Genomic DNA, 57671 nt, shown 5'->3' with positions numbered 1-57671 from the left:
GACCTGCCGCGCCCGGTGCGCGCCCAGCTCGATCCGTTCGGCAACATCCTGCACGTGCTGACCATGGACGAGCCCCACGAAGCGATCATCATCGGCGCCCGGGGGCAGGTTGATATCGACGAATTGCGCGAGGCGGAGCACGAGAGTCAGTCGGCGCTGCCGTTCCTGCGGTTCACCCGGCTGACCGAGGCTGACGAGGCATTGCGCGCGTTTGCCGAGAATTCATGCAAACAACGCCGCGACCGCAACGCATTGATCGATCTGATGCACGGTTTGAACCAGCACATGACTTACAAGCCGGGTTCCACCGAAGTCGACACCAGCGCCGCCGAAGCGTTTGCCGGGCGGGCGGGTGTTTGCCAGGACCACGCCCACGCTTTCCTGGCCTGCGCACGCAGCCTCGGGGTGCCATCACGTTATGTGTCGGGTTATCTGTACAGCGAGGATTGCGAGCATCTGGCCAGTCACGCCTGGGCCGAAGCCTGGATCGATGACGCCTGGTACAGCTTTGACGTGACCAATGAGCTGGCGCGGCCGGAGCGGCACCTGAAACTGGCAGTGGGTCTGGATTATCTGGATGCCTGTCCGGTGCGCGGCATGCGTCGGGGCGGCGGGTCAGAGCAGATGCACGCGAAAGTGCTGGTGTCGCCGACACCAGCGCCAATCATCTCGGTGCAGCAGCAGTAAACGATGTGGTCGGTTTACTTGGCGGGCGCAACCTTGCGCCCGGCCATGTGCTGCAAATACCCGATCAGTTTCTGCAGATCCGCATCCGGCAACACCTCGGCGGTAAACCCCGGCATCTTCGCCTGCGGCCACTGACGCAGACTCTGCGGATCGCGGATGTAGCGCTTGAGGAAATCCGCGCCGAAGTACTCCGTCGGGTTGTACGGGATATTCAGATCCGGCCCAAACTGCGCATCGCCCGCGCCATTCAGGCGATGGCAGGCCAGGCAGTTCTTCTGGAACAGTGCAAACCCCTGATTCACCGGGTCATCGGCCTTCAGCGCAGGGGCCGGCAACAGGGCAGGGAAGCGTTCGGCCACCGGTGCCATGCGCTTGATGCTCGCCACTTCGAATGGCCATTGTTCCGGGCTGATATTGCCGGCCTGCGGATCGGTCCACACCAGATAAAACGGCCCGGCGCTGTGCTTGCCTTCCGACAGCGGCGGCCAGGGCTGCGCCGGATCCTCGATGGCCAGCCAGGCGCGTGAGCCTTGGGTTTTTAGCAATGGAGCCGCAGACAGCTCAGCGGCAAAACCGTCCAGCGCTACGGCTTGCAGGTGATCGTCCGGTTTGATGCCGGTCAGCAGCGCGGCAATCGGCACGGCCCGATAAGTCATGTCCTTCTTGTAGGACACATCATTCTTGACCGTGAGGGTTTGTACCTGAGGATGCTTGAGCAACTCCTCGGTCTGCCAGGTGCGGCTGTTCGCGCCCAGCTCCAGGTTCAGCTGCGCGGCAGTCAGGGGCATGCTCAGCAGCATGGCCCCGAACAGAATGAGCGTTTTCAAATGATCGCCGTCCGTGTCGTGGAAGTGCGCAAAGGTTGGCACAGCCACGCTGGCCCGGATAGCGGGCCAGTCACATTTTCAGTGGCGATAAACAATACCTGCCGCTTGAGTCAGCCGAGGACCTTGGTCAGGTTCGGCAGAATCAACAACAGCGTCGTGGCGAAAAGAATGAGTCCTGCTTGCCGTACTTTCGGTTGTTTGAACATGGCTTGACCGCCTTTTTTGTTATTTCCTGATGCCTGCCTGCATATCCATGATGGCAAGCGCTGCACTTCCTGTTGAAGAACGTCTGCCTCGGCAAAACCCGACGACAACAACGTACATCTTCACCTTAGGGCCCGCGTCACGCTTCGCTTAGATCCATTTCGTATGTACTTGCTACCGGTTGCGATTAAAAAGGCATGAGGCCCATTGCCAGCTTCTTTGCCGCCCGTTTGCTAGACAGCTCGCACACCTGAACCGGTTAACCAAGCCATGGATGACCGTCCGTCTGAGCGTGCGCGTCAACGTCATTGAGCGCTGTGGTCATTGAATCCGTCGCCTGCGAAGACAACAGTGACAGCACGAATTTCACTCACCGCACAGGTTCGAGGACGTCATGACCCAAGCTTTGATTTTCGACGCGTTACGCACGCCCCGTGGCAAGGGCAAGGCCGATGGTTCGCTGCACAGCGTCAAACCGGTGAACCTGGTGGCCGGGCTGCTGACCGCTTTGCAGGCGCGCACCGCGCTGGACACCAGCCAGGTCGATGACGTGGTGCTCGGTTGCGTCACGCCGATTGGCGATCAGGGCTCCGACATCGCCAAGACCGCCGTGCAGGTGGCCGATTGGGACGTCAGCGTCGCGGGTGTGCAGATCAACCGCTTCTGCGCCTCGGGGCTGGAAGCGGTGAACCTGGGGGCGATGAAAGTGCGCTCCGGGTTCGAGGATCTGGTAGTGGTCGGTGGTGTGGAGTCCATGTCCCGCGTGCCGATGGGCAGCGACGGTGGCGCCTGGGCGCTGGACCCGCAGACCAACCTGCACAGCCACTTCACGCCACAAGGCGTTGGCGCCGACCTGATCGCCACCCTTGAAGGCTTCAGCCGCCAGGACGTCGATGCCTACGCGCTGCATTCGCAACAGAAAGCCGCCCGTGCCCGGGCCGACGGTTCGTTCAACAAGTCGTTGGTGCCGGTGCAGGACCAGAACGGCATCATCCTGCTCGATCACGATGAGTTCATTCGCGCCGAGTCGACTCTTGAAGGTCTGGGCAAGCTCAAGCCGAGTTTCGAAATGATTGGCCAGATGGGCTTCGACGCCACGGCGTTGCGGGTCTACAGCCATGTCGAGCGGATTAACCATGTGCACACGCCGGGCAACAGCTCGGGGATCGTCGACGGCGCGGCGCTGATGTTGATCGGCTCCGAGGCCAAGGGCCGCGCGTTGGGCCTGCAACCCCGGGCGCGGATCGTCGCCACGGCGGTCACCAGCACCGATCCGACCATCATGCTCACCGGCCCGGCGCCGGCCACTCGCAAGGCGTTGGCCAAGGCCGGGCTGCGGGTGGAAGACATCGACTTGTTTGAAGTCAACGAGGCGTTCGCCTCGGTGGTGCTGAAGTTCATCAAGGACATGGCTGTCGACCCGGACAAGGTCAACGTCAATGGCGGCTCGATCGCCATGGGCCACCCGCTGGGCGCCACCGGTTGCGCGATCCTCGGCACCTTGCTCGATGAACTGGAAGCCCGGCGCCTGCGCTACGGCCTCGCGACACTGTGCGTCGGCGGCGGCATGGGCATCGCGACCATCATCGAACGCCTCTGACCCCAAGGAATCCTGTCATGACCCAAGCCATTCGTTACGAAAAAGGCCAGGACGGCATCGTCCTCCTGACCATCGACATGCCGGGCCAGAGCGCCAACACCATGAACTCGGTGTACCGCGAGGCCATGGCCGAAAGCGTCGCCCGTTTGCAGGCGGAAAAAGAGGACGTCGCCGGGGTGATCATCACCTCGGCCAAGAAAACCTTCTTCGCCGGTGGCGACCTGAATGAACTGATCAAGGTCGGCAAGCCCGAAGCCAAGGCCTTCTATGACATGGTGCTGACCCTCAAGGGCCAGTTGCGCACCCTGGAAACCCTCGGCAAACCGGTGGTCGCGGCGATCAACGGCGCGGCGCTCGGCGGCGGCTGGGAAATCTGCCTGGCCTGCCACCACCGCGTGGCACTGGACGATGCGTCGGTGCAGCTCGGTTTGCCGGAAGTGACCCTCGGCCTGTTGCCGGGCGGCGGTGGCGTGGTGCGGATGGTGCGCATGCTGGGCATCGAAAAGGCTTTGCCGTATCTGCTTGAAGGCAAGAAAGTCCGTCCGCAGCAGGCGTTGCAGGCGGGGCTGATTGATGAACTGGCAGCGGATCGCGATGAGCTGCTGGCCAAGGCCCGGGCCTGGATTCTGGCCAATCCCGCGGCCGTGCAGCGTTGGGATGTGAAGGGCTATCAGATTCCCGGCGGCACGCCATCCAATCCGAAAGTCGCGCAGATGCTGGCGATTGCGCCGTCGATCCTGCGCACCAAAACCCAGGGCACGTTGCCGGCGCCGGAGAAGATTCTGTGTGCGGCGGTGGAAGGCGCGCAGGTGGATTTCGACACCGCGCACCTGATCGAAACCCGTTATTTCACCGAACTGACCACCGGCCAGATCTCGAAAAACCTGATTGGCACCTTCTGGTTCCAGCTCAATGAAATCAACGCCGGCGGATCGCGGCCGCAGGGTTTTGCGCCTTATGTGACGAAGCGCGTGGGCGTGCTCGGCGCGGGCATGATGGGCGCCGGGATCGCCTATGTCAGCGCATCGGCCGGGATCGACGTGGTGCTCAAAGACATCAACCTCGCGGCTGCGGAAAAGGGCAAAGCCCATTCGGCGGCATTGCTGGACAAGAAAGTCGCTCGCGGGCAGATGACTGCGCAGCAGCGTGAAGCGGTGCTGGCGCGCATCCATCCGACCGAAAGCGACGCCGATCTGGCAGGTTGCGATCTGATCATTGAGGCGGTATTCGAGGATCGTGATCTCAAGGCCAAGGTCTCGGCAGCAGCACAGCAGGTGGTCGGCGCCGACGCGGTGATTGCTTCCAACACGTCGACCTTGCCCATCACGGGGTTGGCGACCGCAGTGCCGGATCAAAGCAAGTTCATCGGCCTGCACTTCTTCAGCCCGGTGGAAAAGATGCCGCTGGTGGAAATCATCAAAGGCGCGCAAACCAGCGACGAAACCCTCGCACGCGGGTTCGATTTCGTACTGCAAATCAAGAAAACCCCGATTGTGGTCAACGACAGTCGTGGTTTCTTCACTTCGCGGGTATTCGGCACTTTCACCAATGAAGGCATTGCCATGCTGGGTGAGGGCGTCAGTGCGCCGATGATCGAGACCGAAGCGCGCAAGGCCGGCATGCCTGTCGGGCCGCTGGCGATCTCCGACGAAGTTTCCCTCAGCCTGATGAGCCATATCCGTCAGCAAACGGCCAAAGACCTGCAGGCAGAAGGGAAACCGCTGATTGAGCACCCGGCGTTCGCCGTGATTGACTTGCTGCTCAACGAATACAAGCGGCCGGGCAAGGCAGCGGGAGGCGGTTTTTATGAGTACCCCGCGGGTGGGCAGAAACATTTGTGGCCCGAGCTGAAAACCCGTTTCGAGAAAGCCGACGGGCAGATTTCGCCCAAGGATGTGCGTGATCGACTGCTGTTCGTGCAGGCCATCGAGACCGTGCGCTGTGTGGAGGAGGGCGTGCTGACGTCGACGGCGGACGCCAATGTCGGCTCGATCTTCGGCATCGGTTTTGCGGCATGGACGGGCGGCGCGTTGCAGTTCATCAATCAATATGGCGTGAAGGACTTCGTCGCGCGGGCGCAGTACCTGGCGGAACAGTACGGCGAGCGTTTCGCACCGCCTGCGTTGCTGCTGGAAAAAGCCGCGAAAGGCGAGTTGTTCTAACGGGGAGGGGAGGCATTTCGGGGCTTGCCTTGCCGGGTGGTTTCAAGGCAGGCTCTGGGGTGTGCATTATTCCCATCACGTGTCAGGTATTTTTTATGTCGCTACGCATCTGCATTCTGGAAACCGACATCCTGCGTCCGGAACTGGTCGATGAATATCAGGGTTACGGGCAGATGTTCCAGCGCCTGTTCTCGCAACAGCCGATCGCCGCCGAGTTCACGGTGTACAACGTGATGCAGGGCGACTATCCGAGTGATGACCTGACTTTCGATGCGTATCTGGTCACCGGCAGCAAGGCCGATTCGTTCGGCACCGACCCGTGGATCCAGACCCTCAAGCAATACCTGCTGACTCGCTACGAGCGGGGCGACAAACTGCTCGGCGTGTGCTTCGGCCATCAACTGCTGGCGCTGCTGCTGGGCGGCAAAAGCGAGCGCGCTACGCAGGGTTGGGGAGTTGGCATTCACAACTACAAACTGGCGGCCAAGGCGCCGTGGATGAGCCCGGTGCGCGAAGAGCTGACGCTGTTGATCAGCCACCAGGATCAGGTCACGGCGTTGCCGGAGAACGCGACGGTGATTGCTTCCAGCGATTTCTGCCCGTTCGCCGCGTACCACATCAACGATCAGGTGCTGTGCTTCCAGGGGCATCCGGAGTTCATTCACGACTACTCGCGGGCGTTGCTGGATCTGCGTCAGGAAGCGCTGGGCGAGCAGGTGTACAGCAAGGGTGTGGCCAGCCTGGAACATCAGCACCACGGCACCACGGTGGCGGAGTGGATGATGCGCTTCGTGGCGCACAAGCCGACCGCCGCTTGAATTCGAACGCCCTCGTGCCTTGCACGGGGGCGTTTTTTCTTATAGCCAACCGGATTTCTTGAAGCTCGCCCACAGGCTCACGCAGCCGACCGTGATAAAGCCCAGTACGCCGAAATAGCCGTAGTGCCAGCTCAGCTCCGGCATGTTCTGGAAATTCATCCCGTAGATCCCCGCCACCGCCGTGGGGAATGCCAGAATCGCCGCCCACGCGGCGAATTTGCGCTGCACCACGCTCTGGCGTGACGCCTCCAGCAGCACGCCGATTTCGATGGTCTGGCTGGCAATGTCGGCCAGGGTGGTCAGGTCTTCCATCTGCCGCGTCACATGGATCTGCACATCACGGAAGTACGGGCGCATGTTCTTGTCGATGAAGGGGAAGCTCAGCTTCTGCAGCTCCTCGCCGATTTCCACCATCGGCGCCGCGTAACGGCGCAAACGCAAGACGTCTCGGCGCAGGCCATGGAGTTTCTGGATGTCGTGTTCATTGAGCGCACTGCACAGCACGTTGCGTTCCAGCTCATCGATCTCGGCGTGGATCGCTTCGCCCACCGGCTGATAGTTCTCGATCACGAAATCCAGCAGCGCATACAGTACGAAATCTTCCCCGTGTTCCAGCAGCAGCGGCCGTGCCTCACAGCGCTGGCGGACGTGGGCGTAGGACGCCGAATGACCGTTACGCGCGGTGATGATGTAGCCGTTACCAGCGAAGATATGGGTTTCGATGAACTGCAGAATCCCGTGTTCGCGCACCGGCGAGTAGGTGACGATGAACAGCGCGTCGCCAAAGGTTTCCAGCTTTGGCCGGCTGTGTTTTTCCAGAGCGTCTTCGATAGCCAGTTCGTGCAGGTTGAACTGGCGTTGCAGGTTGGACAGTTCCTGGGCGCTCGGCTCTTCGAGGCCGATCCAGACAAAGTGGCCGGTCTTGGCGGCCCAGGCCGCGCCTTCGTCGAGGGAAATATTGGTGACTTTCTTACCAGCGCTGTAAACCGCAGCAGCAACAACTCGACCCATGGTGTTGATTCACTTCTTCTTGGCAGATGGCAGGGGAGGCATGGCTTCAGCTTAGCCGTGTCGCTGCTTGAGAGTCAGTGAAATCTGCACAGTTCACCGGGCAAAAGAAAACCCGCACTGGGCGGGCTTCTTTATTCACGCGGCTTGCAGCTGCCGATCCATCGCATCGATACATTCGCGCATCTGCTCGCGGCATTGGTTGATGAGCATGGGCATGTCATCCATGGTCAGGCCAGCGGTAGGAATTGCCGGCAGCGAGCGTATGAGAACTTTCCCGCTGTGCCAGCGGTTCAGACGCATGTGCTTGATGTAGCTGCTGACACACACCGGAACGATCGGCACCCCGGCGGCGATGGCCATCTGGAACGCGCCTTTTTTGAATGGCAGCAGTTCTTCACCCAGGTTGCGGGTGCCTTCCGGGAAGACCCAGATCGAGGTGTCTTTGTGCTGCAAAGTGTCGGTGGTGGTCAGCATCGACTGGCGCGCCTTGTGCGCGTTCCCGCGATCGATCAACACATTGCCCGCCAGCCAGAACAGCTGCCCGAACAGTGGCACCCACTTCAGGCTCTTTTTGCCGATGCACACGGTACGGCGCGGCACCACGTTGCCGAACACGAACAGGTCATAGTTGGACTGATGGTTGGCGATGATCACGCAGCTGTCGGGCTTGTTCATCAACGGCCCGACATCGGCTTTCACTCGCAAACGCAAAATGCACATGGCCGGCAGTGCATAGAGACGGGCACACAGACGACTGTTGTCCGGATTGAATGGGCGGCACAGCCCGAGGATCACACCGAGGATTCCCGCCAGAATAAAGTGCAGGCCCATCAACAACATACGAAACACGAACAGCATTTTAAGGCCCATCGGGACAAAAGGTGGCGCAGTGTACGGATGTGCACTGTTTTCGGCAATTGCCGCTATAGAGTCCGGAGATGGGCGATGTTTAAGCGCATGTTTCCGACTTGTTGGTCAGAGGCGTCCTAGAGCTGCTGCAGAGTTTTTAACTGGTCGTGTAAGAAAAAGCCCGACACGACGGTCGGGCTTTTCAGAATCGGAATGAGCCGGGTATCAGCCCAGATGCTCTTGATCCTGGATGATCGCGTTGTCCAGGGCTTCCAGTAGCGCCTTGCGTACTTTCAGCTTGGTGTTCTTGTGTGCGGTCATGTTGATCTTCTTCAACTGACGCGCGGCGGCGAGGGCGGCACCTTGCAACTCTTCGGCCGCGACAACCTTGTCGAGGAAACCGGCATCCACTGCGCTTTGCGGATCAAACATCTCGCCATTGATCACCGAGCGATGGAAGGCCGAGCGACGCAGACGATCACGGGCCAGCTCGATACCGGCATGGTGCATGGTCATGCCGATCTGCACTTCATTCAGACCGATGCTGAACGGGCCGTCGACACCTATGCGGTAGTCGGCGGACAACAGAATGAATGCACCTTTGGCCACGGCGTGACCCGGGCAAGCGACGATCACCGGGAACGGATGCGACAGCAGACGACGGGCCAGAGTCGAACCGGCAGTCACCAGCGACACCGCCTCTTTAGGGCCGGCGGTCATTACTTTCAGGTCGTAGCCGCCAGAGAGAATGCCCGGCTGGCCGGTGATGATCACAACGGCACGATCCGCCACCGCCTGATCCAGCGCCGCGTTGAAGGCCGCGATCACGTCCGGGGAAATGGCGTTGACCTTGCCGTTGCTCAGGGTCAGGGTCGCGATACCGTCTTCGAGGTGGTAGGCAATCAGGTCGCTCATGGCGCAATTCCTTATAAGAAAGATGGGCAGACGTTACCCACCGTCGTCGGTCAGGTAAAGCACTGTGACTGACCCGCCAGTCACTGTTTACTGGCCGATGCGCTGCAACGCGCCCGGTGCCTGACGCCTGCGCGCCTATCTAGAAGGGCCGCGTTTGCCCGAGATTGGCCGGATCGCCATGGACTCTCGATGGCGGTCGCGGCTTTTTCGCTTAACCGCATGAAAATTCTGAAAAAAAGTTTGCCATCAGAAAAGCTTTCGACTACATTAGCGCGCCTCGACAGACAGAACATGTTTGAAGAGATACGGTGAAGTGTCCGAGTGGCTTAAGGAGCACGCCTGGAAAGTGTGTATACAGGAAACTGTATCGAGAGTTCGAATCTCTCCTTCACCGCCAAATTCGATGTAAACAAAACCCCTGGTTTCGAAAGAAACCAGGGGTTTTGTGCATTCTGGCGTCCGGATTTTTTTGGTCACAGAGATCGGTTCGGCATCCCTTTGCCAGGGCATTACAATCGCGGTTTTATCCGGCATGTAAAAGGACGACCTCCATGATCATTTCCACCACCCACTCCATCGAAGGCCGGCAGATTACGGCGTATCTGGACATCGTCAGTGCCGAGTCGGTGCAGGGCGTGAATGTGATTCGCGATATGTTCGCGGGCATGCGGGACTTTTTTGGCGGGCGTTCGCAGACGCTGGAGCGGGCATTGAAGGAGGCACGTATCCAGGCGACTGACGAGATCAAGGAACGTGCGCGGGCTTTGCAGGCGGATGCGGTGGTCGGGGTGGATTTCGAGATCAGCATGCCCGCAGGGAAGGGTGGCATGGTGGTGGTGTTTGCGACCGGTACGGCGGTCAAGTTGCGCTGAGGCTAGTGAGCCCATTCAACGGAATGGGCTCTGTGCTGATAATCAGCCCTGCGGTTTGAGCAGGATGGTGCCTTTCGAATTGTAGGTCAGCGGCGTGTCGATCGCGACGAGAGGCGGCGTATCGCCGGGTTGAACTGGCTGAACCGGGTCCGGGTGGTAGATCACGCCAGGCTGCAACGGACTCGGTCCGGTCGGCTGCTTGATGACGATTTCACCCGAAGCGATCTTTTCCTTGAGTTTCTCCGCCCCGGCCTTGCCGGCGGCGATCTGTTCATCCGTGAGCTTTACAACAGGCAGTGTCGGTAATCCTTTGATTTCCATGTTCTCTCCTTGAGATTTATTGCGTAGGAAAAAGGGCAGCGGCCGGTCGCCGGGAATCTTTAGCCGCGTGAGACCAACGGTTCGTCATTGTGTTTAATTTCCGTGGGCCATTCGTCGGGCTCCGGGTGATCTGAACCACAAGTCCAGGAATGACCGGCTAGTCTCAAAAGCCTTGGAGGTCGATATTTTTTCAGGCGAAAGGGTTTGCCGGTGTCGGCCCGCATTTGAGAAGGGGAGCAAAGATGACTGATCCGTACATCGAAGACGACGGGGCTGAATTTTCATTCAATAATTGCGTGCGCTGCGGCCAGACGGAGTATCAGGCCGGATTTGGCGAGGATCCGGTGCAGACCGGCAAGATCAAGTCCACGGCACCCAAGGGCCCGAAGGCGAAGTTTCTGCCCAAGGTCACCACCCGCTCCAGAAAGTGAGTCCTGTCCCGCAGAGCCCCGTCATTGAACGGGGTTTTTTATGCCTGCCTGGTAGAGAAGCGTCCTACATTGATTGAAGCTTTTGTCCGGTTTTTTCACAAACTTTTCACACCCGCCTGAGTAGGGTGAAGCCATCCGTTAGAAAGCAAGTCTCCAGCCCGTCTCCCCAGCGGGCTTTTTTTTGTCCGTCATAAAACCTTTTCCATATCCGCTGTCCAATCGGCGCCAAGTGCGCTGCAACGCTGGACATTGCCGCGACAACAGCATTCAATCTGCGCCCTTTTTTCTTCCTTCTGTTGAGGTTTTCGTCATGCGTTTAACTCTGCCTGCTCTGGTTCTGGGGCTTCTGGTTGCTCAAGGTGCAATGGCTGGTGACGGTACCGCCGCACTGGGTGGCGGTCTCGGCGGCGCGCTGGGTAACGTGGTTGGCCAGAAAATGGGCGGCAGCACCGGTGCAGCGATTGGTGCTGGTGTAGCCGGTGCTGCCGGCAGCGCATTGGCTGCCAAGAAAGGTGCCCGTACCAAAGCAGCCATCGGTGGCGGTGTCGGTGCGGCGGGCGGTTCGGTGATCGGTAACAGCCTGGGCGGCAAGACTGGCGCCACCATCGGTGCAGGCCTGGGCGGCGCAGCCGGTGGCGCGGTGGGCAGCAATCTGTCCAAGGGTCACAAGCGTCACTGATTGCCAACGCATGTCTGAAAAGGCCCGGTTTGATGCCGGGCCTTTTCGTTGCTGAACGTTTTTCCCGAATTCGCCTCCAATGCTACGTAGCCCCCTCCGCGGGCGAACCGTCCCGACTCGGGACCTGTGAGGTCTGTATGCGCTTGACATTATCCGCATTGGTTTTGGGATTACTGGTAGCTCAAGGCGCCATGGCCGCTGGTGATGGCACAGCCGCCGTGGGTGGCGGATTGGGTGGCGCGCTGGGCAACGTGGTCGGCGGCCAGCTCGGCGGCAGCACCGGTGCTGCGGTGGGCGCTGGTGTTGGTGGTGCAGCCGGCAGTGCTGTCGGCGCGAACAAACGCAATCGCACGGAAGCCGCCATTGGCGGTGGCCTCGGCGCCGCAGGCGGTTCAGTGATCGGCAACAGCCTCGGCGGCTCCACCGGTTCGACCATCGGCGCAGGGTTGGGCGGCGCAGCGGGTGGTGCGGTCGGCAACAACCTGGGTGACGATGGCGGCAAGTCGCACTCCGGCGGTGGTCATAAGCACAAGTACAAACACAAGAATCGTCATCGTTGAGTGATCGGTTCTACGAAAACCCGGCTTTATGCCGGGTTTTTTGCGCCTGCGCGTCATGCGCAGGAACGAATAGCGACCATACTTTTCGAACGTTTACACATTTGAGATTAATGAGGTGCGCCATGACTCCCGAAACCGAAGGCAAGGAAGTAAAAGGCCCGAGCGGATTGCCGTTTATCAATGATCCGGGGAATGAAGATCCGGGGTCGTTGATGGATGATGCGACGGTTCCGCTTATGGAGGGTGAGGAGGAGCTTGAGTATGAGGATTTTGATGATGATGAGTGATTGGGCACTCGCCTCGTTGAACTTGGCGTGCGCCTACTAGACAGCGATATCCTCCCGGACCTCAATGCGCCGCGGCCAATTGGTCAACGCTGACTTCCCTGTCCGCACTAATGTCCGTGGAGCAGCGGTCTAACCCCTGCTATTCGCTATTGAACAAACGAAACATCAATCCTGTCCGCGTTGATTTTGACAAATTGCCCATTCAGACGTGGGAATTCGTAGTGGATATCCTGATCAGTAAAATCGACAAACGACCGGAAAACTTCGCCATCCAGGTAGCCATAAATCTCACAGGGGAATCCGCTACCGAGCATCTTGATCTGCGTTTTTTCGAATTGTGCAGGTGATACACATTCTTCATCGGATAACACCATTTCGAACTCAACGTTGTAAGTTTTTCCCACCTCAATTTTTGAAGGGCTGTAGCTTACGAAGCACCTGACCGCTACGCCCTCTACAACCAGCAAAATAGCTTCTTCTACATACGGGTCTATTTCGACAACCAATGCTTTGTACGTCTTAGTCATGAGCAGGCCTCACTGTTTTATCTTGTGCATTACCATTGATTGTCCGCCAAAACTCTTTTCCACTTTTGGTGTGTAGAGTCGTAATTTCATTATTGGTGTTGGTGCCAACGAAAGCGAATTTCGCTTCACCTTTTCGGTTAGTCCCCATCAACTGGATATACCCTGCTCGCACCTCTCCCTTGTATAAGTACTCCACACGCGTGCCTTGATTCACAACGCCTCGCGCGGTGAGTAAGTACTCTTCATTGCTCATCGCTTTAAATTCGGCGCCATGCTTTTCAAAATGCCCGGCAAGCTTTTCATCACTCCCAAAATTTTCGGGTCGAGATTTTGGCTTCGGAATCAGCGGTTCACCTTCGTCAACAACCGAATCACCCACCCCATCCGGCACCGGACACCCCGGCTTGTTCGGCGGCGGACAATTGGACGTCAACCCCAACGGATCCACCCACCCCGTCGGATTCGGCACGTACCGGTACTGATTCAGCCCACCCGCCAGCTTCACCGGATCCGGCGTCAGGTACCGGCCCACGTCCGGGTCGTAATACCGATGCCGGTTGTAATGCAGCCCGCTTTCTTCATCGAAATACTGCCCCTGAAACCGTAGTGGCTGGGTCAGGTAGTCCTCGGTCGCGAGCTCCAGCGAGGTGACCTTGCCGTAGGCGCTGTATTTGGCTGACCAGACGATCTCGCCGCTGTAGTCGGTCAGTTCCTGCGGGGTGCCGAGGTGGTCGAGTTGGTAGTAGAACGGGCAGGCGCGTTTCGGGCCTTTGCCGTCGAGCATCGCCAGCGGGCGGAAGGTGCCGGGTTCGTAGATGAAGCTGCGGTGCTGGGTCGGGCTGCTTTCGGCGATCAGATGGTCGCCTTGCCAGAAGAATTCGGTGCTCTGGCCGTCGACGGTCTTGCGGATGCGCCGGCCGAAGGCGTCGTATTGGTAGGTCGCGGTTTTGCCATCCGGGCGGGTCAGGCCGATCAGGCGGTGTTGGCTGTCGTAGCGGTATTCGGTGACGAGGGTTTGCGCGCGGCCGCGGCGTTCGCGGATCAGGTTGCCGAAGGCGTCGTAGTCGTAGTGGCGGTCGCCCTGCATCAACAGGCGGTTGCCTTTGATCTGCGTCGGGCCGGGGCGATCCTGCATCAGCAGGTTGCCGGCCGGGTCGTGGGCGAAGTTTTCCGGCACATCGTCGCGGGTGTGGCGTACGCGGATCAGCCGGTCTAGGGCGTCGTAGGTGTAGCTGCGCTGGCCGTGGCGGGTGTCGGCGATGTGTTCGAGGTTGCCGTTGGCGCTGTAGGCAAAGTCGCGGCGGTACAGCGCACTGCGTTGATGGCCTACGGCGTGGGCGCGTAAGCGGCCCTGTTCGTCGTAGGTGTATTCGCTGAGCAGCAGGCCCTGCTGGCGCTGCTGTTCGCGGCCGTTCTGGTAGACGTGGCGGGTCAGCAAGGCACCGTTGAGGTCGATCGCGGTCAGCGCCCCGCCCTTGGCGTAGTGGTAATCGAGTTTGCTGTTGTCCGGCAGACGCAGGCGGGTGAGCTGGCCGCAGGCGTCGTAGGCGTAACGCAGGGTGCCCCAGCCCTGATGCTCGCGCACCAGCCGGTCCTGCAGGTCGTATTCGAAGGCCAGCGGGTGATCCTGGCCGTCATCCACGCCGACCAGTCGACCGAGGCGGTCATACCGGTAGCTGACCTCGACCCCGTCCGGCAGGGTCTTGAGCAGCAATCGTCCGGCGCTGTCACGTTGGTAAGCGGTGACCAGCGTCGAGCCGTCGTCGCCGAACTCGGTCTTCTCCAGCAGATGACCGTTGCGGTCGTAGGCGTAGGCGGTGCGCCGGCCATCGAAGCCGGTTTCCTGTCGGATCAGTCCGGTGGGCGTGTAGTCCAGCCGATACTTTTCGCCGGACTCGTTCTCGATTTCCGTGAGCAGCAGCTGCGCATGGTCGTAGCGGTACTGCAGGCGCGTGCCGTCGGGGTTGATTCGCCGGCTGACCAAATGCAGGTCATCGTCATACTCGTAGCGGGTGATGCGCCCCAGTTCATCGCGTTCGGCGGTGACCTGGCCGTAGGCGCTGTAGGACCAGGCGCGGGTGGCACCATTCGGCGAGGTGGTCTGGATCAGCCGGCCAACGGCATCCCATGCATGACGGGTGACCGCGCCATGCTCGTCCTGCGCCGTAATCCGCCGCCCTAGCGCATCGTAGGAAAACTTGCGAACCCCACCGTCCGGCAGACTTTCTTCGACCAGTTGGCCCAGGTCGTTCCACACGAACACATGCCGACCCGAATCCGGATAACGGATCGACAGCAACCGCCCCTGTGCATCGCGGTGGTAGTGGGTGACATGGCCATCCGGGTCGACCGCTTCGGTGATATCACCCTGGGCATTACGCCGGTACGTCCACACGGCATCGCCACGTGAACGACTGTGCAGGAAACCGTTGCGGTACTCGTAGGACGTCGGCGCATCGTCCGGCGGAATCAGCGCGATCAGCCGTCCGGCATCGTCGTAGCGGTATTCGGTGACCGCCCCCAGCGCATCCTGCTCGGCGACCAATCGGCCCTGTGCGTCGTAGGCCTTGAGCTGTTCGCCACCATCGGCGGCAACCTGGCGCACCAACCGCGCCGTATCGTCGTGGACGTAGGTTTCTTCAGTGCCGTCGACGTACTGCACCGTGACACTGCCGGCGTCATCCCAGACGTAACGCGTGTCCATCTGCGAAAACGACGCCCAGTGCCGCACGCAGCGCGCCGCCTTGCCGGCGCGTTCCCACTCCCAGAAGAAACTCGCACCGCCGGCCAGTTGCCGTTGCAGAATGACGTGCTGGTCGTCGTAGTCGTAACGCTCAGTCTCGCCGACGGCGTTCGCCGCCTCGATCAATCGATGGCGGGCATCAAAGCGGTAGCTGACCAGCGTCTGCTCGGTACGCCAGGCAGACTCCCGAAAAACCTGATAATCGACCGCGACCAGATGCGCCCGCTCATAGCGCAACAGCAGCGAACGGCCCGCGCCGTTATCCAGCCGCTGAATCCGGTCGGAAAGATCCCGATGCACCGTCAGACGATTGCCATACGCATCGCTGACAGCCGTCAGACGCCCAACCCGAAAGTGATAAAACCGCGCCGCGTCCCCCGCCAGCGCAACAATCAGCTCCTCCGGCTCATCCCCGAGAAAGATCGCCGCCCGCGACAGGCTGTTGTGAATGGCCGGCCGCTCGACATTCGGCAGCGGAAACCGCGTGCGCCGGTTCTCATGGTCGACCCAGACCACCGAAGCGCCATCAACCTCCAGCCGATGCGCCAGCGAATGGCTCCAGCCAAACCCCAACCCGACATCAATTTCCGCCGCACTGCTGCGATACAACCGGCTGAACTCAAATGGAAGCAGCCCATCGAGCACCCCGTCAGTCAGGGTCAACAATTCTTCGCCGGTGACCATCGACACCGGACACCCATTGGTGCAGGTCCTCGGTGCACAATCGGCGCTGTCACCGTTGGGATTTTTCGACTGATCCGAAGCCTCATCCCGAGGCTCATGCCGCTCCATTCGCGTCATGCCGTGGGACTTGTCGCGGGCAATGGCGGCTGGATTGGGCACCTTCAGCACCAGCGAATCGGCTGTGCGAATTTCCAGCGGAATGGCCGGTGTCGGTCGCAACGGCGCCTGCCGCGCATTGACCATCAACGGTTTCAAAGCGCTCGCATGGCGGGTCAGGTCAGGCGCCGAGGTCAGCTCCGCCAGCCGCAACGCCGACGCCGCCAGCCATTCCCGCGCACGCGGCGACTTGATCTTGCCCAGTACCTGGGTGCTCAACCGCAGCGGCACACCCATGCCACCCGACACACACATCAGCAGAAAACTGACCAGCAGCTCAGTCCGAACTTCAGCCAGCACCTCGGCCAGATACTGCGGCGGCAGCATCTTCAGCCAGCTGGTAAAGGCCGCCAGATAAATGAACAGCAACGGCTCGTCGCCGAGCATCAGCAGGCCATTGGCGATGGCCTCGGAGGACGCCGCGAGCAAAGCATCCAGTTCAGCGCTGGACAGGTATTGCAGAAGCTTTTCGCTGTTGGCCTGCAAGTCTGCAAGCAGGGCAAACAGCTGTTTCACGTCATCCCAGACGCCATTCAGCGCAGATTCGAAACCGTGCCAGTCAGCCCGTTGCAGCTGCCCGTAACGCTCGGTGAAACCGGCGCTGGAAAACGCCGTCCACTGCGGTTGAAACCCTTTCCATTCCTCACGCAGCCAGCCTTCCAGGCCATCAACAAGGCCCTGATACGAGGCGTACAACGTCTGGATATGCGCGGTGGAAACATCGGGAAAGAAGGTGATGCGATAACGCTGGCCCCGGTCGCAGTCGCTGACCTCGAGAATGCCGGTGGGGCCGATGGTGTGATGCAGCGGTTCGCCGAACCCCAAAACGCCGTCGACATCGGAAATCACCGGTTCAAGGATCACCGGCGTGTCGCCGATCGGCACAAACCGTGCGGCTTCGAACATGTGCACCAGCGTCAGGGGGCCGGTGGCGGGGCACATGACCACGGAGGAACTGATGGGGCTGCGGCTGCCAACCGGTGCACTGAGCCGGACATCGTTGCCGACCTGGAACACCTGCTCGACACCCAGCGCGGAGCCCGTCCAGAACTGCTCGGCCCAGGCGTCATAGTTGTTGAGGCAAAGGCGAAACTCCTGAAACAGCTTTTCGACGTCAGGCTGATCAGGGTTCAGCGCAGCAACCACCAGCAAACCGATGCTGTTGTTCAGTTTCAGGAGTGGATCAGGTGGAAGCATTGGCAGTCACTCGCGCGCATCGGGGGAATGGCGCGAAACTTTGCGGGGGATCGAACAGGAAAGAAGTCAGCCGAGTAGGCGATGTCTGTAGGGCGATTCTCTAAATGTACGGGAGGGCGTTCGGCGGACAACCGACATTGCCCGTTGCTCAACCTCGGCTGCGCTCGTTATGCTGCTGAACCCTTTAATCAGATCCGAGCAGCGGCGATATCCACGTCGCTCGGGATGTCTTTGATAACGGATCCGATGATGAATGCACCGCTGAAGGCGTTTGGCCCGATCAAGGCCGTGATTTTCGACATGGACGGTTTGCTGCTGGACACCGAGGGCATCTACACCGAGGTCACCTCACTGATTGCCGCGCGTTACGGGCGTACCTTCGACTGGAGCATCAAGCAGAACATCATTGGTCGCGGCGCTGGCGATCTGGCGCGCTACGTGGTTGAGGCGCTGGACCTGCCGATCACCGCCGAAGAGTTTCTGGTGATCCGCGAGCCGCTGATGCGCGAGCGCTTTCCCACCGCGCAAGCGATGCCGGGCGCCGAGGAACTGATCCGTCACCTCAAGGCGCACAACATTCCGATTGCCGTCGGCACCAGTTCGTCGCGTCAGTCGTTCGGTCAGAAAACCACCTTGCACCGCGACTGGTTCGCGTTGTTCGACTTCATCGTCACCGCTGACGACCCGGAAGTCGGCGCCGCCAAGCCTGCGCCGGACATCTTCCTCACCGCTGCGCGTCGCCTGGGTGTAGCGCCGGAAGATTGTCTGGTGTTCGAAGATTCGCCATTCGGCGTGACGGCGGCGAAAGCAGCCGGCATGACCGCCATCGCCATTCCGGATGCCGCCATGGCCGATGAAAAATACGCACACGCCGACGGGATTCTTCGTACGTTGAAAGCGTTCACGCCGAGTGCATGCGGATTGCCGGCGCTCGACTGGGCCTGATCAAACCGCCGACATAAAAACGCCGCCCCTCTGTTAAAGGAGGGGCGGCGTTTTGCGTTATCGACTATCTGATCAATCAGGCGCCGAAACCACCATCGATGGTCAGGCTGGCACCGGTGATGTAACCGGCCTCCGGGCCTGCGAGATAGGCGACGAAGCTGGCGATTTCCTCGGCTTTACCGTAGCGACCCACCGCCATCAGCGGAATCAGGCTGTCGGCGAACTCGCCATGAGCCGGGTTCATGTCGGTATCGACCGGGCCGGGCTGCACGTTGTTGATGGTGATGCCCCGTGGGCCGAGGTCGCGGGCCAGGCCTTTGGTCAGGCCAACCAGCGCGGACTTGCTCATCGCATACACGCCGCCACCGGCGAAGGGCATGCGGTCGGCGTTGGTGCTGCCGATGTTGATGATGCGCGAGCCTTCGCCCATGTGTCTGGCGGCTTCCTGGCTGGCGATGAACACGCTGCGCACGTTGATTGCCAGGGTCTGGTCGAAGTCTTCCAGTTTGAAGTCTTCCAGCGGCGCGACGGCCAGCACGCCGGCGTTGTTGACCAGGATGTCGAGGCGGCCAAAGGTTTCGACAGTGGCGTTCACCGCGTTGCGGATGGCGCCGGCGTCGGCGCTGTCAGCCTTGATCGCCAAGGCTTTGCCGCCGGTAGCGGTGATGCTGTTTTGCAGTTCTTCAGCCTTGGCGGCCGAGCTGACGTAGGTAAAGGCAACCGCGGCGCCTTCAGCAGCCAGGCGTTTGACGATGGCGGCACCGATGCCGCGAGAGCCACCTTGAATCAGAGCGACTTTACCGCTGAGGTGTTGAGTGGTCATGTTCGATCTCCAGAAGTTTCAAGGCAGGCTGCCTTGGTGTGGTGTCGAGTATCTGCCCCTCGCCAACAGGCGGGTAGACCGTGGTTGCTATAGTCTGTGTAAACCAAAAGTTTAGAATGGCCGCCATGGAAACCTTCAGCAGTATCGAATGCTTCGTGCGCAGCGCCGAAGTCGGCAGCTTTGCCGAGGCCGCGCGACGCCTGAGCCTGACACCGGCCGCCGTGGGTAAGAGTGTTGCGAAACTGGAAGCGCGCCTCGGCGTGAGGCTGTTCCAGCGTAGCACCCGTCGGTTGACCCTGACGGAAGCGGGGCAATTGTTTCTGAGTGAGGTCAGCGGCAGCCTCACCACTATCCAGAATGCGGTGAACAATCTGGCCAGCGCCGGCGGCCAACCGGCGGGTACGCTGAAAGTCAGCATGGGCACGGTGTTCGGCCGTTTGTACATCGTGCCGTTGCTGGGGGAATTCCTGAAAAGATTTCCGGCGATCAACCCGGACTGGCACTTCGATAACCGCCAGGTCGATCTGATCGGCCAGGGTTTCGATGCAGCGATTGGCGGTGGCTTCGAACTGCCCCAAGGCGTGGTGGCGCGCAGGCTGACACCAGCGCATCGGGTGTTGGTGGCTTCCAAGGATTATCTGGATCGGTACGCACCGATCAGCGAACCGGACGACCTCACACTGCACGACGGCATCCTGATCCGCTCACCGCAGACTGGTCGCGTGCGCTCCTGGCAATTGACGCATCGCACCCGACAACACAGCCCGCTGACCCTCAAGGCGCGAATGACCATGAGCGATTCCGAAGCCGCCTGCGCCACGGCGGCGCAGGGGTTGGGGATTGCGCTGGTGAGCATGCCGTTCGCCGTCGGCTATCTTGAGGCGGGGACGTTGCAGCGGGTCCTGCCGGACTGGTACGTCGACGACGGCAACATCTCCATTTATTACGCCGAACACAAACTGCTACCGGGCAAGACTCGGGCGTTCGTCGATTTTGTCATCGAGCAGTTTGCGCAGCAGGGATTGGCCACGCGCTTTGCTGCGAGTTGAAGAGTTGTAACTGAGCGTCCTGCCTTCACTGATCACCAATGAAGGCAGGCGCCGGTTCAACAACGCATCATTGATGCTTCAGCGTTATGGGCACCAGAGCGGCGTGCACAGCGCGGCTGCAGTTGCCGCCGTGCTGCTGAGAAACGCCATGGTGCCGCCAAGGATCAATAGTGCGTACAAGCGAGCTGTTGCATTTTTCATGTTCACCCTCCTGGATTTGCGTGAAAGCAACGGGAACTGCCGTTGATCGAGTTGCCGAGCGGTCAGTGGGCCTGCGAATCCCACCAGGCACAACTGTCAGAAGTATCAGGTGCAAAGGCTGCGGTTGATTGGCTTCCTTTTGAGGGCTCTAAACAAGGGGGCGCAAGGAGGGGGCTACCATCCGGGGCTTCATTTTCAGATGAGCGGCAGATTCAACGCGCAAAACGTGCTGGCCAGCCGATGATGGTTTTTGGCCGTGGCGTCGCATAGGTGCGTACCTTGGAGGTCGACAAGCCCAGCCGCACCAGCGATTCGGCGATGGTCACGGCCGCTGTGACGCCATCCACCACCGGCACGCCGGTGCGCTGGCGGATCTTCTCGTCGAGCCCGGCCATGCCGCCGCAACCGAGGCAGATCACTTCGGCTTTATCCTGAGTCACCGCCAGTTCCGCCTGATGCACGATCGCTTCCAGCGCCCGTTGCGGCTCGTGTTCCAGCTCCAGCACCGCCAGGCCACTGGCACGCACCGAGGCGCAGCGATCCCACAGGCCGGACAGTTTCAGCCGATCCTCAATCAGCGGCACGGTGCGATCCAGCGTGGTCACCACCGAGTAGGCGTGGCCAAGGTACATCGCGGTGCTGGCCGCCGCGTCGGTAATGTCCACCACCGGCACGTTGAGCAACTCCTGCAAACCTTCGCGACCGTGCTCGCCGTAGCCGGCCTGGATCACCGCGTCGAACGGCTGGTCGTAGGACATCACCCGGTCCATCACGGCGATGGCCGCCAGATAACTTTCGAAATTGCCCTCGACTGAATCGGCGCCGAAGTATGGCGTCAGGCCGACAATCTCGGTGCCGGGGGAAGCGACAGCCTGCGCCGAACGAGCGATGGCCTGAGTGATGGATTCGGTGGTGTTGACGTTGACCACGAGAATGCGCATGGGAAGTCCTTATTGCGGTTGGTTCTGCGGCCCCGCGAGGGGCCGCCAAAAGATTCAGTGGCTGACGTTTTCGACGGCGATGGCTTCACCGTCCACGTCGGCGTAGTGCGGCTGGCGTTTGGCGATGATCAGGTAGAGCATTCCGGCGATCCCGGCACCGATCAGCCAAGAGAAGGGCGAGACGCTGTGGAAGCCCGGCACCAGCGCCAGGACGATCGCGATCAAGGCGGCCGGAATAAACGCTGCGACCGCCCGCAGATTGACCCCGCGACTGTAGTAATACGCACCGTTCGGGTGTTCGCTGTACAGCTGCGGCACGTGGATCCGGCCTTTGCGGATCAACCAGTAGTCGACCATGATCACGCCGTACAGCGGGCCGAGCAGGGCGCCGAGGCCGGACAGGAAATACACGATCACCAGCGGGCTGTTGTAGAGGTTCCACGGCAGGATCAGCACAGCAATCGTTGCGCTGATCAGCCCGGCGCGGCGGAAGGTCAGGTATTTCGGCGCCAGGTTGCTGAGCACGAAGGCCGGGGCGACGAAATTGGCCATGATGTTCACCGCCACGGTGACGATCAGGAACGCCAGGCAGCCGAGCACCAGAAAGAACGTGTTGGGGATCGACGCAATGATTTCGGTCGGGCTTTCGATGATCCGCCCGTTGATCTGAAATTGCGCACCGCACAGCAAGACGGTGATCCCGGCGAACACCAGAATATTCACCGGCAGGCCCCAGAAATTTCCGATCTTGATCGTTTTGCGGCACGGCGAAGAGCGGGCGAAGTCGCAGAAGTTGAGGATCAGCGTCCCATAGATCGCCAGCCACAAGGCGCCGCCGGCAAAGATGTTGCGCCACATCTCACCGCCGGTCAGGGGTTCGCGGATCGACCAGGCAATGGTCGCGTTGGCCTGGGTGTACATCCACGCGGCGAGGCAGGCGACGGTCAGCAGAATCACCGGCCCGGCGAAGGCTTCGTAGCGGCGCACCATTTCCATGCCGTAGGCGAGGATCGCCAGTTGCACGAACCAGATCGCCACGAAACACACCCAGCCCAGGCTCGACAGGCCGAGGATCGAGTTGTGATCGTAGTCTGCGAAACCGGGATGGATCGCCGTGAGCAGCACGCGAAACACCACCGACGCCAGGTACGTCTGAATTCCGAACCAGGCGATGGCGATCACCGCCCGGATCAATGCAGGAATCTGTGCCCCGTGAATGCCGAAACTGATCCGGCTGATCACTGGAAACGGCACGCCGGTTTTCTGCCCCATATAGCCGGACAGGTTCATGAAGAAATACACCAGCGCCGCGCCGATCCCCAGCGACAGCAGAATCTGCCAGCCGCCCAGGCCCAGGGCGTACAGACCGATGGCAAACGAGTAATTGGCGATGTTGTGCACATCGTTGGTCCACAGGGCAAAGATGCTGTATTTGCCCCAACGCCGTCCTTCGACCTTGGTCGGTGCGAGGTCACTGTTGTGCAGACGCGGGCTCAATTGCAGCGGTTCGGCGATGCCATCACCGGCCACGCTGTGGTCGAGGGTTGAAGAGGCGGGCAGATTCAGCGCGATGTTGTTATTGGAGAGACTCGTACGCATTCCGGCAGGCTCCTGATGTCCGGGTCGCGATGACTGTGCATGAGCGCTCGGGCTCGGCAGATCTTCGTCGCGGCGGTGAAACATCACTGGTTTCGGGGCATCTGCAGCCTGTACGGGATAGGGCGCTTCAGGCTTGCGGATCGAAAGTGTGGGTTCATGTTTTGCGGTTTTGTATACAAAACATGTATGCACTAAAGCCAGATCTGTGCCAGCCCGCGATCTATGAAAATCACCGCTGATTTCGAAAAGTTATTGAAGAACACCAAGTCGTTGAAATACCGGCGATATAAGTTGACCGTTCGAACAGGTATTTATTTTTCGGGAGGGATTTTGGCGGGCGCCGGGAGGGAGTGTTTTTGGAGCCTGATGTAACTTTTCAGGGCGCAGAAACGAAAAGTGCACACATAAATGGCACCGATGGTGACATTCGTGTGTACACATTTTTCAAGACGGGCGGTGAACACTGTGGGAGCTGAATTGCTCCCACGGGGCAACAGCGATGCTTATGCCTTACTGATGATGTTCCCGGCATGCAACCCGCATTCTTTCTGGGTCGCTTCTTCCCACCACCAACGGCCTTCACGTTCGTGCTGGTTCGGCAGGACAGGACGAGTGCACGGTTCGCAGCCGATGCTGATGAAACCGCGCTCATGCAGGCTGTTGTACGGCAGCTCCAGCATGCGGATGTAGCCCCAGATTTCCTCACTGGTCATCTGCGCCAGCGGGTTGAACTTGTACAGGGTGCGCTCCAGGGTGGAGAACGCGCTGTCGATTTCCATTACCGCGACTGCGCTGCGGGTGCCAGGGCTCTGGTCGCGGCGCTGGCCGGTGGCCCAGGCTTTGACGCCGGACAGCTTGCGGCGCAGCGGCTCGATCTTGCGGATGCCGCAGCATTCGCCATGGCCGTCCTTGTAGAAACTGAACAGGCCTTTTTCCTTCACGAACGGTTCAAGTTTCGTGTAGTCCGGCGAGACCAGTTCGATGTCGATCTTGTAGTGCTCGCGCACCTGATCGATGAAACGGTAGGTTTCCGGGTGCAGGCGACCGGTGTCGAGACTGAACACCTTGACGTTCTTGTTCAGCTTCCAGGCCATGTCCACCAGCACCACATCCTCGGCGCCGCTGAAAGATATCCACAGGTCATCGCCGAACTCGGCGAACGCGAGTTTGAGGATGTCCTGCGCGGATTTGTTGGCATAGGTCGTGGCGAGTTCCACGACGTCGAACGTTGGGCTCATCAGGGCGGCTTCCTACAGGTCGGTGGCGCTGGGCGCTCTATATGGCGGCGATGTTAACAAAAAGCAACGCCCGCCGGGGCGGCCTCTGCGTTGCACGCTCCAGGTCGAGCCGCTAGAGTTCGGGCTCGCTCGACTCAATAAACATTACAAACGGGAGTGTCTTGTGGAAATTGCCTGTCTTGATCTTGAAGGGGTGCTGGTGCCGGAAATCTGGATCGCCTTCGCCGAAAAAACCGGAATCGAATCGCTCAAGGCCACCACCCGGGACATTCCCGACTACGACGTGCTGATGAAACAGCGCCTGCGCATCCTCGACGAGCATGGCTTGAAGCTTTCGGACATCCAGGAAGTGATCGCGACCCTCAAGCCGCTGGAGGGCGCGGTGGAGTTCGTCAACTGGCTGCGCGAGCGGTTTCAGGTGGTGATTCTGTCGGACACGTTCTACGAGTTTTCCCAGCCGCTGATGCGTCAGCTGGGCTTTCCGACCTTGCTTTGCCATCGACTGATTACCGATGACACCGGGCGGGTGACCAGTTACCAGTTGCGTCAGAAAGATCCGAAACGTCAGTCGGTCCTGGCCTTCAAGAGCCTGTATTACCGGGTGATTGCGGCGGGGGACTCCTACAACGACACCAGCATGCTGGGCGAAGCGGATGCGGGGATTCTGTTCCATGCGCCGGATAACGTGATCCGCGAGTTTCCGCAGTTTCCGGCGGTGCATACGTTCGAAGAGTTGAAGCAGGAATTCCTCAAGGCTTCGAACCGCGACTTATCCCTATAGTCACCTGATGATCGTTCCCACGCTCTGCGTGGGAATGCCTCAATGGACGCTCTGCGTCCGCTCTTGGGACGCAGAGCGTCCCGGGCTGCATTCCCACGCAGAGCGTGGGAACGATCAAGCACTCTAGTCAGAGGTTTTGCAGCGTTTCGAGCAGGACTCTGACCTTGGTAATTGACTCCTGATACTCCGCCTGCCAGTCCGAGTCAGCGACGATCCCGCCACCGCCCCAGCAGCACACCTGTCCATCCTTCACCAGCAGACTGCGAATGGCGATGGAACTGTCCATCTCGCCACGCACATCCAGATACAGCAACGAACCGCAATACAACCCACGTCGGGTCGGTTCGAGTTCGTCGATGATCTGCATCGCGCGAATCTTCGGCGCGCCGGTGATCGAGCCGCCGGGGAAGCTGCCAGCAATCAGATCCAGAGCGTCGCGATCTTCCGCCAGCTCGCCGGTCACGCTGCTGACCAGGTGATGCACGTTCGGATAACTTTCCAGGCTGAACAACTCCGGCACCCGCACCGAGCCGATGCGGCAAGTGCGGCCCAGGTCGTTGCGCAGCAGGTCGACGATCATCAGGTTTTCCGCGCGGTCCTTGGGGCTGGCCAGCAGTTCGGCGGCGTTCGCCGCGTCTTCGGCCGGGGTCGCGCCACGGGGGCGGGTGCCCTTGATCGGGCGGGTTTCCACCTGACGCTGGCTGACTTTGACGAAACGCTCGGGTGACAGGCTCAGTACCGCGTTGCCGTCGGGCAGGCTTTGGAAACCGGAAAACGGCGTCGGGCATGCTTCGCGCAATTTGCAGTAGGCCAGCCATGGATCACCCTGGCACGGCGCGCGGAAGCGCTGGGCGAAGTTGACCTGATAGCAGTCACCGGCCTGGATGTAATGCTGGATGCGTTCGAAGGCCTGACGGTAATCGTCGGCTGAAAGATCTGCCGCCATCGGGCTGTTCAGCTTGAACGGGGTCAGTTCCGTGCCCACCGGTTGGCTGAATACATCGATCAGCCGCTGTTTCTCGCTGGCGCTGACCGAGGGGTGGAACACCAGTTGGCTGGTTGCCGATTGGTGATCGCTGATCAAGGCCCAGTCGTACAGGCCAAATCGCGCATCGGGCAATTGCAGATCATCCCGGGCCTGACTTGGCAGGTTTTCCAGATGCCGACCGAAGTCGTAGCTCAGGTAACCGATCAGGCCACCGGCGAAGGGCAATTCGTACCCCTCGGGCAATTGCGCATCGCCCAAACGGGTCAGATTGTCCCGCAGACGTTGCAGGAAATCTTCCCCGCGCTCGTCCGGCAATACCGCCAGTTGTTCCAGCGGCCAGGCACTGAGCAGGTCATAACGGCCACGGTCGGCACTCGGCCGGCCACTGTCGAGCAGCACGGCGCCGGGCGCATGGCGGACGGCCGCGAAATAGTCGGCGGGGTTGGCGCGATAGGGCAGCGGGTGTACGGAACAGGTCAACATGGGCGGGGCAGATCGGCCATCGAGGCGGGGTGGGGATTGTAGTCCCCTCCGGGAATTGCTCCTAGAGGGGATGTCGGGGATTGGCAGATTGGCGGCAGGTATCACGCTTGATCGTTTGATCGTTCCCACGCTCTGCGTGGGAATGCATCCCGTGACGCTCCGCGTCACAGTGGACGCGGAGCGTCCATGTCGGCGTTACCACGCGGAGCGTGGGAACGATCGTCGTGGGCTGTCAGCCCTCGACCGCCGGAATATGCCCAAACAACTCCTGAGCAAACGCCACTCGCTCTTCAACCGACTCCGTCACCCCGCGCGCCTTGAGCTCTTCCAGATGCGCTTCCACCGCATGGGTGCGCAACGTCAGCCCGCAATCGTTGGCGATCTGGATATTCAGCCCCGGCCGCGCATTCAGCTCCAGAATCAGCGGGCCTTTCTCCTGGTCCAGCACCATGTCCACGCCGATGTACCCCAGGCCACACAGCTCATAACAACCGGCGGCGAGCTTCATGAAACCGTCCCAGTAGGGCAGTTGCACGCCGTCCACCGCGTTGGTGGTGTCCGGGTGTTTGGTGATGATGTTGTTCAGCCAGGTGCCGCGCAAAGTCAGGCCCGTGGCCAGGTCGACGCCGACGCCGATGGCGCCCTGATGCAGGTTGGCCTTGCCGCCGGACTGGCGGGTCGGCAAACGCAGCATCGCCATCACCGGGTAACCCATCAGCACGATGATGCGGATGTCCGGCACGCCTTCGTAGCTGATGCTCTTGAAGATCTGGTCCGGGGTCACCCGATACTCGATCAGCGCCCGGTCGCGGTGGCCACCCAGCGAATACAGGCCGGTGAGGATGCTGGAAATGTGATGCTCCAGCTCTTCGTGGGCAAGGATCTTGCCCGATACCGTGCGATAGCGGCCCTCGAAACGGTCGGCGATGACGATGATGCCGTCACCGCCGGCGCCCTGGGCCGGCTTGATCACGAAGTCGTTGCGCCCGCCGATGATCTCGCCGAGCTTGTCGATTTCCTTCTCCGTGGAAATCACGCCATACAGTTCCGGCACGTGAATGCCGGCCTCGATCGCGCGTTCCTTGGTGATGATCTTGTCATCGACGATCGGGTACAGGCTGCGCTTGTTGTACTTGAGCACGTAGTCCGCGTTACGCCGATTGATACCCATGATGCCCCGGGCTTCCAGGGCCTTCCAGGTCTTCCAGAAACCGAACATCAGGCGTCAGCCTTCTTCAGGAAAGCCTTGAAACGCACCAGTTCAGTCAGGCGATAACCGCGATAGCGACCCATGGCCAGCATGAAGCCCACCAGAATCAGCAGGATCGCCGGGAAGGTGAACACGAAGTACACCAGCTCCGGAACGGTCATGATCAGGTGCGCCAGGGACGCCGCGAACAGCGTGCCGATCGCCACTTTCATGGCATGGCTGGCGCCGCGTTCTTCCCAGGTGATCGACAGGCGTTCGATGGTCATGGTCAGAATCACCATCGGGAACAGCGCCACCGACAGACCGCGCTCCAGACCGAGTTTGTGACTGAACAGACTGATCGCCGCAATCAGCACCACCACGAAGGTCAGCACCACCGACAGGCGCGGCAGCATTTGCAGCTTCAGGTGTTCCAGATACGAGCGCAGCGATAACCCGAGCGCGGTGATCACGGTAAACAGCAGGATGCCGAAGCCCAGCTGCGTCTCGCGGAAGGCCAGGGCGATCAGCACCGGCGTGAACGTGCCGAGGGTCTGCAGGCCGATCAGGTTGCGCAGGATCAGGATCACCAGCACGCCGATCGGGATCATCACCATGATCATGAAGGTCTGCTGGGTTTGCAGCGGCAGGCCGTACAGCGAGTATTCGAGGAAGTTGGCGTCGGTGTTTTCGTCGGTCAGCTTGGCCAGACGAATCGCGTTCATTTCGCTGTTGTTCAGGCTGAAGGTCACATTGGCTTTCTTGCCGCCGTCGACGGTGATCAGGTTTTCATCACCGCTCCACCACAGCAGGCGGTCAGTCGGCAGGCCTTGCTCGCCGGTTTCCGGGTTGAAGTACAGCCAGTCGGTGCCGTTGAAGCTGCGCAGCCACAGTTCCGGGGTTTGCGGTTGATCGGCGACGAGGCGGATGGTGTGGACTTTCTCCACCGGTACGTGGGCGATGGACAGCAGTAGTTCGACGATCTTGGCTTTGTGCGGCGTCGACGGATCGCCGGCCAGCAGCAGTTTCACGTTGTCGTCGTTGACGTTGTTGACGCGTTTGATCGCCTCGCCAATGAAGGTCTCGACGTCGGCCGAATGCTGGCGGATCGGCGCGAGCAGGGCTTCGGCGGCGATCTTTTCCGGGCCTTCGATGGCCATGCTGTCGCGGAAGGTCGGGCCTTTGACCTTGGTTTTTTCGGCGGTGTAACGCTTGGTCAGCACCAGACGGTAATAAAGAGTCTGATTGCCCTTGGCCCGACGTGCCGACCAGGTGACCTTGCGGTTGCCGTCGACGCGGTTGACCGCCACGCCGTAGTTGTTGGAGATGAAGCTTTCATTGAGGCTGACGTAATCGCGGCTCAGGGGCGGCACGAACATCTGGATCTTCACCGGATCCTTGGTGCTGGCGACGAACTCGACCTTGGCGTCGATGTTCCACAGGTCGTCGGTGGCGTCTTCGGTCACCGGGATGCCGAGCACGAAAATCTGATAGGCCGTAACCGAAACGCCCAGCAACACCAGGATGGTGATCAGGACTTTCAGGTGGAAGGTTAGAGAACGCATGGAAATTACTCGGCGGTATGAGCGGCGATGGCGCAGGCGGGTTTGCCGGCAGCGTATTTAAGACTGGGATCGACCAGCGCATCGAAGCGTTTCAGCGCCTCGGAGCCGATCAAAAGCGGGTATTGGAACGCACTACGGTCGGTCAGGTTCACTTCGATGCTGCGCATTGCCGAACCCATGCAGATGTCCAGCTCGATTACCGGGCGGGCGGTGTACTTCTTGCCTTCTTCCGGGTCGTAGTCGCCGGCGCGGCGCTTGATCTTGCTGACCCGGGCCAGCGGCCGTTCGATCGGGTGCGAATGCGCGGCGTCGATGGCCAGGTAGAAACGTACCCAGGACTCGCCGTTGCGTTTGAAGCGTTTGATGTCGCGGGCGCTCAGGGAGGCGGTTTTCGCCCCGGTGTCGAGTTTCGCCGCCACTTCCAGGTTGATCCCGTCGAGGGCAGCGTATTCGTTGAGGCCGTACACGGTCTTTTCCCCCGCCGCAGCGAGGCCGGGCAGGCAAAACAGTGCAAAGAATGTGGGGAAGGGCTTGAGTCTCATAAATCCTGGCGAGCAGCGTTCCGTTCTCGGTTCAGGGCCATGGCATCAGGAAATCCTGTCTGCCCATGCGCCTTCGTGTGCCTATCAGCTTTTTATGACAAGCCGTGCAAATGACTCGCAAATGCGGGCGGCATTCTAGCACGGTGGTTTTATGGCGCCAGCGCCGGGACCGGTCTATAACCCTTGGGGCTGAGATGAAGGCTTATTAGACGATTGTCGACAATCTAGATTTATCCTTTGACTGATGCGGGCTGATTCGCTAGTTTTTGCCGCATTGGATTTGAAGGTGTCGACAATATGCTGGATCAACTCGATCCCCCGGTGGTCAGCGGCGACGATTCCGAGACGCTCTCGGAAAACGTCTTCCGGCGCATCCAGGCGGCCATCGTCAAAGGCGAGATCGCCCCGGGCAGCAAGATCTCCGAGCCGGAACTGGCGCGCACCTACGGCATCAGCCGCGGGCCGCTGCGCGAGGCGATCCATCGGCTGGAAGGCCAGCGCCTGCTGGTGCGCGTACCGCACGTCGGTGCGCGGGTGGTGTCGCTGAGCCACGCCGAATTGCTCGAACTCTACGAAATCCGCGAATCCCTCGAAGGCATGGCCTGCCGTCTGGCGGCCGAACGCATGAGCGTCGAAGAAATCGACGAACTGCGCCGGGTGCTGGAAACCCATGAGCGCGATGCGGCGTTTCAGGCCGGCGTCGGCTACTACCAGCAGGAAGGCGATTTCGACTTTCACTACCGGATCATCCAGGGCAGCGGCAACCGCACCCTTACGCAAATGCTCTGCGGCGAGCTCTATCAACTGGTGCGCATGTACCGCATCCAGTTTTCCACCACGCCCAACCGCCCGCGCCAGGCCTTTGCCGAACACCACCGGATTCTCGATGCCATCGCCGACCGTGACGGCGAACTCGCGGAATTGTTGATGCGCCGTCACATCGGCGCCTCGAAACGCAACATCGCCCGTCACTACCAGGACGGCGCCGACAACAAGACAGCCACTGAACGAGGTGAGTCATGAGTTCCAACAAGAGCACTCCAGGCCAGCGTTTCCGCGATGCGGTCGCCAGCGAACATCCGCTGCAAGTGGTCGGGGCGATCAATGCCAACCACGCGCTGCTGGCCAAGCGCGCCGGTTTCAAGGCGATCTACCTGTCGGGTGGCGGGGTGGCTGCCGGCTCCCTCGGCGTGCCGGACCTGGGCATCACCGGCCTGGATGACGTGCTGACCGACGTGCGCCGCATCACCGACGTCTGCGACCTGCCGCTGCTGGTGGACGTGGACACCGGTTTCGGCGCCTCGGCGTTCAACGTGGCGCGCACCGTCAAGTCGATGATCAAGTTCGGCGCGGCGGCGATTCACATCGAAGACCAGGTCGGCGCCAAGCGCTGCGGTCATCGTCCGAACAAAGAGATCGTGACCCAGCAGGAAATGGTCGACCGCATCAAGGCTGCCGTCGATGCCCGCACCGATGACAGCTTCGTGATCATGGCCCGCACCGACGCGCTGGCTGTTGAAGGCCTGGAATCGGCACTGGATCGCGCCGCCGCGTGCATCGAGGCCGGCGCCGACATGATTTTCCCGGAAGCCATCACGGAACTGGAGATGTACAAGCTGTTCGCCAGCCGCGTGAAAGCGCCGATTCTGGCCAACATCACCGAATTCGGCTCGACGCCGCTGTACACCACCGAGCAACTGGCCGGCGCCGACGTGTCGCTGGTGCTGTACCCGCTGTCGGCGTTCCGCGCGATGAACAAGGCCGCGGAAAACGTCTACACCGCGATCCGCCGCGACGGCACTCAGCAGAATGTCATCGACACCATGCAGACTCGCATGGAGCTTTACGATCGTATCGATTACCACACCTTCGAGCAGAAGCTCGACGCGTTGTTTGCGGCGAAGAAGTAAGCCGCAACCGTACTCCCTAATAAATTCAAGATTGGAGACAACAATGGCCGAAGCAAAAGTACTCAGTGGCGCCGGACTCCGGGGCCAGGTCGCCGGACAAACCGCACTGTCCACCGTGGGCCAGGCCGGTGCCGGGCTGACCTATCGCGGCTACGACGTGCGCGAACTGGCAGCAGACGCACAATTTGAAGAAGTGGCGTACCTGCTGCTCTACGGAGAACTGCCGACCAAGGCGCAACTCGCCGACTACCAGAGCAAACTCAGCAAGCTGCGTGACCTGCCACAAGCGCTGAAAGAAGTGCTGGAACGCATCCCCGCCGACGCCCACCCGATGGACGTGATGCGCACCGGATGCTCGTTCCTGGGCAACATCGAGCCGGAGAAAGACTTCTCCGAGCAACGCGACAAGACCGACCGCCTGCTGGCCGCGTTCCCGGCGATCATGTGCTACTGGTATCGCTTCAGCCACGACGGCAAACGCATCAATTGCGTGACGGACGAACAGTCCATCGGCGGCCACTTCCTGCACCTGCTGCACGACAAGAAGCCGAGCGAACTGCACGTCAAAGTGATGAACGTGTCGCTGATCCTCTACGCCGAGCACGAATTCAACGCCTCGACCTTCACCGCTCGGGTGTGTGCTTCGACCCTGTCCGATCTGTATTCCTGCGTCACGGCGGCCATCGGCTCGTTGCGCGGCCCACTGCACGGCGGCGCCAACGAAGCGGCGATGGAAATGATCGAGCGCTTCTCGTCGCCGGAAGAGGCGATCAAGGGCACCCTCGGCATGCTCGAGCGCAAGGACAAGATCATGGGCTTCGGCCACGCGATCTATAAGGACAGCGATCCGCGCAACGAGGTAATCAAGGGCTGGTCGAAAAAACTCGCCGACGAAGTGGGCGACAAGGTGCTGTTCGCGGTTTCCGAAGCCATCGACAAGACCATGTGGGAGCAAAAGAAACTGTTCCCCAACGCCGACTTCTACCATGCCTCGGCGTACCACTTCATGGGCATCCCGACCAAGCTGTTCACCCCGATCTTCGTCTGCTCGCGCCTGACCGGCTGGGCGGCGCACGTATTCGAACAGCGCGCCAACAACCGCATCATCCGTCCAAGCGCCGAGTACACCGGCGTCGAACAGCGCAAGTTCGTGCCCATCGAACAGCGCTGACCGGGGAGGGCGTCGGCACAGGCGCCCCCTCTTTGAAACTACCGTGACCGAGTCCTGACCGATGAACACAGAATTTCGCAAGAACCTGCCCGGCACGCCGCTGGACTTTTTCGACGTCCGCGCGGCTGTCGATGGGATCCAGCCCGGCAGCTACGACACCCTGCCGTACACCTCTCGCGTGCTGGCGGAAAACCTCGTGCGTCGCTGCGACCCGGCCACGCTCACCGATTCCCTGAAACAACTGATCGAGCGCAAACGCGACCTCGACTTCCCGTGGTTCCCGGCCCGCGTGGTGTGCCACGACATTCTTGGCCAGACCGCACTGGTGGACCTGGCCGGCCTGCGCGACGCGATTGCCCAGCAGGGCGGCGATCCGGCGCAGGTCAACCCGGTGGTGCCGACGCAACTGATCGTCGACCACTCGCTGGCGGTGGAAGCGGGCGGCTTTGACAAGCAGGCCTTCGAGAAGAACCGCGCCATCGAAGACCGTCGAAACGAAGACCGCTTCCACTTCATCAACTGGACCAAGAAGGCGTTCAAGAACGTCGACGTGATCCCGCCGGGCAACGGCATCATGCACCAGATCAACCTGGAGAAAATGTCGCCGGTGATCCAGGTGCGCGACGGCGTGGCGTTCCCGGATACCTGCGTCGGCACTGACAGCCATACCCCGCACGTCGATGCGCTGGGCGTGATTGCCATCGGCGTCGGTGGTCTCGAAGCTGAAAGCGTGATGCTCGGCCGCGCATCGTGGATGCGCCTGCCGGAAAGCGTCGGCGTCGAATTGACCGGCAAGCTGCAACCGGGCATCACCGCCACCGACATGGTGCTGGCACTGACCGAATACCTGCGCAAACAGAAAGTGGTCGGCGCATGGCTGGAGTTCTTCGGCGAAGGTGCTTCGGCACTGACCCTCGGCGACCGCGCAACCATCTCCAACATGGCCCCGGAATACGGCGCCACGGCGGCGATGTTCTATATCGACCAGCAAACCATCGACTACCTGAAACTGACCGGTCGCGAAGACCAGCAAGTGCAACTCGTCGAGCAATATGCCAAGCAGATCGGCCTGTGGGCCGACAGCCTGAAAGGCGCGCAATACGAGCGTGGTCTGACCTTCGACCTGTCTTCGGTGGTGCGCAACATGGCCGGCCCGAGCAACCCGCATGCCCGTGTGGCGGTCTCGGATCTGGCCGCCAAAGGCATCGCCGGCCAGTGGCAGGACGTGCCGGGGCAAATGCCTGACGGCGCGGTGATCATCGCCGCCATCACCAGTTGCACCAACACCAGCAACCCGCGCAACGTGATCGCCGCCGGCCTGCTGGCGCGCAATGCCAACAAGCTCGGGCTGACCCGCAAGCCGTGGGTCAAGTCGTCGCTGGCGCCGGGCTCGAAAACCGTGGCGCTGTACCTCGATGAAGCGGGGCTGACCACGGAACTGGAGCAGCTCGGTTTCGGCGTCGTCGCGTTTGCCTGCACCACCTGCAACGGCATGTCCGGCGCGCTGGATCCGGTGATCCAGCAAGAGATCATCGACCGCGATCTGTACGCCACCGCTGTGCTGTCCGGCAACCGCAACTTCGACGGCCGGATTCACCCGTACGCCAAGCAGGCGTTCCTCGCTTCGCCGCCGCTGGTGGTGGCTTACGCGATTGCTGGCACCATCCGTTTCGACATCGAAAAAGATGTGCTGGGCGTGGTCGACGGCAAGGAAATCCGCCTTAAAGACATCTGGCCGAGCGACGAAGAAATCGACGCGGTGGTGAAATCCTCGGTCAAGCCCGAGCAGTTCCGTCAGGTCTACATCCCGATGTTCGCCATCCATGAAGACACCGGCCCGAAAGTCACGCCGCTGTACGACTGGCGCGAGATGAGCACCTACATCCGCCGTCCGCCGTACTGGGAAGGCGCGCTGGCCGGGGCGCGCCCGCTCAAGGGCATGCGCCCGCTGGCGGTGCTGCCGGACAACATCACCACCGATCACCTGTCGCCGTCGAACGCGATCATGCTCGACAGCGCCGCCGGCGAATACCTGGCGAAAATGGGCCTGCCGGAAGAGGACTTCAACTCTTACGCAACCCACCGTGGCGACCACCTGACCGCGCAGCGCGCGACGTTTGCCAACCCGAAACTGTTCAACGAAATGGTCGTGGAAAACGGCAAGGTCAAGCAGGGCTCGCTGGCCCGTGTCGAGCCGGAAGGCCAAGTGATGCGCATGTGGGAAGCCATCGAAACCTACATGGAGCGCAAGCAGCCGCTGATCATCATCGCCGGCGCCGACTACGGCCAGGGTTCGTCCCGCGACTGGGCGGCCAAAGGCGTGCGTCTGGCGGGTGTGGAAGCGATTGCCGCCGAAGGTTTCGAGCGCATTCACCGCACCAACCTGGTGGGCATGGGCGTGTTGCCGCTGGAGTTCAAACCGGGCACCGACCGCAAGACCCTGGGTATCGATGGCAGCGAAACCTACGACGTGATCGGCGAGCGCACGCCGCGTGCCGACCTGACGCTGGTGATCCATCGCAAGAACGGCGAACGCGTTGATGTGCCGGTGACCTGCCGTCTGGATACCGCTGAAGAAGTGTCGATCTACGAGGCCGGCGGCGTGTTGCAGCGCTTTGCCCAGGACTTCCTCGAAGAGTCGGCGGTTGCCGTTTAAATCAACTGATGTGGGCATGGGACTTCAAGTCCCATGTCTTCGTTAAGGAGCACCATGGCTCACGCACCGCAAATAAAAATCCCCGCCACCTACATGCGTGGTGGCACCAGCAAAGGCGTGTTTTTCAGCCTCAAGGATCTGCCCGAAGCCGCGCAGATTCCCGGCCCGGCCCGCGATGCGCTGCTGCTGCGAGTAATCGGCAGCCCCGACCCGTACGACAAGCAGATCGACGGCATGGGCGGCGCCACCTCGAGCACCAGCAAAACCGTGATCCTGTCGAAAAGCATCAAGGCCGATCACGACGTCGATTACCTGTTCGGTCAGGTGTCCATCGACAAGCCGTTCGTGGACTGGAGCGGCAACTGCGGCAACCTGTCGGCGGCGGTCGGTTCGTTCGCCATCAGCAACGGCCTGGTGGACGCCAGCCGCATTCCGCACAACGGCGTGGCGGTGGTTCGCGTGTGGCAGGCCAACATCGGTAAAACGATCATTGCCCACGTGCCGATCACCAACGGCGAAGTCCAGGAAACCGGTGATTTCGAACTCGACGGCGTGACCTTTCCGGCTGCTGAAGTCCAGGTCGAATTCATGGATCCGGCGGCGGAAGAAGAGGGCGGCGGTGGCTCGATGTTCCCCACCGGCAACTTGGTCGACGAACTGGAGGTGCCGGGCGTCGGTACCTTCAAGGCGACCATGATCAACGCGGGGATTCCGACGATCTTCGTCAACGCCGAAGACATCGGTTACACCGGCACCGAACTGCAAAGCGCGATCAACAGCGATCCGAAAGCGTTGCAGATGTTCGAGGCCATTCGTGCTTATGGCGCGCTGCGCATGGGGCTGATTTCGAATCTGGATGAGGCGGCCAAGCGACAACACACGCCGAAGGTTGCGTTTGTCGCCAAGCCTGCGGATTACGTCGCGTCCAGCGGCAAAGCCATTGGCGCCGGGGATGTGGATTTGCTGGTGCGGGCGTTGTCGATGGGCAAGCTGCACCACGCGATGATGGGGACGGCGGCGGTGGCGATTGGCACCGCAGCAGCCATCTCGGGCACTTTGGTGAATCTGGCGGCTGGTGGTGTGGAGCGGAATGCGGTGCGGTTCGGGCATCCGTCCGGGACGTTGCGTGTTGGCGCAGAAGCCAGCCTGGAAAATGGTGAGTGGGTGGTGAAGAAGGCGATCATGAGCCGTAGTGCGCGGGTTCTGATGGAAGGCTACGTCCGCGTGCCTGGCGACTCTTTCTGATCCCGACACCGAGCACATGTGGGAGCGAGCCTGCTCGTGATGACGGACTGACATTCAGGATTGATGTCGGCTGATAAACCGCAATCGCGAGCAGGCTCGCTCCCACAGTTGTCTGCATTTCAATAAGAAGAAAATTAGTCCTGAACCGAGGTCCCATCAACGAACCACTTTCAAGAGTGAATCGAACATGAGCGCCAACGTCGACCTGAACAACCGCCCCGACTACGACCGTGTCCTGCAGGACATTGCCGATTACGTCCTCAGCTACAAAATCACATCCGCCGAAGCCCTCGACACCGCCCGCAATTGCCTGATGGACACCCTGGGCTGCGGCCTGCTGGCCCTGCGCTTTCCCGAATGCACCAAACACCTTGGCCCGATGGTCGAAGGCACCGTCGTCCCATTCGGCGCGCGGGTCCCAGGCACCTCCTATCGCCTCGACCCGGTGAAAGCCGCGTGGGACATCGGCTGCATCGTGCGCTGGCTCGATTACAACGACACCTGGCTCGCCGCGGAATGGGGCCATCCGTCGGATAACCTCGGCGGGATTCTCGCGGTGGCCGATCACCTGTCGCAAAAGCGTCTGGCCAACGGTGAAGCGCCGCTGACCATGCATGATGTACTCGAAGCCATGATCATGGCCCACGAGATTCAAGGCGTGATCGCTCTGGAAAACTCCTTCAATCGTGTAGGCCTCGACCACGTCATTCTGGTGAAAGTGGCCTCGACCGCCGTGACCGCCAAACTGATGGGCGCCAACCGCGAGCAGCTGTTATCGGCGTTGTCCCATGCGTTTGCCGACGGTCAGGCATTGCGCACTTACCGCCATGCGCCGAACGCCGGTTCGCGAAAATCCTGGGCGGCGGGGGATGCGTCGAGCCGGGGCGTGCGGCTGGCGGATATCGCGATGCGCGGCGAAATGGGCATTCCCGGCGTCTTGAGTGCCAAACAGTGGGGCTTTTACGACGTTCTGTTCAGCCACACCAACAATGATCTGGCACTCAAGCCTGAAGACAAGCGCGCCTTCAGTTTTTCGCGACCGTTCGGCAGCTACGTGATGGAGAACGTGCTGTTCAAAATCAGCTTCCCCGCCGAATTCCACGCGCAAACCGCCTGCGAAGCCGCCGTGACCCTGCACCCGCAGGTGCGCAACCGTCTGCATGAGATCGACCGGATCGTCATCACCACCCACGAATCGGCGATTCGCATCATTTCCAAGGTCGGGCCGCTGGCCAATGCTGCCGACCGCGATCACTGCCTCCAGTACATGACCGCCGTGCCGCTGGCGTTCGGCAATCTGGTGGCTGAGCAGTACGAGGATGATTTCCACAAGGCTCATCCGATCATCGATGTGCTGCGCGAGAAAATGGTCATCGTCGAAGATCCGCGTTTCACCCGCGAATACCTGGAGGCCGACAAGCGCTCGATCGCCAATGCGGTGCAGGTGTTTTTCAAGGACGGTTCGAGCACGGAAAACGTGGTGGTGGAGTACCCGATCGGCCATCGCCGGCGTCGCGCCGAGGGTATTCCGTTGCTGGAGGACAAATTCCGGGCAAATCTGGCGACCCGCTTCACCGGGCAGCGCAGCGGGGAGATTCTGGTGTTGTGCAAGGATCAGGTGCGGCTTGAAGCCACGCCAGTGAACAGGTTTGTCGATTTGTTTGTGATCTGAGAGACCGCGTTATCGTTCTTCGCGGGCAAGCCACGCTCCCACAGGGTTTTGTGTCGGATGCAATTTTTGCAAACACCACGACACCTGTGGGAGCCGGGCTTGCCCGCGAAGGCGTCAGATCAGACACCGCAGAGCTATTTGAAGCGCCGCTCGACGCCTTTTTCCACAAGAATCTTCGCGGAAATCTCTTCCACCGAAAAATGCGTGGAGTTGATGTTCGGGATGTTCTCGCGGCGAAACAGGTTTTCCACTTCGCGCACTTCGAACTCGCACTGGGCGTAGCTCGAGTAACGGCTGTTGGGCTTGCGTTCGTTGCGGATCGCGGTGAGGCGGTCCGGGTCGATGGTCAGGCCGAACAGCTTGTGCTGGTGGGCGCGCAGGGCGGCCGGCAATTGCAGGCGTTCCATGTCGTCTTCGGTCAGCGGGTAGTTGGCCGCGCGGATGCCGAACTGCATCGCCATGTACAGGCACGTCGGCGTCTTACCACAACGCGACACACCCACTAGTATCAGATCGGCCTTGTCGTAATAGTGGGTGCGGGCGCCGTCATCGTTGTCGAGGGCGAAGTTCACCGCCTCGATCCGCTCCATGTAATTGGAGTTGTGACCGATGGAGTGGGATTTGCCGACGGTGTAGGAAGAATGCTCGGTCAGTTCCTGCTCGAGCGGGGCGAGGAACGTCGAGAAAATGTCGATCATGAAACCATTGGAGGTTGCGAGAATCTCACGAATGTCCTGATTGACGATGGTGTCGAAGATAATCGGCCGGAAACCGTCGGTTTCAGCGGCTTTGTTGATTTGTTGTACCATGGCCCGCGCTTTTTCAACGCTGTCGATGTACGGTCGCGTGAATTTGCTGAAGGTAATGTTTTCGAACTGCGCCAGAAGGCTTTGACCCAGGGTTTCGGCGGTGATACCGGTGCCATCGGAGATAAAGAAAGCAGATCGTTTCATTTGCACCTTGGGCCTTAAGCTAATGAGCATTTCTGGATATGATAGGCGCGATTTGTCGGCCACCATTGGCCCGCATTCTCACTTATTTTCCAGGTCCAGGCCATACAGCCGGCCAACGCTCCCCCGAGCCGCCGGTTTCTGAGCTTTTCCAACACAGTTAGTGGAGAGATCACCTTGGTAGAGTACGTAGTTTCCCTCGATAAGCTCGGCAAACACGATGTTGAGCATGTGGGGGGCAAGAACGCATCCCTGGGCGAGATGATCAGTAACCTGGCCGGTGCCGGTGTTTCGGTCCCCGGCGGCTTCGCCACCACGGCGCAAGCCTATCGCGACTTCCTGGAACTGAGCGGTCTGAACGATCAGATCCACAAGGCCCTTGATGCGCTGGACGTCGATGACGTCAATGCCCTGGCCAAGACCGGCGCCCAGATCCGCCAATGGATCATGGAAGCCGAATTCCCTGAAAAACTGAACACCGAGATCCGCACCGCGTTCGCCGCGTTGTCGGCCGGTAATCCTGACGTGGCCGTGGCCGTGCGTTCCTCCGCCACCGCCGAAGACCTGCCGGACGCTTCGTTCGCCGGTCAGCAGGAAACCTTCCTGAACATCCGTGGCGTGGAAAACGTCATCCGCGCGGCCAAGGAAGTGTTCGCTTCCCTGTTCAACGACCGTGCCATTTCCTACCGCGTGCACCAGGGCTTCGACCACAAACTGGTCGCCCTGTCCGCTGGCGTGCAGCGCATGGTGCGTTCGGAAACCGGCACCGCCGGCGTGATGTTCACCCTCGATACCGAATCCGGCTTCCGTGACGTGGTGTTCATCACCGGCGCTTACGGCCTGGGCGAAACCGTCGTACAGGGCGCGGTGAACCCGGACGAATTCTATGTCCACAAGGGCACCCTGGAAGCCGGTCGCCCGGCAATCCTGCGCCGCAACCTGGGCAGCAAGGCCATCAAGATGATCTACGGTGACGAGGCCAAGGCCGGTCGTTCCGTGAAAACCGTTGATGTCGACAAGGCCGAGCGCGCGCGTTTCTGCCTGACCGACGCTGAAGTCAGCGAGCTGGCCAAGCAGGCGATGATCATCGAGAAGCACTATGGCTGCCCGATGGACATCGAGTGGGCCAAGGACGGTGACGACGGCAAGCTGTACATCGTGCAGGCCCGTCCGGAAACCGTGAAGAGCCGCACCCAGGCCAACGTCATGGAACGTTACCTGCTGAAAGAAACCGGCACCGTGCTGGTGGAAGGTCGTGCCATCGGCCAGCGCATCGGCGCCGGCAAGGTGCGGATCATCAAGGACGTCTCCGAGATGGACAAAGTCCAGCCGGGCGACGTGCTGGTTTCCGACATGACCGACCCGGACTGGGAACCGGTCATGAAGCGCGCCAGCGCCATCGTCACCAACCGTGGCGGCCGTACCTGCCACGCGGCGATCATTGCTCGTGAGCTGGGTATTCCTGCTGTTGTCGGTTGCGGCAACGCCACTCAACTGCTGAAGGATGGCCAGGGCGTGACCGTGTCCTGTGCCGAAGGCGACACCGGTTACATCTTCGAAGGCGAACTGGGCTTCGACATCAAGAAGAACTCCGTCGACGCCATGCCGGAGCTGCCGTTCAAGATCATGATGAACGTCGGCAACCCGGACCGCGCCTTCGACTTCGCGCAGCTGCCGAACGCCGGTGTGGGCCTGGCCCGTCTGGAATTCATCATCAACCGCATGATCGGTGTACACCCGAAAGCGCTGTTGAACTACGACGGCCTGCCGCAGGACATCAAGGAAAGCGTCGACAAGCGCATCGCCGGTTACGACGATCCGGTCGGCTTCTATGTCGAGAAACTGGTTGAAGGCATCAGCACCCTGGCCGCTGCGTTCGCACCGAAGAAGGTCATCGTGCGTCTGTCGGACTTCAAGTCCAACGAATACGCCAACCTGATCGGCGGCAAACTGTACGAGCCGGAAGAAGAAAACCCGATGCTGGGTTTCCGTGGCGCTTCGCGTTACATCAGCGAATCGTTCCGTGACTGCTTCGAACTCGAGTGCCGTGCGCTGAAACGCGTGCGCAACGAGATGGGCCTGACCAACGTCGAAATCATGGTGCCGTTCGTCCGTACCCTCGGCGAAGCCAGCCAGGTGGTGGATCTGCTCGCCGAAAACGGCCTCAAGCGCGGTGAAAACGGTCTGCGCGTGATCATGATGTGCGAACTGCCATCCAACGCGATCCTGGCTGAAGAGTTCCTCGAATTCTTCGACGGTTTCTCGATCGGCTCCAACGACCTGACTCAGCTGACACTGGGTCTGGACCGTGACTCCGGGATCATCGCGCACCTGTTCGACGAGCGTAATCCGGCGGTCAAGAAGCTGTTGGCCAACGCTATTGCCGCTTGCAACAAGGCCGGCAAATACATCGGCATCTGCGGTCAGGGCCCTTCGGATCACCCGGACCTCGCCAAGTGGCTGATGGAGCAGGGCATCGAAAGCGTGTCGCTGAACCCGGACACCGTGCTGGAAACCTGGTTCTTCCTTGCAGAAGGCCAGGCGGCGGAATAAGCCGTGAATGAAGCCCCGGCCCGTTGAACCGGGTCGGGGCTTTAAGATTGAAGTAGGGCGAGCTCTTCGGATGCCGCCCTTTTTTGTGCAAGAGCATTATGCAAAGCAGCAGCAACCTATTTCCTGTCGCCCTGATCAGCGCCGAGCGACGCGGTGATCTGAGCGAAGACGTTTACCGTTTGAAACCGGGCAACAGCCCTGACTGGTCCGTGGAAATCGCGGTGACCCGGCTCGGCATGGCCGATGAGCCGGCGTCGCGCGGCGTGCCGGTGATCTTGCTGCACGGCAGTTTTTCCAATCGGCGCTTCTGGTTCTCGCCGAAGGGGCTGGGTCTGGGCGCGTATCTGACGCGTCTGGGTTTCGATGTGTGGATCCCGGAAATGCGTGGTCACGGTCTGTCCCAGCGCAACGAGGACTACCGCCGCAACCGGGTCGCCGACTATGCCCGTTACGATCTGCCGGCGATTGCCGCGTTCGTCCGTGAGCAGAGCGGGCAGATTCCGCATTGGATCGGTCACTCGCTGGGTGGCATCACGTTGGCGGCCGCGCTGGGCGGCGAATACCTCGGCGAGCCGGCGGTGGCGTCGGCGGCATTTTTCGGCACCCAGGTCAGCCGTACGTACTGGCCGCTGAAGATTCCGCCGGTGGAGTGGAGCGGGCGCTTCATTCTCAAGCGTTTTGCCCAGTTGTCCGGCTCGCGACTCAAGCGCGGCCCCGAGGACGAGCCGATCGGCCTGGCGCTGGAAAGCATGCGCTGGTACGGACTGTTCGGGCGTTTCGGCGACAAGGACAAGGATTGGTGGGCAGGTCTTGCCGACGTGCAGGTCCCGGTGCTGGCGGTAAGCGCGGCGGGGGATCATCAGGATCCGGCCTGGGCCTGCCGGAAACTGTTCGAACAGATCGGCTCCGAGCACAAGCAGTTCATCAACCTGGGCCGTGAACAGGGTTTCAACGATCAGTTCGGCCATGTCGAGATGCTGGTCAGCAAAGCGGCGCAGGCCGAGGTCTGGCCGCTGGTGGCGCGTTGGCTGGCGGATCAGCACACGCCATTGCTCGGCGAGAAGCCGGATCTGGCGGCAGCGGTGTGAGCGCGGCGCCTTTAAAAGGGCATTTCGTTCGGGTCGGCTTGCGGCTAATATATGACGCATTGAACGGTTCTGGTCATATTTAGTGACTGTTTCGCTATTACGTTTCAGCCTGTGTTCAGGTTCGTTCAGCGACCATGACATGGGCTAAGGTAAACAGCGACCGTTGGGACTCGTTTCAAAAGAGTGCGACATTCTTGCTCGTCTTCCTTGTTACAGGAGTTTTTCGATGAACCATTACCTTACGCCTGACCTGTGCGACGCCTATCCGGAGCTGGTTCAGGTGCTGGAACCGATGTTCAGCAATTTCGGCGGCCGTGATTCGTTCGGCGGCGAAATCGTGACCATCAAATGCTTCGAAGACAACTCGCTGGTCAAGGAACAAGCCGAGCTCAAGGGCAACGGCAAGGTGCTGGTGGTCGATGGTGGTGGTTCCCTGCGCTGCGCGCTGCTGGGCGACATGATCGCCGAGAAAGCCGCGAAAAACGGTTGGGAAGGGCTGGTGATCTACGGTTGCATCCGTGATGTGGACGTCATCGCCCAGACCGATCTCGGCGTTCAGGCCCTGGCCAGCCATCCGAAAAAGACTGAAAAACGCGGTCTCGGCGACCTCAACGTCCCGGTGACCTTCGCGGGTGTGACCTTCCATCCCGGCCAGTACATCTATGCGGACAACAATGGCGTGATCATCTCGCCAAGTCCGCTGAAAATGCCTGAATAAATCGCGGTAACCACAGGGGTGAGGATGTTCGAGGAAGAAAACGCGCAATGGGGGCTGGTGCATGCCCTGGTGCTGGACGGTAAAGGCGGTGCGCGTTCGATAGCCCGGACTGATCTCGACGATCTGCGGCTGCAGGCTCATGAAAGCCTGTGGCTGCACTGGGATCGCAGTCACCCGCAGACCCAGACCTGGCTGCGTAAATCCAGTGGGCTCAATGAGTTCACCTGCGACCTGCTGCTGGAAGAAAACACCCGTCCACGCCTGTTGCCGCTGCCGGATTCCGAGCTGCTGCTTTTTTTGCGCGGGGTCAATCTCAACCCCGGCGCCGAGCCGGAAGACATGGTGTCGGTGCGGATTTTCGCTTCGGCCCAGCGGGTGATTTCCCTGCGTTTGCGTCCATTGCGCGCCACTGACGAGTTACTGGCGATGCTCGCCGAGGGCAAGGGGCCGAAAACCTCGTCCGAACTGATGCTGTATCTGGCGCAATTCCTCACCAACAAGGTGCAGGATCTGGTGACTTGTCTCTCCGAAGTGGTCGATGAAGAGGAAGAAAAACTGGATGCCGACGAACGGTATACCCCCGAGCACGGCGCCATTTTGCATATCCGTCGCCGGGCCGCCGGACTGAAGCGTTTTCTGGCACCGCAGCGGGATATTTTCGGACAGCTGACGCGGATAAAGCTGCCGTGGTTCGTCGATGACGATGCCGACTACTGGAACGAATTGAACAACAGCCTGACCCGTTATCTCGAAGAGCTCGAATTGACCCGAGAGCGCGTGGGGCTGGTGCTGGAGGCCGAAGACCGGCGCTTGAGCGTGCACATGAATCGCACGATGTATCGCTTCGGGATCATCACCTGCATCTTCTTGCCGATGAGTTTTATTACCGGTCTGTTGGGCATAAACGTTGGCGGAATACCGTTCGCCAGCAGCCCTTATGGCTTCCTGATCGCCTGCCTGACGGTGCTCGCCCTGGCGTTCGGCCAGTGGTGGTTGTTCCGCCGTTTGCGCTGGGTCTGACGATGCATCATGTGACCCGACCAAATTTGCCCGCGTCTTTCACAGACATCACGAGAGGTGCGTATGCACGATCCGTTTGAACAGTCTTTGCGCGACATGCTCAACGCTTCGCCGTCCAGCCGCGACGACGATGCCTGCCTGGGTCGCGTGCTCAAAACCGCCAACCGCCAGGTTGGCGCCGGCGATCTGTTCAGCCTGCTGGGCCGCTGGCTGCCCGCGCTGATGATCGCCCTGAATAACGGCTCGGCCCATGTCGCGCCGGTCTCCCGTCTCCGTAAACCTACCGCTCGCACTGCTGATAAGGCTGATTGAATATGGAACTTGATCTCTGGACTCAGAGCCTCGTCACTGCAATGACTGCGTTGTGGACCAAAGTCGCTAACTTCATTCCTAACCTGTTCGGCGCATTGGTTGTGCTGCTTTTGGGTTTCGTCGTGGCCAAGCTGCTGGACACCTTGCTCTCCAAGTTGCTGGCCAAACTGGGGCTTGATCGCCTGATGGGCGGCACCGGCCTGACTAAATTGATGTCCCGCGCGGGGCTGCAAGTGCCGATCTCCACGTTGATCGGCAAAATCGTTTACTGGTTCGTTCTGCTGATTTTTCTGGTTTCGGCAGCAGAATCCCTTGGACTTGAGCGAGTTTCAGCTACGCTTGACATGCTCGCGCTGTATTTGCCGAAAGTGTTCGGTGCCGCGCTGGTATTGCTGGTGGGTGTCCTGCTCGCACAACTGGCCAATGGCCTGGTTCGCGGGGCGGCAGAAGGCGTAGGCCTGGACTACGCTTCAGGACTTGGGCGAATTGCCCAGGGCCTGGTGATCATCATCAGCATTTCGGTCGCAATCAGTCAGTTGGAGGTCAAGACCGACCTGCTGAACCATGTGATCGTCATCGTATTGATTACCGTTGGTCTGGCGGTTGCGCTGGCCATGGGTTTGGGAAGCCGGGAAATTGCCGGTCAGATTCTTGCGGGAATCTATGTGCGTGAGTTGTATCAGGTTGGGCAACAAGTGCGTATTGGCGAGGTCGAAGGCCAGATCGAAGAGATCGGCACGGTTAAGACCACATTGCTGACCGATGAGGGTGAGCTAGTCTCTCTCTCCAATCGGATCCTGCTGGAACAGCATGTGAGTAGCCGCTAACCCGGCAAACCCTGCTAATGTATGCCGCCGCAAAATGCCAGCTGTCGCTGGCTGCGGTGGACATTGACCTGACTGTCGGCACGACTTGTTTTGAATAAAGCCCAAACGCTATCCACGCGCTACGATCCCCGCGAGCTCTCTGATGAGGAGTTGGTCGCGCGCTCGCATACCGAGCTTTTTCACGTGACGCGCGCCTACGAAGAACTGATGCGGCGTTACCAGCGGACATTATTTAACGTGTGCGCACGATATCTTGGGAACGATCGCGACGCAGACGATGTCTGTCAGGAAGTGATGTTGAAGGTGCTGTACGGCCTGAAGAACTTCGAGGGGAAATCGAAGTTCAAGACATGGCTATACAGCATCACCTACAACGAATGCATCACACAGTATCGGAAGGAACGGCGAAAGCGTCGCTTGATGGACGCACTGAGTCTTGACCCCCTCGAGGAAGCGTCCGAAGAAAAGGCGCCGAAACCCGAGGAGAAGGGCGGACTGGATCGCTGGCTGGTGTATGTGAACCCGATCGACAGGGAAATTCTGGTGCTACGATTTGTCGCAGAGCTGGAGTTTCAGGAGATCGCAGACATCATGCACATGGGTTTGAGTGCGACAAAAATGCGTTACAAACGCGCTCTTGATAAATTGCGTGAGAAATTTGCAGGCATTGCTGAAACTTAGTTCGGCGCAAATATCTCTTACGTGTAGGCAAGTTCTGATAGACTTGCCGCCGAGTTGTCCCCCGGTTTGCGGGACTGCTTCACAATCACCAGATGGGGATTTAACGGATGAAACTGAAAAACACCTTGGGCTTGGCCATTGGTTCTTTGATTGCCGCCACTTCTTTCGGCGCTCTGGCACAAGGCCAAGGCGCAGTTGAAATCGAAGGCTTCGCAAAGAAAGAACAATTCGACAGCGCTCGTAACTTCAAGAACAACGGCAACCTGTTCGGCGGTTCGATCGGTTACTTCCTGACCGACGACGTTGAACTGCGTCTGGGCTACGACGAAGTGCACAACGTGCGTGCCGACGATGGCAAGAACGTCAAGGGCGCCAACACCGCTCTGGACGCTCTGTACCACTTCAACAACCCAGGCGACATGCTGCGTCCATACGTTTCGGCCGGTTTCTCTGACCAGAGCATCGACCAGAACGGTTCGAACGGTCGTAACCGTTCCACCTTCGCCAACCTGGGCGCTGGTGCCAAGCTGTACTTCACCGACAACTTCTACGCCCGTGCTGGCGTTGAAGCTCAGTACAACATCGACCAGGGCGACACCGAGTGGGCTCCTAGCGTCGGTATCGGTGTGAACTTCGGTGGCGGCTCCAAGCCAGCTGCTGCTCCAGTTCCAGCACCGGCTGAAGTCTGCTCCGACAGCGACAACGACGGCGTTTGCGACAACGTTGACAAGTGCCCGGACACCCCAGCCAACGTAACTGTTGACGCTGATGGCTGCCCAGCAGTTGCTGAAGTTGTTCGTGTTGAGCTGGACGTGAAGTTCGACTTCGACAAGTCGGTTGTTAAGCCAAACAGCTACGGCGACATCAAAAACCTGGCTGACTTCATGAAGCAGTACCCATCCACCACCACTACTGTTGAAGGTCACACTGACTCCGTCGGTCCTGACGCTTACAACCAGAAACTGTCCGAGCGTCGTGCAAACGCCGTTAAGCAAGTTCTGACCAACCAGTACGGTGTTGAATCGTCCCGCGTTCAGTCGATCGGCTACGGCGAATCCCGCCCAGTTGCTGACAACAAAACTGAAGCTGGCCGTGCTGTTAACCGTCGCGTAGAAGCGCAGGTTGAAGCTCAAGCTAAGTAATTAGCTGCCGCTCCGAGAAAAGCCCGGCTCAGGCCGGGCTTTTCTTTGCCTGCGATTTGGTGACGCCAGAGATTGTCAGGCCAGGCGATCAGCTACCCAGCCAATCGAGTCGACCTGGGGCGCGGCCGCTGCGACGGCGCCTATGACCAGAATCGCAGGGCTCCTGAGCTGGAAACCAAGGGCATCGTCTTCCATCGCTGTCAGATCGCTGCGGCATTCGCGTTGCTCCGGCAATGAAGCATTCTCGATCATCGCCACCGGCGTATCTGCCGCCATCCCTCCTGCCAACAGCTGTTCGCGAATCTCGCCGAGCTTCGCCACCCCCATGTAAATCACCAGCGTCGTGCCGCCCTGCGCCAAGGCCCGCCAGTTCAACTGGCTGTCGTCCTGGGTGTGGGCCGTGACCAGCGTCACGCCCCGGGCCACGCCGCGTAGCGTCAGCGGAATATCACACTGGGTCGCTCCAGCCAGTCCGGCGGTGATGCCATTGACCAGCTCCACCTCGACCCCGCGCTCGCGCAACCACTGAGCTTCCTCACCCCCACGCCCGAAAATGCACGGATCGCCGCCCTTGAGCCGCACCACGCATTTGCCCTGACGGGCATAACGCAGCATCAGCCGATGGATGAACGCCTGGGGCGTCGAGCGGCAGCCGCCGCGTTTGCCGACCGCGATAATCCGCGCAGCAGGGCAGTGCTCAAGCACCGCCTCATTGACCAGATCGTCGATCAGCACCACCTCGGCCTCGCGCAAGGCACGCACCGCTTTGAGCGTCAGCAATTCAGGATCACCAGGGCCCGCGCCCACCAGCCAGACTTTCGCGTTCATGGTGTTTTCCTCTTCAGATGACGGCGACCGGACGCACTTCGGCGGCCAGCAAGCGCTTGATTTCCGGGACGCAGGAGCCGCATTGCGTGCCGCACCCCAACTTGTTTTTCAAACCCTGCAGATCCAGACCTTCACGGATACCGGCGCAGACCGCGCTGTGGCTGACGTTCTTGCAGTTGCACAAGGTTTTGTCCGCCACAGTCTGCGCGCCGACATTGCCCGGCGGCGCAATCATCGGTGCCAGCAGCCAGCGCCGCAGTTGTTCGTCGGCGCGGCCTTCCAGCCACAGACCTTGCAACCAGTGCTGGGCGAGGGTTTCACCCGCAAGACGGATCGCGGTGATTCGTCCGTTTTCGATGCGTACCCGTTTGCCAATGGCGCGGCGAGGATCGTCATAAGCCAGTACCGGCCCCTCGATCAGAGCCAGGCACTGGTCGATTTCACGCAGCAATTGCGGTTCTGGCGCCACGACGCTGGCTGCGCGTATCAGCAGCGCAGGCCGTTCACGTCCGACAAGGCTGAGACTTGCGTAGGAAAACGCCTCGCAGAGCGGTCGAAGCGCCTCGAAATGCCGTTGAACATCGCCCTCGATCAGTGCGAACAGTTGCCATGGCAAATCCACCGGCTCCAGCCGCACGCCGCTATGCTTGAGTTCCGGCTGTTTCGACAAAGGATCGAAGGCGGGCAGGGTCAGGCTGTTCACGCCACCCTTGAGGAAGCGATCACCCCAGTGCATCGGCAGGAACGCCTGGCCCGGACGCACACTGTCATCACTGGCGACCGCCACGATCACCGCGCCCCGACGACTTTTCAGATTCACCAGCTCCCCCGGCTGCAAACGGTGCCGGCGCAACTCCTCCGGGTGCAGACTCAACACTGCTTCGCTGACATGACCGAATAACTGCGCCGCCGTGCCGGTGCGGCTCATACCGTGCCATTGATCACGCAGGCGGCCGGTGATCAGGGTCAGGGGAAAGCGCGCATCGCGTTGTTCCTTGGCGGCGCGATAGGGATCGGCAACAAACTGCGCGCGCCCATTCGCTGTAGGAAAGATCCCGTCGCCATACAGCCGGGCTGTACCTTGGCGGGCACCAGCGGGAAAGGGCCATTGCTGTGGCCCCAGTTCATCAATCAGTCCGTGGCTGATCCCGGACAAATCCAGATCGCGGCCACGAGTCAGTTGTTTGTACTCGTCAAACAGTTGCGCCGGTTGCTCGAAGGCAAACAGACCCGGTTGTTGCGGGCGCAGACGTTTCTCCAGGCGTTGTGCGAAATCAACGGTAATCGCCCAGTCCGGTCGCGCTTCACCCGGTGCGGCAATGGCTTGGCGGACGTGGGAAATCCGCCGCTCGGAGTTGGTCACCGAGCCTTCCTTCTCGCCCCAACTGGCCGCCGGCAACAGCAGATCGGCAAACGCCGCGGTTTCGGTGGTGCGAAACGCCTCCTGCAAAACCACGAACGGACAAGCCTCCAGCGCTGCACGCACGGCGTTCTGGTCCGGCATCGATTGCGCGGGGTTGGTGCAGGCAATCCACAACGCCTTGATCTTGCCGCTGCGCACCTGTTCAAACAGTTCGATGGCGCTGAGACCGGTATTTTCCGGCAGCTTATCCACACCCCAATACGCCGCCACTTCAGCGCGATGCTCCGGATTGTCGACTTCACGGTGACCGGGCAACAGATTGGAAAGGCTGCCGGTTTCCCGTCCGCCCATGGCGTTTGGCTGACCGGTCAGGGAGAAAGGTCCTGCACCCGGCCGGCCAATTTGCCCGGTGGCCAGGTGCAGATTGATCAGCGCGCTGTTCTTTGCGCTACCGGCGGTGGACTGGTTCAGGCCCATGCACCACAGCGACAGAAAGCTTGGTGATGTACCGATCCATTCGGCGCATTGCTGCAACTGCTCGACGCTGATCCCGCACAGCTGCGACACCATCGCCGACGTGTAATCACGCACCAGGCTTTTCAGCTCGGCGAGGCCTTCGGTGTGGGCTTTGATGAAGTCGCGGTCGATCCAGTCTTCCCACAACAGCAGATGCAAAATCCCATGGAACAGCGCGACATCGGTGCCCGGCAGAATCGCCAGATGCAGGTCGGCCAGATCGCAGGTGTCGGTGCGCCGTGGATCAATGACGACGACTTTCATCTGCGGGCGGCGGGATTTGGCTTCTTCGAGACGGCGAAAAAGTACCGGATGGGCGTAGGCCATGTTACTGCCGACGATCACCACGCAATCGCTCAACTCCAGGTCTTCATAGCTGCACGGTGGTGCGTCGGCGCCGAGGCTGCGCTTGTAGCCGACCACCGCCGAAGACATGCACAGCCGTGAGTTGCTGTCGATGTTGTTGGTGCCGACCAGCGCCCGCGCCAGTTTGTTGAAGGCGTAGTAATCCTCGGTCAGCAACTGCCCGGAGATATAGAACGCCACGCTGTCCGGGCCGTGTTCGGCGATGGTGTCGGCGAACACGTTGGTGGCGTGATCCAGCGCGGTGTCCCAGTCGCAACGACTGCGCGCCAGGCCTTTGCCCAGGCGCAGTTCCGGGTACAACGCCCGCGCCGCCAGATCGCCGGTCAGGTGCAGGGTCGAGCCTTTGCTGCACAGTTTGCCGAAGTTGGCCGGATGCGCCGGATCGCCGCTGACGCCGAGAATGCGCTCGCCGTCATGCTCGATCAGCACGCCGCAGCCGACTCCGCAATAACAGCAGGTCGAGGCGGTCGTCTGGCGGTTCATCAGACGGCGTCCCGCAGGGCCAATTGCACGCGGCCGTTTTCGACCCGGGCCGGGTGATGGTGCGCGCAGCCGACGTCCGGCGCCTGCGCTTCGCCGGATTGCAGGTCGATCTGCCAGTTGTGCAGCGGGCAGGCCACGCGCTTGCCGTAGATCAGGCCTTGGGACAGCGGTCCGCCCTTGTGCGGGCAGCGGTCATCGAGTGCGAAAACTTCGTCGTCGCTTGTGCGAAAGATCGCGATGTCACCTTTGGGCCCGGCGATGATCCGCGAACCGAGGGCGTTGATCTCTTCCAGGGCACAGATATCGAGCCAGTTCATGCCGGCACCTCCAGGTTTTTCACAGGGATCACGTCGAATTCTTTTTTCAGTTGCGGCTGGGCGAGGCGCTCTTTCCACGGATCCTGTTCGAACGACAGGGAGAATTGCAGGCGCTCGTTCAGGGCCTTGCGACGCTCGGGATCTTCCAGCACGGCTTTCTTGATGTGCTCCATGCCGACCCGTTGCAGGTAGTGCACGGTGCGTTCGAGGTAGAAGGCTTCTTCGCGGTACAGCTGCAGGAACGCGCCGTTGTACTCGCGCACTTCCTCGGCGGTCTTGAGCTTGACGAAGAACTCGGCGACTTCGGTCTTGATCCCGCCGTTGCCACCGATGTACATCTCCCAGCCGGAATCGACGCCGATGATGCCTACGTCCTTGATCCCCGCTTCCGAGCAGTTGCGTGGGCATCCGGAGACCGCCAGTTTCACTTTGTGCGGCGACCACATGTTGAACAGGTCGTGTTCGAGGTCGATGCCCAACTGAGTCGAGTTCTGCGTGCCGAAGCGGCAGAACTCGCTGCCGACGCAGGTTTTCACGGTGCGGATCGATTTGCCGTAGGCGTGGCCGGACGGCATGTCGAGGTCCTTCCACACACCGGGCAAGTCCTGTTTTTTGATCCCCAGCAAGTCGATGCGCTGGCCGCCGGTGACCTTGACCATTGGCACCTGGTATTTGTCCGCCACGTCGGCGATCCGCCGCAGTTCCGACGGGTTGGTCACGCCGCCCCACATCCGTGGCACCACCGAATAAGTGCCGTCCTTCTGGATGTTGGCGTGGGCCCGCTCGTTGATCAGGCGCGACTGCGGATCGTCCTTGGCTTCGCCGGGCCAGGTGGAAATCAGGTAATAGTTAAGGGCCGGGCGGCAGGTGGCGCAGCCGTTCGGGGTGCGCCAGTTGAGGTAGCTCATGGTGCCGGCGATGGTCAGCAAATGCTGTTCGCGAATGGCCTGGCGAATCTGGCCATGGTTGAGGTCGCTGCAACCGCAGATGGCTTTTTCGCTTTTCGGTTTGACGTCTGCCGCGCCGCCGACGGTGTTGATCAGGATCTGCTCGACCAGCCCGGCGCAGGAACCGCAGGAGCTCGCAGCCTTGGTGTGTTTCTTCACTTCGTCGACGCTGAACAGCCCGTGTTCCTGAATCGCCTTGACGATGGTGCCCTTGCACACGCCGTTGCAGCCGCAGACTTCGGCGTTGTCGGCCATGCTCATGGCTTTGTCCTGGCCTTGATGTCCTACGTCACCGAGGGCGTTTTCACCAAACATTAAGTGATCGCGGATCTCGCCGATGGCGTGATTCTCACGAATCTGCCGGAAATACCAACCGCCATCTGCCGTATCGCCGTACAGACAGGCGCCGACCAGCACGTCATCCTTGATCACCAGTTTTTTGTACACCCCGCCGATCGGGTCGGAGAGGGTGATGGTCTCGGTGCCTTCGCCGCCCATGAAGTCGCCGGCGGAAAACAGGTCGATGCCGGTGACCTTCAATTTGGTCGATGTCACCGAGCCCTGATAACGGGCGAAGCCCAGTTGGGCCAGGTGGTTGGCGCAGACTTTGGCCTGTTCGAACAACGGCGCCACCAGGCCGTAGGCAATGCCGCGATGGCTGGCGCATTCGCCGATGGCATAGATGCGCGGGTCGTAGGTTTGCAGGGTGTCGTTGACCAGAATCCCGCGATTGCACGGGATGCCGGCCTTTTCCGCGAGTTCGGTGTTGGGGCGGATGCCGGCGGCCATGACCACCAGATCGGCAGGAATGATGTCGCCGTTCTTGAATTGCACCGAGCCGACCCGACCATTGCCGGCGTCGTGCAGGGCCTGGGTCTGTTCGCACAGGCGAAAGTGCAGGCCACGGGATTCGAGGGCGGTTTGCAGGAGCTGGCCGCTGGTCTTGTCCAGTTGCCGCTCCAGCAGCCATTCACCGAGGTGCACCACGGTGACGTGCATGCCGCGCAGCATCAGGCCGTTGGCGGCTTCGAGGCCGAGCAGGCCGCCGCCGATCACCACGGCGTGCTTGTGGGTTTTTGCGGTGTCGATCATCGCCTGGGTGTCGGCGATGTCGCGGTAACCGATCACGCCCTGCAAGGTGTTGCCGGGGATCGGCAGGATGAACGGGGTCGAGCCGGTGGCGATCAGCAGGCGATCGTATTCGGCCTCGGTGCCGTCTTCGGCGATCACCCGGCGTTTGACCCGGTCGATCTCTACCACTTTGCGGTTGAGCAGTAACTTGATGTTGTTTTCCAGGTACCAGTCGAGGTCGTTGAGCACGATCTCTTCGAAGGTCTGCTCGCCGGCCAATACCGGCGACAGCAGGATGCGGTTGTAGTTGGTGTGCGGTTCGGCGCCGAAGACCGTGATGTCGTACAGCTCGTTGCTCAGCTTGAGCAGTTCTTCCAGGGTGCGGACCCCGGCCATGCCATTGCCGATCATCACCAGTTTGAGTTTTTTCATCAGGTTCTCCGGGAGCATCGGGCTTGCCTCTTGTGGGCAGTCAGGCCTTGCTCGACAAAAATGGCGCAAACAAAAAAGGCGTCCCGCCAGTTACCTAGCGAGGACGCCTTTGTCCTTGTCCCGTTCTCTCGGGAAGCCTGGCCTTCGTCGTTGAAGGTCGGGCTGTATGTCAGTTGAAAACGTTAATGCAGTGGTTGTGCCAAGTCGCGGCGGGCCGCGAATTCACTGGGTAACGCTGGAATTGGCCAGATTTTCGTTGTGGTTTTTGCACTGAATGGAAGCAGTACGCTCGTTAATGGAGCGCCGCATCAGCCATGAAACAACAGAAACAGCAGGACCAGATTGCCCAGCAGTGCCAGTAACGCCAGTGTCCGCCAGACCTTCAGCGGCTCCCGTTCCAGCAAGGGGCGAGGGCGTACATTCAGGCTGCGGCGCTCACCTTGTTCCAGCGTCAGCAGCCATTCCTCGGCGGTTTCATAACGTTGCAAAGGATCAGCTGCCACACCGCGCTCCAGACACTGCGCCAGCCACTCCGGCAGATCCGGGCGATAGCGACCGGCACTCACTGGCACCCCGAAACGCGGGCGCTGGAACGCTTCGATCTCGCCGTAGGGAAAATGCCCGGTGAGCAAGAAATACAGAGTCACGCCCACCGCATACAGATCCTGTTGTGCGCCGGGTGCTGCGCCTTGAAAGGCTTCCGGTGCGATGTAGCTCGGGGTTCCGGGCAAGGTCGACGGTGCGTCCTGCGACAGACCGGGGCAATACGCCAAGCCGAAATCCAGCAGGCGCAACTCGCCGTCGTCCCCCAGGTGCAGGTTCTCCGGTTTGATGTCGCGGTGCAGGATCTGCCGTCGATGCAGCAGGCCGACGGCCCGCAGCAGGCGCTCGGCCAAACCCTGCCACTGGGCCAGTGGCAGCGGGCCGCTTTGTTCGAACAACTGCGCCAGGGTGGTTCCCGAATATTCACGCATCACGTAGTACAAATGCTGACGCTGACCGGCGCTATGGACTTCAGGGAAATGCCGCCCGGCGACGCGTTTGAGAAACCATTCCTCCGCCAGCAAGGCCTGGGCATCGTCTGCCAGTTGTGCAGGCAACGTCTTCAACAGCCACGCCTGGCCCTGACCATCGAGCACGCGATACAACAACGATTGCTGGCTCCGGCTTATAACCTCTTGAACCCGCCAGCCTTCAAAGACCTGACCCGGTTTCAGCGGCGGGGGCAGCGGCCACTGCTGCAAATGAATCAGCGCATCGCCGATGCTGGCCTCGCCAACAGCATCCACCCGCACCAACAGCGCACTGGCATTGTCCTGACTGCCGGCCAGATGCGCGGCATTGACCAAGGTTTGCGCGGCACTGTGCAGATCCGGTTGATCGCGCAGAATCCCGGCGATGGCGCTATCGCCAAGCGCGGCCCACACGCCATCACTGAGCAGCACGAAACATTCGCCGTCACGCAGTTCGCCATCGAGAAAGTCCAGCACCAGATGCTGATCCAGTCCCAATGCCCGCTTGAGCACATGCTGCATGCCCGGTTGATCCCAGACGTGGTCTTCGGTGATCCGTTGCAAGGTCTCGGCGTGCCAGCGATAGACCCGGCAATCGCCTACGTGGGCCAGGGTAAACCGCCGGCCGCGCAGGACCAGCGCACTGACCGTGGTGAGCAGCGGCTGACCGCCACCATTGGCCTGCAACCAGCGGTTTTGTGCGAGCAGCAGACGATCGAGGGCCTGGGCCACGCTCCAGGTTTCCGGGGTGGCGTAGTAGTCCAGCGCCAGCGCCTGCAAGGTCGAACGCGCGGCCAGCCCGCCATCGGCGCACTGGCTGACGCCGTCGGCGATGGCGAACAGAAACCCTTTGCTGGCCGCCAGCGCCGGAGCCGGCGTGACCAGGCGCAAGGCGTCCTGGTTTTCCGCGCGGGGGCCGGTGGCGCTGGCTTCGGCAAAGCTCAGTTGCAGAGCCATTCGGGCTTCAGACCCGTGCAGCGGTCACGGCCGCCGAACCCCAAGTGGTTCTCCAGCGACGTTTGACCCCGTGCAGGCCGAACCACGCCAGCACGCCAAGGCTGGCGAACAACCACAGCGCCAGTTGATAGCTGCCGGTGCTCTGTTTGATCGCGCCCATGCCTGCCGCCAGGGCAAAGCCGCCGATGCCGCCGGCCATGCCGATCAGCCCGGTCATCACGCCGATTTCACGCCGAAAGCGCTGTGGCACCAGTTGGAATACCGCGCCATTACCCGCGCCGAGACCAAGCATGGTGCAGACGAAAAGTGCCAGCGCCGCGTAGGAACTCGGCAGGTTGAAGCCGACCGCCGCGATGCAGACTACGGCCACTGTGTACATCGCCAGCAGGGTGCGAATCCCGCCGAACCGGTCCGCCAGCGCGCCACCCAGCGGACGCATCAGGCTGCCGCCGAACACGCAGGCGGCGGTGTAGTAACCGGCGGTCACCGGGCTCAGACCGTATTGATCGTTGAAGTAGCCGGGCAGGGCGCTGGCCAGACCGATGAAGCCGCCGAAGGTGACGCTGTAGAAAAACATGAACCACCAGCTGTCACGGTCGCCCAGGGCCTTGAAGTAGTCGGCCATGGATTTGGCTTTTGGTCGCTCCGGCGCGTTTTTCGCCAGCCAGGCAAACAGCACAAGGGTCAGGATCAGCGGAATCAGGGCGAACCCGAACACATTGCTCCAGCCAAACGCCGCCGCCAGCACCGGGGCGATCAGCGCGGCGAACACGGTCCCGGAATTGCCGGCCCCGGCGATGCCCATCGCCTTGCCCTGATGCTCCGGCGGATACCACTGCGAGGCCAGCGGCAGGGCGACGGCGAATGAGGCGCCGGCCATGCCGAGGAACAGGCCGAGCAGCAGAGCCTGTTCGTAACTGTGGATGCCGAGTTTCCAGGCACCGAACAATGCGCAGATCACGATCACCTGGCCGATCAGCCCGGCAGTCTTGGGTGACAGGCGATCGGCAAGCATGCCCATCGCAAAGCGCAGCACCGCGCCGGCCAGAATCGGCGTGGCCACCACGAGGCCGCGCTGTTGAGTGGTCAGGTGCAGGTCGCCAGCAATCTGCACCGCCAGCGGGCCGAGCAGGTACCAGACCATGAAGCTCAGGTCGAAATACAGGAAGGCTGCGAACAGGGTCGGGGTGTGGCCGGATTTCCAGAAGCTTTTATTCATCGCGCACCTCAGCTGTTAAGAATCTCGAGAAGGAGTCACAAGCCAGCAAGTGGAGCGCCGCCACGGCCGCACCACCGGCCCCGGGCTGTGGGGCCAAAACGCAAAAACGCCGCTACCCGGATCGCCAAAAGGGGCGAAGAGGGTGAGCGACGTCTTTGTCGTAGGTGGGGCAACCGCCGTTGGTTACCTGTAGGGATTACATAGCGAGATTTGTGCCAAGTCAAAATCAAAAGCCCCTCACTGTAGAGACCGGTACATCCTTTACACATTAGACCGGGGACATCGTTTACACCTTTTACAGGCTTGATACGCGGTTGGCACCGCGCTCAAGCCTGCCTAA

48 protein-coding genes and 1 tRNA gene (1 of these 49 running past the window's edge) are annotated in these 57671 nt (G+C 60.6%); 27 read left to right on the top strand and 22 right to left on the bottom strand.

The window, feature by feature from the left end:
• Window positions 1–687, top strand: the 3' portion of a protein-coding gene (locus CAF80_RS00240) for a transglutaminase family protein (protein WP_039769938.1). Its footprint begins 123 nt before the window's first position; only the last 687 of its 810 coding nucleotides appear in the window; its start codon lies off the left edge, out of view; it ends in the stop codon at window positions 685–687.
• Between the two features lie 14 nt (window positions 688–701).
• On the opposite strand, the gene CAF80_RS00235 is transcribed toward CAF80_RS00240, so the two are convergent.
• Window positions 702–1487 (bottom strand): cytochrome c, encoded by a 786-nt coding sequence (locus CAF80_RS00235; RefSeq protein ID WP_085666957.1) that lies wholly within the window; start codon window positions 1485–1487, stop codon window positions 702–704.
• A 625-nt stretch (window positions 1488–2112) separates the two neighbouring features.
• On the opposite strand from CAF80_RS00235, the gene CAF80_RS00230 reads away from it, so the two are divergent.
• The 3 genes from CAF80_RS00230 to CAF80_RS00220 all read left to right on the top strand — a co-directional run bounded on the left by CAF80_RS00230 (window position 2113) and on the right by CAF80_RS00220 (window position 6298).
• Window positions 2113–3318, top strand: a complete 1206-nt coding sequence (locus tag CAF80_RS00230; protein ID WP_039769940.1) for an acetyl-CoA C-acetyltransferase — start codon at window positions 2113–2115, stop codon at window positions 3316–3318.
• 17 nt (window positions 3319–3335) lie between these two features.
• Window positions 3336–5480, top strand: a complete 2145-nt coding sequence (locus CAF80_RS00225) for a 3-hydroxyacyl-CoA dehydrogenase NAD-binding domain-containing protein (protein WP_085666672.1) — start codon at window positions 3336–3338, stop codon at window positions 5478–5480.
• Window positions 5481–5575: 95 nt separating this feature from the next.
• A complete protein-coding gene (locus tag CAF80_RS00220) occupies window positions 5576–6298 on the top strand; it encodes an amidotransferase (protein ID WP_007959955.1) in 723 nt (240 codons plus the stop codon).
• A 39-nt stretch (window positions 6299–6337) separates the two neighbouring features.
• Here the strand turns inward: CAF80_RS00220 and CAF80_RS00215 are convergent, their stop codons facing one another.
• The 3 genes from CAF80_RS00215 to CAF80_RS00205 all read right to left on the bottom strand — a co-directional run bounded on the left by CAF80_RS00215 (window position 6338) and on the right by CAF80_RS00205 (window position 9073).
• Window positions 6338–7309, bottom strand: a complete 972-nt coding sequence (locus CAF80_RS00215; protein WP_039769945.1) for a magnesium and cobalt transport protein CorA — start codon at window positions 7307–7309, stop codon at window positions 6338–6340.
• A gap of 135 nt (window positions 7310–7444) precedes the next feature.
• On the bottom strand, window positions 7445–8167 hold the full coding sequence (locus tag CAF80_RS00210) for a 1-acylglycerol-3-phosphate O-acyltransferase (protein ID WP_085613517.1): 723 nt from the start codon (window positions 8165–8167) through the stop codon (window positions 7445–7447).
• 216 nt (window positions 8168–8383) lie between these two features.
• On the bottom strand, window positions 8384–9073 hold the full coding sequence (locus CAF80_RS00205) for a crotonase/enoyl-CoA hydratase family protein (protein WP_085666671.1): 690 nt from the start codon (window positions 9071–9073) through the stop codon (window positions 8384–8386).
• A gap of 307 nt (window positions 9074–9380) precedes the next feature.
• On the opposite strand from CAF80_RS00205, the gene CAF80_RS00200 reads away from it, so the two are divergent.
• Window positions 9381–9470: transfer RNA gene (locus tag CAF80_RS00200), tRNA-Ser, on the top strand.
• A gap of 154 nt (window positions 9471–9624) precedes the next feature.
• Window positions 9625–9945 carry a YbjQ family protein gene (locus CAF80_RS00195; RefSeq protein WP_039769949.1) on the top strand — a complete coding sequence of 107 codons (321 nt, stop codon included), beginning with the start codon at window positions 9625–9627 and terminating at the stop codon, window positions 9943–9945.
• Between the two features lie 42 nt (window positions 9946–9987).
• On the opposite strand, the gene CAF80_RS00190 is transcribed toward CAF80_RS00195, so the two are convergent.
• Window positions 9988–10266 carry a hypothetical protein gene (locus CAF80_RS00190; RefSeq protein ID WP_085666670.1) on the bottom strand — a complete coding sequence of 93 codons (279 nt, stop codon included), beginning with the start codon at window positions 10264–10266 and terminating at the stop codon, window positions 9988–9990.
• Window positions 10267–10508: 242 nt separating this feature from the next.
• Here CAF80_RS00190 and CAF80_RS00185 point away from each other — a divergent pair, with 242 nt between their 5' ends.
• From CAF80_RS00185 to CAF80_RS28790, 4 genes are all read left to right on the top strand, one after another.
• Entirely contained in the window at window positions 10509–10697 is a 189-nt protein-coding gene (locus CAF80_RS00185; protein WP_039769953.1) for a hypothetical protein, read from the top strand.
• Between the two features lie 310 nt (window positions 10698–11007).
• On the top strand, window positions 11008–11376 hold the full coding sequence (locus tag CAF80_RS00180; protein ID WP_039769955.1) for a glycine zipper domain-containing protein: 369 nt from the start codon (window positions 11008–11010) through the stop codon (window positions 11374–11376).
• A gap of 137 nt (window positions 11377–11513) precedes the next feature.
• Complete coding sequence (locus tag CAF80_RS00175; protein WP_039769957.1) at window positions 11514–11936, top strand: YMGG-like glycine zipper-containing protein; 423 nt, start codon at window positions 11514–11516, stop codon at window positions 11934–11936.
• A 122-nt stretch (window positions 11937–12058) separates the two neighbouring features.
• Entirely contained in the window at window positions 12059–12223 is a 165-nt protein-coding gene (locus CAF80_RS28790; RefSeq protein WP_166742346.1) for a hypothetical protein, read from the top strand.
• Window positions 12224–12369: 146 nt separating this feature from the next.
• On the opposite strand, the gene CAF80_RS00170 is transcribed toward CAF80_RS28790, so the two are convergent.
• The gene (locus tag CAF80_RS00170; RefSeq protein WP_085666669.1) at window positions 12370–12750 is read right to left on the bottom strand and encodes a hypothetical protein; all 381 of its coding nucleotides are present in this window, start codon (window positions 12748–12750) and stop codon (window positions 12370–12372) included.
• A complete protein-coding gene (locus tag CAF80_RS00165; protein WP_085666668.1) occupies window positions 12743–17530 on the bottom strand; it encodes an RHS repeat-associated core domain-containing protein in 4788 nt (1595 codons plus the stop codon). Before CAF80_RS00165 ends, CAF80_RS00170 begins: the two co-directional genes overlap by 8 nt.
• Window positions 17531–17779: 249 nt before the next feature.
• On the opposite strand from CAF80_RS00165, the gene CAF80_RS00160 reads away from it, so the two are divergent.
• Window positions 17780–18475, top strand: a complete 696-nt coding sequence (locus tag CAF80_RS00160) for an HAD-IA family hydrolase (RefSeq protein ID WP_039769963.1) — start codon at window positions 17780–17782, stop codon at window positions 18473–18475.
• 76 nt (window positions 18476–18551) lie between these two features.
• Here the strand turns inward: CAF80_RS00160 and CAF80_RS00155 are convergent, their stop codons facing one another.
• The gene (locus CAF80_RS00155; protein ID WP_085666667.1) at window positions 18552–19298 is read right to left on the bottom strand and encodes a 3-oxoacyl-ACP reductase family protein; all 747 of its coding nucleotides are present in this window, start codon (window positions 19296–19298) and stop codon (window positions 18552–18554) included.
• A gap of 125 nt (window positions 19299–19423) precedes the next feature.
• Between CAF80_RS00155 and CAF80_RS00150 the strand changes: the two genes are divergently transcribed.
• Window positions 19424–20347 (top strand): LysR family transcriptional regulator, encoded by a 924-nt coding sequence (locus tag CAF80_RS00150; RefSeq protein ID WP_039769967.1) that lies wholly within the window; start codon window positions 19424–19426, stop codon window positions 20345–20347.
• Window positions 20348–20760: 413 nt separating this feature from the next.
• On the opposite strand, the gene CAF80_RS00145 is transcribed toward CAF80_RS00150, so the two are convergent.
• The 3 genes from CAF80_RS00145 to CAF80_RS00135 form a co-directional block, all read right to left on the bottom strand.
• Entirely contained in the window at window positions 20761–21489 is a 729-nt protein-coding gene (locus CAF80_RS00145; RefSeq protein ID WP_039769968.1) for an aspartate/glutamate racemase family protein, read from the bottom strand.
• A 54-nt stretch (window positions 21490–21543) separates the two neighbouring features.
• Window positions 21544–23088 carry an NCS1 family nucleobase:cation symporter-1 gene (locus CAF80_RS00140; protein ID WP_085666666.1) on the bottom strand — a complete coding sequence of 515 codons (1545 nt, stop codon included), beginning with the start codon at window positions 23086–23088 and terminating at the stop codon, window positions 21544–21546.
• A gap of 503 nt (window positions 23089–23591) precedes the next feature.
• Window positions 23592–24326 carry a phosphoadenylyl-sulfate reductase gene (locus CAF80_RS00135; protein WP_085666665.1) on the bottom strand — a complete coding sequence of 245 codons (735 nt, stop codon included), beginning with the start codon at window positions 24324–24326 and terminating at the stop codon, window positions 23592–23594.
• A gap of 163 nt (window positions 24327–24489) precedes the next feature.
• Here CAF80_RS00135 and thrH point away from each other — a divergent pair, with 163 nt between their 5' ends.
• Complete coding sequence (thrH, locus tag CAF80_RS00130; RefSeq protein ID WP_074687613.1) at window positions 24490–25107, top strand: bifunctional phosphoserine phosphatase/homoserine phosphotransferase ThrH; 618 nt, start codon at window positions 24490–24492, stop codon at window positions 25105–25107.
• 127 nt (window positions 25108–25234) lie between these two features.
• On the opposite strand, the gene pabB is transcribed toward thrH, so the two are convergent.
• The 4 genes from pabB to CAF80_RS00110 all read right to left on the bottom strand — a co-directional run bounded on the left by pabB (window position 25235) and on the right by CAF80_RS00110 (window position 29874).
• The gene (gene pabB / locus CAF80_RS00125) at window positions 25235–26578 is read right to left on the bottom strand and encodes an aminodeoxychorismate synthase component I (protein WP_085666664.1); all 1344 of its coding nucleotides are present in this window, start codon (window positions 26576–26578) and stop codon (window positions 25235–25237) included.
• Between the two features lie 232 nt (window positions 26579–26810).
• On the bottom strand, window positions 26811–27797 hold the full coding sequence (locus CAF80_RS00120; protein ID WP_039769976.1) for an alpha-L-glutamate ligase-like protein: 987 nt from the start codon (window positions 27795–27797) through the stop codon (window positions 26811–26813).
• A complete protein-coding gene (locus CAF80_RS00115; protein WP_039769978.1) occupies window positions 27797–29332 on the bottom strand; it encodes an inactive transglutaminase family protein in 1536 nt (511 codons plus the stop codon). The genes CAF80_RS00120 and CAF80_RS00115 overlap by 1 nt, the downstream gene beginning before the upstream one ends.
• Before the next feature lie 5 nt (window positions 29333–29337).
• Complete coding sequence (locus CAF80_RS00110) at window positions 29338–29874, bottom strand: ATP-dependent zinc protease (RefSeq protein ID WP_011333239.1); 537 nt, start codon at window positions 29872–29874, stop codon at window positions 29338–29340.
• A gap of 297 nt (window positions 29875–30171) precedes the next feature.
• Here CAF80_RS00110 and CAF80_RS00105 point away from each other — a divergent pair, with 297 nt between their 5' ends.
• The 6 genes from CAF80_RS00105 (at window position 30172) to prpD (ending at window position 38528) form a co-directional block, all read left to right on the top strand.
• Window positions 30172–30897, top strand: coding sequence for a GntR family transcriptional regulator (locus tag CAF80_RS00105; protein ID WP_074687615.1), 726 nt, complete (start codon window positions 30172–30174; stop codon window positions 30895–30897).
• Window positions 30894–31784, top strand: coding sequence for a methylisocitrate lyase (prpB, locus tag CAF80_RS00100; RefSeq protein WP_007951973.1), 891 nt, complete (start codon window positions 30894–30896; stop codon window positions 31782–31784). The genes CAF80_RS00105 and prpB overlap by 4 nt, the downstream gene beginning before the upstream one ends.
• 43 nt (window positions 31785–31827) lie before the next feature.
• Window positions 31828–32955 carry a 2-methylcitrate synthase gene (gene prpC / locus CAF80_RS00095; protein WP_039769981.1) on the top strand — a complete coding sequence of 376 codons (1128 nt, stop codon included), beginning with the start codon at window positions 31828–31830 and terminating at the stop codon, window positions 32953–32955.
• A gap of 61 nt (window positions 32956–33016) precedes the next feature.
• Window positions 33017–35611 (top strand): Fe/S-dependent 2-methylisocitrate dehydratase AcnD, encoded by a 2595-nt coding sequence (gene acnD / locus CAF80_RS00090; RefSeq protein ID WP_074687617.1) that lies wholly within the window; start codon window positions 33017–33019, stop codon window positions 35609–35611.
• 54 nt (window positions 35612–35665) lie between these two features.
• Window positions 35666–36856 (top strand): 2-methylaconitate cis-trans isomerase PrpF, encoded by a 1191-nt coding sequence (gene prpF / locus CAF80_RS00085; protein WP_085666663.1) that lies wholly within the window; start codon window positions 35666–35668, stop codon window positions 36854–36856.
• A gap of 187 nt (window positions 36857–37043) precedes the next feature.
• The gene (prpD, locus tag CAF80_RS00080) at window positions 37044–38528 is read left to right on the top strand and encodes a 2-methylcitrate dehydratase (protein ID WP_074687619.1); all 1485 of its coding nucleotides are present in this window, start codon (window positions 37044–37046) and stop codon (window positions 38526–38528) included.
• A 134-nt stretch (window positions 38529–38662) separates the two neighbouring features.
• Here the strand turns inward: prpD and CAF80_RS00075 are convergent, their stop codons facing one another.
• A complete protein-coding gene (locus tag CAF80_RS00075; RefSeq protein WP_007951980.1) occupies window positions 38663–39481 on the bottom strand; it encodes a pyruvate, water dikinase regulatory protein in 819 nt (272 codons plus the stop codon).
• A 174-nt stretch (window positions 39482–39655) separates the two neighbouring features.
• Here CAF80_RS00075 and ppsA point away from each other — a divergent pair, with 174 nt between their 5' ends.
• The 8 genes from ppsA (at window position 39656) to CAF80_RS00035 (ending at window position 47819) form a co-directional block, all read left to right on the top strand.
• Window positions 39656–42031, top strand: a complete 2376-nt coding sequence (gene ppsA / locus CAF80_RS00070) for a phosphoenolpyruvate synthase (protein WP_039769989.1) — start codon at window positions 39656–39658, stop codon at window positions 42029–42031.
• 98 nt (window positions 42032–42129) lie between these two features.
• Complete coding sequence (locus CAF80_RS00065) at window positions 42130–43119, top strand: alpha/beta fold hydrolase (protein WP_011333247.1); 990 nt, start codon at window positions 42130–42132, stop codon at window positions 43117–43119.
• 226 nt (window positions 43120–43345) lie between these two features.
• Complete coding sequence (gene rraA, locus CAF80_RS00060; protein WP_011333248.1) at window positions 43346–43837, top strand: ribonuclease E activity regulator RraA; 492 nt, start codon at window positions 43346–43348, stop codon at window positions 43835–43837.
• A gap of 24 nt (window positions 43838–43861) precedes the next feature.
• Window positions 43862–44857 (top strand): zinc transporter ZntB, encoded by a 996-nt coding sequence (locus tag CAF80_RS00055; RefSeq protein WP_074687620.1) that lies wholly within the window; start codon window positions 43862–43864, stop codon window positions 44855–44857.
• 63 nt (window positions 44858–44920) lie between these two features.
• Window positions 44921–45169: a hypothetical protein gene (locus tag CAF80_RS00050; RefSeq protein WP_007951986.1), complete on the top strand. Its 249-nt coding sequence runs from the start codon at window positions 44921–44923 to the stop codon at window positions 45167–45169.
• Window positions 45170–45171: 2 nt separating this feature from the next.
• Window positions 45172–45996, top strand: a complete 825-nt coding sequence (locus CAF80_RS00045) for a mechanosensitive ion channel domain-containing protein (protein WP_007951987.1) — start codon at window positions 45172–45174, stop codon at window positions 45994–45996.
• A 90-nt stretch (window positions 45997–46086) separates the two neighbouring features.
• Window positions 46087–46677: an RNA polymerase sigma factor SigX gene (sigX, locus tag CAF80_RS00040; protein ID WP_011333251.1), complete on the top strand. Its 591-nt coding sequence runs from the start codon at window positions 46087–46089 to the stop codon at window positions 46675–46677.
• Window positions 46678–46784: 107 nt separating this feature from the next.
• Window positions 46785–47819 (top strand): OmpA family protein, encoded by a 1035-nt coding sequence (locus tag CAF80_RS00035; protein WP_011333252.1) that lies wholly within the window; start codon window positions 46785–46787, stop codon window positions 47817–47819.
• Window positions 47820–47894: 75 nt separating this feature from the next.
• Here CAF80_RS00035 and cobA read toward each other — a convergent pair whose 3' ends face one another.
• The 6 genes from cobA to CAF80_RS00005 form a co-directional block, all read right to left on the bottom strand.
• Complete coding sequence (cobA, locus tag CAF80_RS00030) at window positions 47895–48647, bottom strand: uroporphyrinogen-III C-methyltransferase (protein WP_085666662.1); 753 nt, start codon at window positions 48645–48647, stop codon at window positions 47895–47897.
• A 13-nt stretch (window positions 48648–48660) separates the two neighbouring features.
• The gene (locus tag CAF80_RS00025) at window positions 48661–51375 is read right to left on the bottom strand and encodes a nitrate reductase (protein WP_085666661.1); all 2715 of its coding nucleotides are present in this window, start codon (window positions 51373–51375) and stop codon (window positions 48661–48663) included.
• Complete coding sequence (nirD, locus tag CAF80_RS00020) at window positions 51375–51692, bottom strand: nitrite reductase small subunit NirD (protein WP_007951992.1); 318 nt, start codon at window positions 51690–51692, stop codon at window positions 51375–51377. Before nirD ends, CAF80_RS00025 begins: the two co-directional genes overlap by 1 nt.
• Window positions 51689–54142: a nitrite reductase large subunit NirB gene (gene nirB / locus CAF80_RS00015; RefSeq protein ID WP_045121673.1), complete on the bottom strand. Its 2454-nt coding sequence runs from the start codon at window positions 54140–54142 to the stop codon at window positions 51689–51691. Before nirB ends, nirD begins: the two co-directional genes overlap by 4 nt.
• A 308-nt stretch (window positions 54143–54450) precedes the next feature.
• Window positions 54451–56112: a bifunctional protein-serine/threonine kinase/phosphatase gene (locus tag CAF80_RS00010; protein WP_085666660.1), complete on the bottom strand. Its 1662-nt coding sequence runs from the start codon at window positions 56110–56112 to the stop codon at window positions 54451–54453.
• Between the two features lie 7 nt (window positions 56113–56119).
• A complete protein-coding gene (locus tag CAF80_RS00005; RefSeq protein ID WP_039770001.1) occupies window positions 56120–57331 on the bottom strand; it encodes a NarK/NasA family nitrate transporter in 1212 nt (403 codons plus the stop codon).
• Window positions 57332–57671 lie beyond the last annotated feature (340 nt).

Source organism: Pseudomonas sp. B34(2017), from assembly GCF_002112915.1.
Lineage (GTDB): Bacteria > Pseudomonadota > Gammaproteobacteria > Pseudomonadales > Pseudomonadaceae > Aquipseudomonas > Aquipseudomonas pharyngis.
This window is presented reverse-complemented; position numbering and strand designations above follow the sequence as displayed.

Coding starts and splice junctions, on each gene's coding strand:
- CAF80_RS00235 (WP_085666957.1), bottom strand. CDS start 1,487: ATGCTGCTGAGCATGCCCCTGACTGCCGCGCAGCTGAACCTGGAGCTG.
- CAF80_RS00230 (WP_039769940.1), top strand. CDS start 2,113: ATGACCCAAGCTTTGATTTTCGACGCGTTACGCACGCCCCGTGGCAAG.
- CAF80_RS00225 (WP_085666672.1), top strand. CDS start 3,336: ATGACCCAAGCCATTCGTTACGAAAAAGGCCAGGACGGCATCGTCCTC.
- CAF80_RS00220 (WP_007959955.1), top strand. CDS start 5,576: ATGTCGCTACGCATCTGCATTCTGGAAACCGACATCCTGCGTCCGGAA.
- CAF80_RS00215 (WP_039769945.1), bottom strand. CDS start 7,309: ATGGGTCGAGTTGTTGCTGCTGCGGTTTACAGCGCTGGTAAGAAAGTC.
- CAF80_RS00210 (WP_085613517.1), bottom strand. CDS start 8,167: ATGCTGTTCGTGTTTCGTATGTTGTTGATGGGCCTGCACTTTATTCTG.
- CAF80_RS00205 (WP_085666671.1), bottom strand. CDS start 9,073: ATGAGCGACCTGATTGCCTACCACCTCGAAGACGGTATCGCGACCCTG.
- CAF80_RS00195 (WP_039769949.1), top strand. CDS start 9,625: ATGATCATTTCCACCACCCACTCCATCGAAGGCCGGCAGATTACGGCG.
- CAF80_RS00190 (WP_085666670.1), bottom strand. CDS start 10,266: ATGGAAATCAAAGGATTACCGACACTGCCTGTTGTAAAGCTCACGGAT.
- CAF80_RS00185 (WP_039769953.1), top strand. CDS start 10,509: ATGACTGATCCGTACATCGAAGACGACGGGGCTGAATTTTCATTCAAT.
- CAF80_RS00180 (WP_039769955.1), top strand. CDS start 11,008: ATGCGTTTAACTCTGCCTGCTCTGGTTCTGGGGCTTCTGGTTGCTCAA.
- CAF80_RS00175 (WP_039769957.1), top strand. CDS start 11,514: ATGCGCTTGACATTATCCGCATTGGTTTTGGGATTACTGGTAGCTCAA.
- CAF80_RS28790 (WP_166742346.1), top strand. CDS start 12,059: ATGACTCCCGAAACCGAAGGCAAGGAAGTAAAAGGCCCGAGCGGATTG.
- CAF80_RS00170 (WP_085666669.1), bottom strand. CDS start 12,750: ATGACTAAGACGTACAAAGCATTGGTTGTCGAAATAGACCCGTATGTA.
- CAF80_RS00165 (WP_085666668.1), bottom strand. CDS start 17,530: ATGCTTCCACCTGATCCACTCCTGAAACTGAACAACAGCATCGGTTTG.
- CAF80_RS00160 (WP_039769963.1), top strand. CDS start 17,780: ATGAATGCACCGCTGAAGGCGTTTGGCCCGATCAAGGCCGTGATTTTC.
- CAF80_RS00155 (WP_085666667.1), bottom strand. CDS start 19,298: ATGACCACTCAACACCTCAGCGGTAAAGTCGCTCTGATTCAAGGTGGC.
- CAF80_RS00150 (WP_039769967.1), top strand. CDS start 19,424: ATGGAAACCTTCAGCAGTATCGAATGCTTCGTGCGCAGCGCCGAAGTC.
- CAF80_RS00145 (WP_039769968.1), bottom strand. CDS start 21,489: ATGCGCATTCTCGTGGTCAACGTCAACACCACCGAATCCATCACTCAG.
- CAF80_RS00140 (WP_085666666.1), bottom strand. CDS start 23,088: ATGCGTACGAGTCTCTCCAATAACAACATCGCGCTGAATCTGCCCGCC.
- CAF80_RS00135 (WP_085666665.1), bottom strand. CDS start 24,326: ATGAGCCCAACGTTCGACGTCGTGGAACTCGCCACGACCTATGCCAAC.
- pabB (WP_085666664.1), bottom strand. CDS start 26,578: ATGTTGACCTGTTCCGTACACCCGCTGCCCTATCGCGCCAACCCCGCC.
- CAF80_RS00120 (WP_039769976.1), bottom strand. CDS start 27,797: ATGTTCGGTTTCTGGAAGACCTGGAAGGCCCTGGAAGCCCGGGGCATC.
- CAF80_RS00115 (WP_039769978.1), bottom strand. CDS start 29,332: ATGCGTTCTCTAACCTTCCACCTGAAAGTCCTGATCACCATCCTGGTG.
- CAF80_RS00110 (WP_011333239.1), bottom strand. CDS start 29,874: ATGAGACTCAAGCCCTTCCCCACATTCTTTGCACTGTTTTGCCTGCCC.
- CAF80_RS00105 (WP_074687615.1), top strand. CDS start 30,172: ATGCTGGATCAACTCGATCCCCCGGTGGTCAGCGGCGACGATTCCGAG.
- prpB (WP_007951973.1), top strand. CDS start 30,894: ATGAGTTCCAACAAGAGCACTCCAGGCCAGCGTTTCCGCGATGCGGTC.
- prpC (WP_039769981.1), top strand. CDS start 31,828: ATGGCCGAAGCAAAAGTACTCAGTGGCGCCGGACTCCGGGGCCAGGTC.
- acnD (WP_074687617.1), top strand. CDS start 33,017: ATGAACACAGAATTTCGCAAGAACCTGCCCGGCACGCCGCTGGACTTT.
- prpF (WP_085666663.1), top strand. CDS start 35,666: ATGGCTCACGCACCGCAAATAAAAATCCCCGCCACCTACATGCGTGGT.
- prpD (WP_074687619.1), top strand. CDS start 37,044: ATGAGCGCCAACGTCGACCTGAACAACCGCCCCGACTACGACCGTGTC.
- CAF80_RS00075 (WP_007951980.1), bottom strand. CDS start 39,481: ATGAAACGATCTGCTTTCTTTATCTCCGATGGCACCGGTATCACCGCC.
- CAF80_RS00065 (WP_011333247.1), top strand. CDS start 42,130: ATGCAAAGCAGCAGCAACCTATTTCCTGTCGCCCTGATCAGCGCCGAG.
- rraA (WP_011333248.1), top strand. CDS start 43,346: ATGAACCATTACCTTACGCCTGACCTGTGCGACGCCTATCCGGAGCTG.
- CAF80_RS00055 (WP_074687620.1), top strand. CDS start 43,862: ATGTTCGAGGAAGAAAACGCGCAATGGGGGCTGGTGCATGCCCTGGTG.
- CAF80_RS00050 (WP_007951986.1), top strand. CDS start 44,921: ATGCACGATCCGTTTGAACAGTCTTTGCGCGACATGCTCAACGCTTCG.
- CAF80_RS00045 (WP_007951987.1), top strand. CDS start 45,172: ATGGAACTTGATCTCTGGACTCAGAGCCTCGTCACTGCAATGACTGCG.
- CAF80_RS00035 (WP_011333252.1), top strand. CDS start 46,785: ATGAAACTGAAAAACACCTTGGGCTTGGCCATTGGTTCTTTGATTGCC.
- cobA (WP_085666662.1), bottom strand. CDS start 48,647: ATGAACGCGAAAGTCTGGCTGGTGGGCGCGGGCCCTGGTGATCCTGAA.
- CAF80_RS00025 (WP_085666661.1), bottom strand. CDS start 51,375: ATGAACCGCCAGACGACCGCCTCGACCTGCTGTTATTGCGGAGTCGGC.
- nirD (WP_007951992.1), bottom strand. CDS start 51,692: ATGAACTGGCTCGATATCTGTGCCCTGGAAGAGATCAACGCCCTCGGT.
- nirB (WP_045121673.1), bottom strand. CDS start 54,142: ATGAAAAAACTCAAACTGGTGATGATCGGCAATGGCATGGCCGGGGTC.
- CAF80_RS00010 (WP_085666660.1), bottom strand. CDS start 56,112: ATGGCTCTGCAACTGAGCTTTGCCGAAGCCAGCGCCACCGGCCCCCGC.
- CAF80_RS00005 (WP_039770001.1), bottom strand. CDS start 57,331: ATGAATAAAAGCTTCTGGAAATCCGGCCACACCCCGACCCTGTTCGCA.